This window comes from Paenibacillus phyllosphaerae (assembly GCF_014192105.1).
GTDB classification, from domain to species: Bacteria; Bacillota; Bacilli; order Paenibacillales; family Paenibacillaceae; genus Paenibacillus_Z; species Paenibacillus_Z phyllosphaerae.
The window spans coordinates 1-57,671 of the sequence record NZ_JACHXK010000027.1 but is presented as its reverse complement, the minus strand read 5'-3'; the positions used below and the strand labels follow the sequence as shown (position 1 = coordinate 57,671).

Below are 57,671 nucleotides of genomic sequence, written 5' to 3'. Positions count from 1 at the left end.
GCGATGGCGATATAGTCGCATTCGCAGAAAAATACGGTCGGCGTCGACTCGCCGCTGTCAATGAACCGGTGAAGCTGCTCGCGCAGCGGAGCTTGGGCAGCGAGGATTGCCGGCGGTACGGCGAATATGCAGCTTTCGGACAGATGGACGTCTTTGCTTGCCAACGAAGCAAGAAAGCCGCGGCGCCGCTCATCGAAATTGTGAATCCGCTCATCCGATCCGATATAGCCGATCCTCCGGTGTCCTTGATCGAGCAAATAGCTGCCGGCTTGAAATCCGCCCATGAAATTGTTGATCTCTACAAAGTGAACGGGCAGCTCGTTGAAGCACGTATCCAGTACGACCAAATGCGGCAGCTTGGCGGCAATGTCGGCGATCTGCGCGCTATCCAGATTCGTGCCGAGCAGAATAACGCCGCTGCACCGATCATCGTCCATCACCAGTTGAATCCCTTGCTCGTAGTCACCTGCGCTGATTGTTCGAAACTGCAGCGTGTACCCGTAATTTCGGCAGCCTTCTTCGATATAATGAATGAGCTCCTTGAAGAAGGGCTGTTGGTAATAATCCTCATGAACAAGCTGGGAGCTAGTGAAAACGAGAAATTGTATGGAACGGCCGTTCTTTTCGGGAGCGGCCGGTTTTATTTTGCCCGAATAACCATGTTCTGCCGCAATTGCTAAAATACGCATTCGCGTGTCCTCACCGACGCCGGCCTTTCCGTTCAGCGCCAACGATACAGCGGATTTGGAGACACCAGCGAGCTTCGCAATATCTTCCATGTTCATAGGATGTCCTCCACAGTTCGTAAACAAGTTTAGTACGTTTAGTTTAAGCGAAACCTTGCGAAATCGCAATTTATCGTGAAAAAGTAACCGGCTACATGGTCGTGTAAACGATAGGATTTCATATAAACGCCATATTTTGTCGGCTATAGAGTGTAAGTATCCGATTTAAAATGACCTTAACTAAACAATATTCATACCGTTTAGTTAAAACAACTGAAATTTAAACTAAACAAAAGATATTGACGGATGAAAGCGAGCGATGATAGCATTTACATATCAAATGAACTAAACGCGTTTAGTTAACTAGTAGCGATGTGTGAGGAATCATGTTTGCAGTTCATTACCGGTTCCGATCAGTAGGCCTCTGCTGCTGATCCGCCGAACTCTGGGAGGGAAACCAAATGGTATTCAACGAGAACTCCAAAATCGGTAAAATATGGCGCAACGAAGAAGCGCGCGCCGTGTTAAGCAAGCACATGCCAGCGCTCGCGGACAATCCGTACACACTATCCTTGCCTAAAATGCTTACGGTGCCTCAATTCGCGTCTTTCTCTAAGCGTTCGCTCGGCTGGCCGGAAGGCAAACTGCAGGAAGTCATGAACGAGTTGGCTCAAATTGTTGACCCGCCCGAACAAGAACCGGTGATTTTTGCCGACGATCGTTACGGCGAATGGCAGGGCGAGACGGATAGCGTTACCATGAATGCTCCTGCCAAAGCGGAGAAATGGGGCGTGTACGAAATTCATCTCACCGGGCCTCGCCACGGCAATCCGTTCGCGGATGTTCAGCTTGCCGCGTCGTTCTACAAGGACGGCCGCTCCGTGCAAGCAACCGGCTTCTATGACGGTGAAGGCATTTATAAAATCCGGTTTATGGCGGATGAAGAGGGGGCCTGGACATTCAAGACGAGGAGCTCCTACGCCGGGCTAGACGGATTGGAAGGACAGTTTGCCTGCAAGTCTGCAGAAGCGGGAAATCATGGTCCGGTCCAGGTGCGCCATACCTATCACTTCGGCTATGCCGACGGCACGCCTTACATTCCTGTCGGAACGACAAGCTATGCCTGGACGCATCAAGGCGACGAACTAGAGGAACAGACCCTCGCTTCGCTTGCCGGTTCTCCCTTTAATAAATTGCGGATGTGCGTATTCCCCAAATCCTATCTATACAATATGAACGAGCCTGTTCATTATCCGTATGAGGGTTCCCTGGAGCAAGGCTGGGACTACAGCCGCTTCAATCCTGCGTTCTTCCAGCACTTGGAGCGCCGGATCGAAGACCTGGGCCGGCTTGGCATCGAGGTGGACTTGATATTGTTCCATCCCTATGACCGATGGGGATTCGCGGAGATGAGCCCGTCTCAGGACGACTTTTACTTGCGCTACATCGTGGCGCGGCTGTCGGCTTACCGACATATATGGTGGTCGCTCGCCAATGAATATGATTTCATGTGGGCGAAGGGAGCGGAGGATTGGGAACGGTTCGGCGGGATCGTAACGAGCATGGATCCTTACGGCCATCTGATCTCGAATCATAACGGCATGGTCTTCTATGATTTCAATAAACCTTGGGTGACGCACTGCAGCATCCAGCGTGTCGATGTATACAAAACGGCGGAAGCGACGAACGAGTGGCGCGAGCGGTGGAAGAAGCCGATCGTCATCGACGAATGCGCGTATGAGGGCAATATCGATCAAGGCTGGGGCAATATTAGCGGAGAAGAGATGGTGCGCCGATTCTGGGAAGGCGCCGTGCGTGGCGGCTACGTCGCCCATGGCGAGACATACATGGACCCGGACGATATTATCTGGTGGGCAAAGGGCGGCAAGCTTCATGGCTCAAGTCCGGAGCGAATCGCATTCTTAAGGGGCATCATGGAAGCCGGACCGAAGGGAGGACTCGATCCGCTGCGATTCGAATGGGACTTGCCTTGCGCCGGCGTGGAGGACGAATATTACCTCTTCTATTTCGGATTTAACCAGCCGAAATTCCGCGAGTTCCAGATGAAGCCGGGTATCGAATATCAAGTGGAAGTCATCGATACCTGGAATATGACAGTCGAACGTCTTGAAGGAACGTATGAAGGCAAGTTCCGGATTGAACTGCCGGGCCGTCAATACATGGCAGTCCGTATGACTGCGGTTGAATAGCCAGCACTTCTGTTTCTCGCGTTCTATACGCTGGATAAGAAGCATACCGAAATGATAAAGGATTTGCACACCGTACAGACATGGAAGAACAACTAAGCACGGAACATGACAGCTAGCATATAACCAGCATACGAGAGAAGGTAGATAGGTAATGTGGAAAATTGGTGTCATCGGATTGGGCTACTGGTCGGATAAGCATTTGAAGGCATGGGCGAGGATCGAAGGCGTCCAAATCGCAGCGCTTTGCGACCTGGACGAGGCGAAGCTGCGGCAAAAAGCCGAGCTGTACGGAATTCCGCAAGGGAATCTGTATACGGACTTGGACGACATGCTCAGCAAGGCCGACTTGGACGTGGTCGATATGATTACGGCGCCGGATACGCATCTGCCGTTCGTCCGCAAGATCGCCGCAGCCGGCAAGCATATCATGTGCCAAAAGCCGTTCGCGGCATCGATGGAGGAAGCGCGCGAAATCGTCGATACGGCGGCACAAGCGAATGTCCGCCTCATGGTTACGGAGAACTGGCGTTGGCTGAAGCCATTCCAGACGATCAAACAGCTGATCGACGAAGATACGGTAGGGAGCTTCAACATGATTCGCTACATTCATACCGACTTCTACTCGCCGCGCTTCTCGCCGGAGAACGAGCTGCCGCAGCCGTTCTTCCGCGATATGCCTAAGCTGCTGTTCTACGAGATGGGCGTCCATTGGTACGACACCTGGCGCTTCCTGTTCGGCGATCCCAAGCGGCTGTACGCGGAGACGAAGCAGGTCAGCCGTTACATTCAAGGCGAAGATACGGGACTGGTCACGCTCGGTTACGACGGTTATATGGGATTGATGGATATGAGCTGGGCGACGAGGCAGAATCTGCCGGCGCCGCTCGAGCAGAAGGTGATGCCGAACCATCTGGAACAGCTGATCGTGGAAGGAGATAAGGCGACCATCAAGCTGTACAGCAATGGCATGATTGCCGTTGTGGACAATGATGGTATAGAGAGTGTTATTTCGGAGAATAACGGACTCGACTTCGAGGAAAGTCACTACCGGCTGCAATCCCATTTCGTCGTATGCCTGGATTCCGGCGAGGAGTTCCAGACGAGCGGGGAAGATAATCTCAAGACGCTCGAGCTTGTATTCGGCACGTACAAGAGCGCGCAAGAACATGAAGTCATTCATTTTGACCGCTAATGGCCGTCATATGATGAAGCAGAGCGAACAGCCATGATGAACATGAACGATATCGTCATTTGGATCATTGTCTGCTTTTTTTGCTTAGGCGCGTTGGATAAATTGATCGGCAACCGAATGGGACTCGGCGAACGCTTCACCGAAGGGTTCAAAGCGATGGGCTCGCTAGCGCTGGTAATGATCGGGATCGTTTCGCTCGCTCCCGTGATCGCCCAACTACTCATTCCGGTCGTCTCACCGGTGTACGGATGGGTCGGAGCTGACCCGGCGACCTTCGCGAATACGCTGCTTGCCGCGGATATGGGCGGTTATGCGTTAGCCGGCCAGATGGCTGCGGATCCGGAAGCGGCATTGTTCGCTTGGGTGCTGCTCGGGACGATGATGGGATCTACGATTGTATTCACGATTCCCGTTGCGCTCGGCATTATCGCCCAGGAGGATCGTCCATACTTGGCTAAGGGGATTCTCGTAGGCATTGCGACGATCCCAATAGGCTGCTTTGTCGGCGGGCTCATCGCCCATATGGATGCCGTTATGATGCTCGTCAATCTTGTGCCGTCGCTTGTGTTCTCGATCATCATTGGCCTTGGGCTGTGGAGATATCCCGGTCCGGTCATTCAAGGGTTCTTCGCATTCGGCAAGTTAATCGAGATTGTCGCGATAATCGGGCTGGTTGCGATCGCGGTCGAGACGTTAACGGGTGTGGTGCTTATTCCGAATCTGGCTCCCATCTCGGAGGGCGTGCTGACGGTTGGCAAAATCGCGATCATATTGGCGGGAGCCTTCCCGATGATTACGTTCTTGACGGCTTTCTTCCATAAACATCTGGAGAAGCTGGGCCGACTGCTCGGCATCGACCAGAAGGCTACTGCAGGTCTAATCGCATCGCTGGCGCACAACATTCCGATGTTCGCCATGCTGAAGGAGATGCAGCCCCGGGGGAAAGTGGTGAATGTCGCTTTTGCGGTAAGCGGAGCATTCGTCTTCGGTGGGCATTTGGCCTTCGTGGCCGGTGTCGATAAAAGCATGGTGCTGGCGATGATGGCCGGCAAATTGACGGGCGGCGTGACGGCTGTGCTGCTTGCTTTACTGGTAACCAGAAGCAAGAAAGTTGGAGAAAGGCCACAAGACTCTTAGAGAGGAGCTTGTGGCCTTCTTTGCCGTTCATTCGCATTACTAATGGCTATCTATGATAGGCGTCATTTCCCTCCTTTAGATGAGAATGGGCAAACGGAAGTTGAAGTTCATACCAAGGATGTTCGGCAAATTGCATCCCTTTATACTTCCCGGGCGTCGTACCGATGAATTTTTTGAATTGGCGCATGAAATGGGTATCGTTCTCGTAGCCGCACAGTTTGGAAATCTCGCATACCGTCAAGCTCGTGGTCGCAAGCAAATATTTGGCGTATTCGAGACGGGCATGGATGATATCCGATACGACCGAGCAGCCGAATAACTGCTTGTAAAGATGCTGGAAATAGGACTTGCTTAAATTCAGGCTTGCCGCGAGGGAATCGACGGAGAAGGAGTGGCCCGGCGAGTTGTACAACTGGCTGCGCAGCTTCGAGAACTGGGAGAAGTAACGGTTCGTCTTCTCGAGAATGGCCGACTTCTCGCGCAAACTGACAAGCTTCAAGAAGAACGATTTGAGATCATGGTCGAGAATTCGTTGTTGAAACGGACTATTGTGCCGACCCAAATTTTGCAGATCCATAATGCTTCTGGAGATCAAGTGCGGATCCTCCGCCTTGATCGGCGTGTCGAGCGGGAACTGGATCTCCGCAAGAAAATCGCCGATGTTCCGATCCTCGCAATGAAACCAGTCGTTCACGAACGGCTTATCCACTTCTCTGTACAGGTGGCAAGTATCCGGATGGAACAAAATGTACGTATTCTTGTCCAGCACGAAGGACCTGCCCTTAACGATCACTTCTGATTGGCACTTGAAGAAAACAAAAGCATAATTCCCCGATCCACTCGGCCGATTAATAACGATCCCATCGTCATGAACGAAGTTATACCCGCAATTAATCAATTGAATCATGGCTCACCTCTTCCAATCGGTAACGCTTACATTAATATTGTAATTTAATGGTTATTAATATACAAGCAAAATAAAGCGGCCTAAAACGATGGGAAAGGAAAAAGCACGATAGGTCAGTTTTTCGGCTTGTAGTTCATTGTGGGCGAGCCGGCGGGTCTCTATACTGTGCTTATAAAACCGTTAATTGACGGCGTAATAAACCGCTTCCAATCATCTTGAACAACTCCGTGATCCATGCTTCCTCCAGTTTGAATTTTGTCTGCCATTGCTTCGTCCATGTACGTTACAACCCGAATTACGACAGGCAAGTCTTTAATTAACAGGGAGGTGAGCCATATAAGAATTGTATTAACGGGGGCGGCAGGCTTCATTGGTTCCAATCTTGCTGGAAGGCTGCTGCAAGAGGGACATGCCGTTATTGGCGTAGATAACTTTATGACCGGGAATCCGGCCAATCTGGACAGTCTGCAAGCTTGGCCCAGCTTCACTTTCATTGAGCATGACGTAATTCAACCGATCGGCGTTGACGGGCCCGTCGATTGGGTGATGCATTTTGCCAGTCCGGCGAGTCCGCCTAAATATCTGAACTATCCGATCGAAACGATGCGGGTCAACGGCGAAGGTACGAGGCACCTGCTCGAGCTCTGCCAGCACAAAAACGCCGGTTTCCTGCTCGCTTCCACGAGCGAAATTTATGGCGACCCTAGCGTTCATCCGCAGCCGGAGAGTTACTACGGCAACGTGAATGCGATCGGGCCGAGAAGCTGCTACAACGAAGCGAAGCGGTATGCGGAAGCGCTGACCTACTGGATGAGCCGTACGTACGGCATACCGGTAAGGGTTATACGGATTTTCAACACATTCGGCCCCAAGATGGACTTGAACGACGGAAGGGTTATCACGAACTTCATCAACCAGATATTGGCGGATAAAAATCTTACGATCTACGGCGATGGCAGCCAGACGAGAAGTTTCCAGTACATTGACGATCTGGTGGATGGCATCTTGCGACTCCTGGATACGCCTTACGATCAGCCCGTGAATCTCGGGAATCCGGTGGAGCACACCATTCTGGAGATTGCCGAAATCGTGAAGGAGTTGATGAATTCGACCGCAAGCATCGAGTTTCTTCCGCTGCCCGAGGATGATCCGAGGCGCAGAAAACCCGACATTACGGTTTCTAAGTCGATTTTGGGCTGGGAGCCCAAGATCAGTCTGCACGAGGCGCTGCTGCGAACGATCCGCTATTATCAAAGCCAATTTATCCATTGAGCGAAGGGGAGAGATTATGGAACAACAAATCATCGCGCTGATCAGCCAAATCAAAGACGACGCCGAGCTTACGGCGACCTTGAACGGAGACTCCAATATTATGACAGACGGAGGGCTTGATTCCCTCCAATTGATCAATTTCATTTTGAAAGTGGAGGAACAGTTTGGCGTGGAGATCGATTTTGAAGCGTTCGACTTTTCGTATATGGAATCGGTTCATGCCTTCTGTCGTTATATCTCCGACATGCAGGAGACCGCGTCGGTATGATCGCAGAGCGCAGGCGGCAGCTCGTCATGGGCACGTTCGATGCCGAGCGGTTCTGGCGTGATCCGAAGCTTGCCAAGCTGCCATCGATACCCGATCCCGGGATGGAGCATGTCGTGCTAGCCATGGATGAGCTGTTGTTTCCGTTCTGTTCGGCAGGGGATCAGCTGATAACCCGCTATCGCATGAATGATTGCCACATAGCGTATTTACGCGATATCGGGTTTGCATTTGACTCCAACCAAGCCGATCTCGAAGTGCTGGAAGGGGGAAGCGCATCCAGAATCGCCAACCTTTTTGACCTGGTGACGGTAACGAAGCGAATAGAGGGAATCGATAGACAGCTGCTGGAAGGTGCTCAGTTATCTCCCTTTGCCGTCATTCCAGGGGTTGACCGCGTCGCGGCCGAGTACGGGCTGCACGCGAATTTTCCCGCGGCCGATACGGTGCGGCACGTGAATTCCAAGCTGTTCTCGGCTGAGCTTAACAGGCGTCTTGGTTATATGTCGGACAGCCGGACGGTCTACTCATCGGAAGAGCTGCTCGCCGAGGGCCTTGCGCTGCTGCAACATGGAACGTTCTTGATTAAGGACGAATTCGGCGTCTCGGGCAAAGGGAACTTGCTGATCGAATCGGAGACCATATTGCGGCGGATTGCCTCCTATCTCGAGGAGCAGGGCAAGAGAGGGAAGGAAGTCCGGTTCATTATCGAGCCGTTCCTGCACAAAGAGCTGGATTTCTCCTGTCAATTCTACATCGAGGAAGACGGGACATATCGCTTGATCGCGGTGCAGCAATTACGCAATGCCCACTTCGCCTATCTTGGTTCGTTCACTGCGGATGCGGCGCTGCTCGATATGCTGCGAGATGCGGGATATTTTGATCAAATGAAGCAGGTGGCGCGGGAGCTGTATAACGCAGGATATTACGGCGACGTATGCGTCGACTCGATGCTCCTGCAAGGCGGGCGGATCGTCCCGGTTGTCGAAGTGAATGCCAGGAGATCGATGAGCCTGATCAAGCATCACATCGATCTGTATCTGGAGCGGCATTCCGCCACGGGCAGCATGACGCATGCAACGGTGCACTTCGCGCACGATTGTTCGTTCGAGCAGTTGCTGGCAGCGTTCGAGCGGGAAGGGATCTTGTATACGCCTGACCGGGCGATGGGGGTCTTGCCGCTGAGCGCGAATACGCTATTCATCAACAAAATGATTAGCAAGAGCAGAGGGGAGCGGAACAAGGCGGTGAAAGGAAGGCTGTATTTCTCGATCGTCTCGCGGCAGGGGGACGATGAGCCCTTGCTTGCTCAAACCAGGGCGGTGCTGGAGGGCCTTTCTTTTAGAGTCGTCGGATGATTCGTTAAAGCGCGCTTCTACTATCTAAAATGGGAGGATTCCTCATGGCTAACCGAATCGTCACGATGCTATGCTCCGGCTTCGGACTAGGGTTCTATATTCCCGGTCTTCTGGCCGCGAATGCCTTCAACCGATTGGGGATCCCAACGGAAGTGCTCGTGTTCGAAAGCTTCATGGTACAAGATAAAATGGATCATATCGTGGATAGCAAGAATGCGTATCATCACAATTTTGCACTCGCTAATCTCTCCGCGAGAATGCCGATCGACATCCGCCAGAGCATCGATGAGGCCAAAGTCAATCAATTACTGGAAAGGTGGGAAGCAGAGGACCGGCGAGAATTCATTTCGTTGTCCGGCCACTGGGTGTACATTCTCGACCTGTACCGGCAGATGATGCATCCGAAGCGCATTCATCTCGATTTGCTCTATGTGGATTCCGATCTGGCGCCTTCATGGAAAAGCCTCAAGAAATTCCATCCGGCGTATAATGCGCCTTATTACGATGCTCGTCTGTACGACACCGCCAAGATGGAAATCCGCTACGAGATTCCGGTCTCGTCGAACGTTCCGTCATCCTTCAACGAACGAAAGCGTCGGCTCGTCGTTCATGGCGGAGGTTGGGGAATGGGCACTTATCAGAGCAAAATACCGGAACTGGCCGAAGCAGGATACGGACTCGATATCGTCGCTTACGATCTGAAAGAGGGAAAGCCTGATCATACGCATCGTTACTGGATGAACGATCCGGCGTGGTGCGCATGGGTGAAGGGCGTGAACGGCTTGCATGAGTTCCCGCCTTATTGCGAAATTACGCAGGAAGCGACGATCCGGCATGACATGAAGCCGGACAATCATTGGCTCTTCGATATTGCTTCAGAGGCAATGGCCATTGTCGCAAAGCCAGGAGCGGGAACGCTGATCGACTCGCTCGCGGCAGGTATTCCCCTGATTCTGCTCGAGCCGTTCGGCAGCCATGAGCAGAGCAATTACGAGTTGTGGGAGACGCTCGGGTACGGCATCAGCTACGAGAGGTGGAAGGAGAGCGGTTTTGCCGCGGAAGTCCTGGAATCGATGCATGAGCGGATCATAAGCCGGCCCGTGACCGGCAAGAATTATGTCGACCATTATTGTTCGAGAATAGCGCTTGCGAACGGATAAAATTCTTCCGAAAAAAGAGGTCATGTGATGAGCGTAACCCAATTAAGCCTAGCGCAGGATACGATGAGCCATCCGCGATGGATCGTGCTGCAGCTGCTCGAGGAATGCAATCTAAGATGCAAAATGTGCTATGAATGGGGACTTGAAGGCCCCTACAAAAGCAAAAAAACGTTAGCGCAGCTGGACCCGGAGATCATCAAAAAAATTATCGTCGAGTGCAGCCCCGGCAAGCCGTATTACGATTTCTTCGGCGGGGAGCCGCTTCTTTATCCGTGGATGGGCGAAATTCTGGAGATGATTAACTACTATGGGAGCTATGCCGACTTCCCGACGAACGGTACCTTGCTCGAGCAGCATGCGGAGATGCTCGTCGAGACATCCCCGAACAAAATCTGGATGTCGCTCGACGGTCCGGAGGAGATCAACGATCGGCAACGGGGCAAAGGCGTGTTCAAGAAAGTCATGCGAGGCATCGATAAGCTCTATGAGCTGCGGGAGAGCAAAGGGAAGCAGTTCCCGAAGATGGGCGTCTCCTTCATCATCACCCCGCTTAACTACATGTACATCGAGGAGTTTTTCTTCCAGCATCTCGATCTGTCGAAGCTGGACCATATCAGCATGGAAGTGCAGCTCTATGCGACGGAGGAACAGTATTCGGCTTACAAGGAGGTCCTGAGGGATCAGTTCGACGTACACGACGCGCCGTATGCCAGAGGGATGGTGTGGGGGAATACAAGCTCGTTCAGCCAGATCGATATTCCCGAATTAACGAGGCAGATGCATGCCGTCAAAGATTACTGCCTGAAGAAGCAGATCCATGTCATCACCTATCCGAAGACGATCGACGAGGACAATCTGCGCAACTATTTCGCGGGACAGTTCGGGCATATGGCCGATAAACGGAACCGCTGCTCGCTTCCATGGGTCTATGCGGAGATTACGGCAAGAGGCGAAGTATCCCCCTGCCATGCGTTCTACGACCTGACCTTCGGCAACGTCAACGAGCAGAATCTGATGGATATCTGGAACAGCAGCAAGTACAAGGATTACCGCAATTATATGAAGAAAAACATGCTTCCGATTTGTACGGCTTGTTCGCGGTATTACATTTATTGATCGACTTAGAGTGCCCCAATATCGGCATGAGGGACGTGAGTTCATGAGACCGAAATCAGAGATTAAGCATTCAGCCAAGGATCTGCAAATCCTGAAGCGCACGATCAAAAACACCGTCGAGACGAAACGCCAGAAGGACAAAATACCCGGCTATGCGACGCCATTGCCGGAATCGATCGGCATTAAGCTGACGAACCAGTGCAATCTGCGCTGCAAGCATTGCTATCAATGGAATGAGGACGGCTATCATCATTTCATGACGGTGCAGCAGCAGCGCGAACAGCTCGACTATCATCTGCTCGAGCGGTTGATTCTTGAGACGGAAGAGGCGAGATCAAGGCTCTACATCTGGGGCGGCGAGCCTCTCGTCTACAGCGAGTTCAACCGTCTGGCTGATCTGCTGGAGCGCCACCCACGCGAAACGACGATTTGCACGAATGCGATGCTGATTGAACGCAACCTCGATTCCTTACTGCGTATCTCCGACAATCTCGAGCTTCTGATCGCGCTTGACGGCTTCGAGGAAGAGAACGACGCGCTGCGCGGCAAAGGCGTCTTTGCCCGGGCAATCCAAGCAATCCGAAAGCTGGTAGAACTGCGCAAGGAAAATCGTTTTCGCGGCAAAATCTCGATCCATACCGTCATCAACGACTCGATGACCGGCAAACTGTACGATTTGCTGGATTTTCTGGAGAGTATCGGCGTGGATCTGGTCATCGTCTGCTTCCCGTGGTACATCTCGGACGAATGCTCGCAAGGGATGGATGATTACTTTGACCGGACGTTCGATTATTTGGCGCCGGGCGGGACGAAGAGCGAGCGCAGCTGGCATGCGTTCAAGTATAAGCTGGACCCTGCCTATATCCCGGCGCTCATGAACGAGCTCGAACGGATTAATAACCGGACTTGGAAACTGCGTCTGCGCTACCAGCCCAATCTGGAGCATGACCAGATCGAAGATTTTGTCCTGGGCAAAGAAGTGACGGGCGAAGGCACGATGAACAAAAAATGCCTGGCGCTGTCGAATCGGATGGATATTACGCCGGACGGCACCATCATTGCGTGCAAGTTCTTCAAGGAGTTCGAGATCGGCAACTTGAAGGAAGCCTCGGTGAATGAACTGTGGCACAGCCTGACGTATCGAAAAATAAGGGAGTCGATGGATGTGCGGTTGACTCCGGCCTGCTCCAAGTGCAGCGTCTTGCATCTTCACGGTGTATAACGCAGCCATTCACGACACATCCGTACGAATGAGGTGCATCAGTGGGCATTATCAGAGTCGAGCAATTATGCAAGAGCTTCGAATACTACGAGAAAGAATTGGGATTCAAACATTCGCTCAAAAATTTGCTGCGAAGAAAAATGATGGTCAAGGAAGCCGTCCGCGGCATCTCCTTCGAAATCGAACAGGGGGAAATGGTCGGATTCCTAGGCCCGAACGGCTCCGGCAAGACGACGACGCTCAAGATGCTGTCCGGTATTCTGTACCCGACGAGCGGAGCGGCGCAAGTATTCGATTATGTTCCATGGGAGCGCAAGAAGGACTTCAAGATGCAATTCTCGATCGTCATGGGGCAAAAATCGCAGCTGTGGTGGGATTTGCCCGCCAATGAATCGCTGTACCTCAACAAGTGTATCTACGAGTTGGAGGACAAAGCCTATACTACCGCGCTGGCGGAGCTGACCGAGCTGCTGGATGTGAAAGACCTGCTCAATATTCAAGTCAGACGGCTCTCGCTTGGCGAGCGGATGAAGATGGAGCTCATTGCGTCCTTGATCCACCGGCCGAAGGTGATTTTCCTGGATGAGCCGACGATCGGGCTTGATCTGATTTCGCAGAAGCGGATCCGGGAGTTTCTGAAATACTACAACCAGCAGACGAAATCGACGATCATCCTAACGAGCCACTACATGGCGGACATCGAGGACCTGTGCAAGCGGACCATTATCATCAATCAAGGCAACATCGTGTATGACGGCGATCTTAGGCGTGTGAACGAGCTGTTCAATGCCAAGAAAATCATCAAGCTGCAGTTCACGGACGAGGTGCCGCGGCAAGCGCTGGCTGGCTTCGGCGAGGTGTTGGAGCATGATGGCATGAATGCCGTTCTCGAGATTGATAAGCAGGATCTGCAGCGGTATTCCAAGCTGATGCTGGACCGGTTCCCGATCCTTGATTTTAACATCGAAGACATTCCGGTCGAACAGGGGATCGAAAGCTTGTATCAGAGGGATGGGGTCAGACATGAAAGCCTGGCATAAGTATAGACGGACCTACATGCTTGCGTTCCAGAACGCGATGGAGTATCGAGCCGATTTCCTGCTCAGCATCATCAGCGGCAGCTTCATCGTTATCGTGCAGTGCTTCCTGTGGACGGCGGTATTCTCCAGTTCTCCGAATGATGTCATTAACGGCTATACCTATTCGCAGATGATCATCTACTCCGTGCTGTCCGGAGTCGTATCGAAGCTGGTCTCGGCGGGGTTCGAGGGGGAAATCGCGAATGATATCAAGACTGGCGGCCTGAGCAAATTCATTGCCCAGCCGATCAATTACTTCTGGTATCGGATCTGCAGCTTCTTTGGCGGGAAGACCGTCCAGATGGGCATCGTCCTGCTGATGCTCGTCGTTATGATGATCATTTTTGCGCAAATGTGGGAGATTCAGTTCGGTGTTATGCGCACGGTCTTTTTCCTGGCCAGCATCGTATTCGGCTTGCTGATCAATTTCCTGCTGTTCTACTCGATCAGCGCGCTTGCGTTTGTCGTCACAGAGGTGTGGGGCGTATTCATCGCTTTCAGCCAGGGCGTCTACATGTTAAGCGGCGCGGTTTTTCCGCTTAATATTTTTGGCGATGCGGCTACCGGCGTGTTCAGTTTGTTGCCGTTTCAATACATCGTATTCTTCCCGGTCAATATCATCAACGGCAATCTAGCCAGCGATGCGATTGTAAGCGGACTCATGATTCAGGCGGGCTGGGTGATTGCGCTTATCTTCATTGCCAAACTGTGTTGGGCTTCGGGAATGCGCAAATATGTAGCCGTTGGAGGTTAGGGCGTGGAATACAGCTTGAAGGAAGTACAGAAGCATTGGCGCATGTTCGGCATCTTCGCCAAGAACAGCCTGATCGGCTACATGGAGTACAGAGCGAATTTCTACTCCAGCTTGTGCATGGAGATCGTCTTCTTGTTCTCCAAGCTCATCTATATTCTGTTCGTGTTCCAGCTCGGGATCGAGATTAACGGGATATCGCCGGACGAAATGCTGATCTTCACCGGGACGTATACGATTATGATCGCTATCTATACCGGGTTGTTCATGGATAATTTCTACGGGCTGTCCGGCCATATCCGCAATGGCACGCTTGATATGTACATGACCAAGCCGCTTTCCCTGCAATTTATGATCTCGCTGAGGCACGTGAATTTTGCCCTCCCGATTCCGAATCTAATCGCCGGGATCACGATGGTCGTGATGGCATGGCAGCGCCTGGTCATCGAACCGAGCTTCATCCATATTGCCGGATATATCGGGGTCATCCTTAGCAGCACGATCGTCATGTACTCGGTACTGCTGCTTCCGCAAATTCTGTCATTCTGGACGGTGAAGTCCGGCTCGATAACCGAGATGCTCGACAAATGCTGGGATCTGAACAATATGCCGATGTACATTTATCCGCAATGGCTGCGAAGAATGGGGCTGTACGTCGTGCCCATTCTGTTCATTACCAATATGCCGTCCGTCTATATGATCGAACGGTTGGATACGCTCCTGACGGTATGGATCATGGCGGCTCCGGTACTATCTTTCGTTGCGGTAAGGCTGTTCTGGAAGATGGCGCTTAAGCGCTATGCGAGCGCGAGCAGCTAACAGGCTTATGGAGGCTAATGGGCTCATCGAGCGAACCTATCCTATTGAAGAGGTGATCCGATTGCGAACAACCGGGCAAGAACAAACTTCGTCTCCGGCCGTCGTAAAAAAACAGCTGCCCAATGGTCTGGAGATCTACCAGAACAACGAAGGCGAGACCGAGTTTCTCTATAACGAGATTTTCCGCAAAGAAATGTATTTCAAGCACGGCATCACGCTTCCGGAACATGCCACGGTCATGGACGTCGGCGCGAATATCGGCATATTCACGTTGTTCGTGAACAGCAAGAGCGACACTTGCACGGTGTATGCGTTCGAGCCGTTGCCGCCCACATACGACATCTTGACGATGAACACGGGACAATTGCCGAACGTAACGGTCGTCAACTGCGGGCTTTCCAATGCGAACAAGGAAGCGGATTTTGCTTATTTTCCGACGATGTCCACCGATTCCGTGCAGCTCAAATACCGGGAGAACCATGATCAGGATCTCCGGTACGGCTTGCTGAACCATTACCGGGATGAGTTCGCCGATCCGAAGACGCTGAACCGGTTCGTCGATCATCTGATGGCGCCTAAGCTATTGAATGAGCAAATCTTCCGTTGTAAGCTGACGACGATCTCGGAGCTTATGCGCAACTATGCGCTGAACCAGGTGGATCTGCTCAAGATCGACGTGGAGAAGAGCGAGTTCGAAGTGCTCGAAGGCATTGCCGCGGAGGATTGGGGCAAGATCAGCCAGATTGTGATGGAGGTTCATGGCTTGAACGAGGAGCAAATCGCTCGATTGGAGCAGATTTTTCACACGAATGGATTCGATTGTCTAATCGACTATTACGACGATCTCAATATTCCGGATTACTACAACGTATACGCGAAGAGCCGATCGAATCCGGTGAAGATCGTAGATCCGCAACAATAAGAACCGGCCTGATTAGGGGGCTTGGCGAGAAGCCGTGGCCATGTCGCGGCTTCGATCGTTCAAGCGGGAACCAGGGTCGCAACCTGTTACTTGGGGGTTCAGCCGTATGTTGAAGGAGCTGCAAGGAAGGTTGGTATGCTCCAGCTGCAAAGGTGCACTAACGCAAGTTGAATCGTTCCTGCTCTGTCATCGCTGCGACGCGATGTATCGGATTGATCGCGGATATGCGATGATGCTTGACGATCAGCTGAGGCATAAGAGCGCCGAAGAATGGGACGTGAAGGCAGGCGAAATCTCGGATTATACGGAAATTGCCAAATCGCTCGAACTTACCGGTGTAGGCCGGTTCGCGACCTTCCTCAACTTCGGCTACGTGGCGAACGGTAATCCGCAATACGCAGCGATTACACTTGATGACTATTGCTTGAATCGCAACTCCGTCAAGCTGCTGCTCGAGGTCGTAGGCGATAACGTTCTTCGCGGCCTGGATATCATCGATATTGGCTGCGGCCGAGGCGGCAACGTGTCGGCGATGATGAACTATTACGAGCCGGAATCTGTTATTGGCCTCGATCTATGCGAGGCCAACATTGCGTATTGCGGCGCAAGGAACCGCAAGAGCGGCGTCTTCTTCGTCGTGGGCGACGCGGAGCATGTACCTTATGCGGATGAAAGCTTCGATGTCGTGGTGAATATGGAATCGGCGCATGCTTATCCCAATCGCGGGAAGTTCTATGAAGAGGTATACCGGATTCTAAGACCTGGCGGCATTATGCTCTATTCCGAACTGATGGTGATGGAGGATGTCGAACGGAATGTGCGGATGTTGCGGGAGGCGGGCTTCGCCATTACCCGGAATCAAGACGTAACCTCGAACGTGCTGCTCTCCTGCGACGAGAATGCCAAGCAGCGGACGGGTTCGCAAGGGATTGCAGGTACGGCAGGCGCGGACCTCAACATTCCGGATATCCGCGATTTCATCGCTGTGCCGGGGTCTCCCAAGTACGAGGATATGAAGCAGGGCAAACGGCAGTATCGGATATTGAATCTGATGAAAGAGAGATGAGGTGTTCGATTCATGGAGCTGACCATCGAGAAGGTGCCGAGAGTCGACGGCGACGCAGGCTTCATGTGCATGGAAGATTGCATCGCCACGATCGCCGGCCATCTTGGACGCAGGTATGAGCTGTACCTTCTGTGGAATTGGACTTTTCATTACCATGAAGAGAAAGTGAGCGACCGGATCGGCGATCTGTTCGAGCTGCGATATCGCGAGAATGTCGACGACCTGAAGAACTTCCATGGCATTGCGATTACGAAAGTAGGCAGACGCTCCAGCCGCGAAGTAGCGTATTTTCTCGATAGCGAAGACAGCGGCCGGATGCCTGTGCTCGTCGCCTTTGACGCCTATTGGTGCCCATGGGATTGGGGGTTCCAGAAGTACCACAACGAGCATCATCATTTCATCATCGTTGGCGTCGATCAAGAGGCCGAACAATTCATTTGCGCGGACCCGTATTTTAGCAAATCGGATCAGAGGCTGCCGTTCGAGCTATTCGATTCCGGCCTGACGGAAGTGAAGTTGGTGACGTTGTCAGAGCCTGATCCGCTGTCGTATGCGGAGGTGCTGGGCGCGCTTGTGGAGCGGGCGAACCGATTCAACAACGACGAGACCAACCGCGGGATGTTCTTGCTCATTGAAGAGATTGACCGCAGACTGGATATCCATAAGGAGCAGCGAGACTGTCCCGACTTTATCGCGACGCCGTTTCACATGGGCTTCGTCGTCCTGATGGAGATCCGGGTCGGATACTCGCACGCGCTGAGATTCATCGGGGAGCAATATGAATCTGCGGATATGCTGGCACTGGCCGACCAGTTCTGGACGGTCGCCAATCAATGGATGAGCGTACGGCGCATGCTGTACAAAATGGATCTCATGGGCGAAACGGCGGAACCGATCAAGCAGAGTGTCGTTCGCATGATGAAAGAGATTGCCCGGATCGAGAAGGAATTGGTCGAGCGGGTGAATCGGTTAGCGAGAGAGGCTGCGTAGTCCACAAGCGTAATGCACAAGCGTAATGAGCAATTGTAATGCACAAGCGTAATGCACAAGCGTAATGCACAAGCGTAATGCATAGATTGAATACCCAAAAGCCGCAAACCAGCGGCTTTTTTTATTTTTCGCAAGCTAGCGGTAAATCCGTTGACAGGACACCAAAAGGTGTCTTATAATAAAAGCGTCACCAAATGGTGTCCGATTATCGATTCACCATTCGTAACTTGGTCAGTATGTAACTAGAGGTAGCCGAAACCATATTGAGGAGGAAGTTGAATGAGCATGAGAGGGAGAACGATCGCGTACTGGTCCGTCACTTTGCTGCTGGCAGCGGCAATTACGTTAAGCGGAATCGGCCAGTTGATGCAGGTTGGGGGCAATCTCGAGCTAGTGACGAATCTTGGATATCCCGTGTACATCATGACCATACTTGGAATTTGGAAACTGCTCGGCGTGATCGCGATTGTCGTGCCAGGCCTTCCGCGGCTGAAAGAATGGGCATACGCAGGTATTTTCTTCCTTATGTCGAGTGCATCCTTGTCCCACATCTTCGCTCACGATTATGGCGATCACGGCTTTAATGTTATCCTTCCGCTTGCTTATGCGCTGCTGTCTATCCTATCTTGGGCTTTGCGCCCGAAAAATCGTATACTATCAGGAGGTGGAGAGATAAACGCTTCTCTGACATACCAACATTAGCACTATTACAGATACTTGATTAGGAGGGACTGTTGTGAGCGAGAACAACCAGGGGCGGGATGTTTTTGACGCGATCGCAGATCCGACTAGGCGTCGACTGATTCGTCTTTTAGCTGAAGCTGAGGAGATTCCGCTGCATGAACTAACGGTGCAGTTTCCCATGGGGCGTACTGCGGTATCCAAGCATTTGACCATTCTTAAAGAGGCCGGACTGGTCCTGGACCGGAAAGTCGGCAGAGAAACGCGATTCCGACTGAATGCCGCCCCGCTCCAAGAAATTCACGATTGGACAGCTTACTACACCAAATTCTGGCGTGCCAATATGCTGCGCTTGCAGCACCTATTAGAGGAGGAAGAAGAATGAGTTTAACGTTGAACCTGGATCATCAATACACGACAACGATCGAGAAGCTGTGGACGGCCCTGACCGATTCCGGCAAGCTGGCCAAGTGGATCGCGAACATTCAGACCGGCATACCGATGGAGAATAATTTCAAGGCTGAAGTGGGACATCGGTTTCAGTTCCGGACGCAGCCGACCGAATGGTGGGACGGCGTGATCGACGGCGAAGTGCTGATCGTGGATGAACCCCACAAGCTGTCTTACACATGGGCTAGCGGGGAAGAAAAGCACACGATCGTCTGGACGCTGCAGGATCTTGGCGAGGGTAAAGTTAATCTTCACCTCGAACAATCTGGCATCTCGACGGCTCCGGCGCTCAATGGCGCTAAGTATGGCTGGAGCAAATGGTGCGGCGAACTGGAGAACGTTTTGTCGGTATAATCGCAGCCATTAATGAGGAACGACCCAATAACGGAAGAGGAGTGCCCTTAATGACGACTCGCGTAACGAATCCGAAGGTTGACGGTTTTCTGCGTAAAGCGAAAACATGGAAGGAAGAATTCGAGAAGCTCCGGAAGATCGTCCTTGATTGCGGGTTAACGGAGGACTTCAAATGGATGCATCCCTGTTATACGCTGGAGGATAAGAACATCGTGTTGATCCACGGGTTCAAGGAGTATTGTGCGCTTCTGTTCCACAAGGGCGCCCTGTTGAAAGATGTCCATGGCATCCTCATCCAGCAGACGGAGAACGTACAGGCGGCGCGCCAGCTTCGATTCACCAACGTGCAACAAATCATAGATATGGAAGCAACGATTAAAGCCTACATCTATGAAGCCATAGAGGTGGAGAAATCCGGTCAGACCGTGGAGTATAAAAAGACGACCGAATACAGCATGCCTGAAGAGTTCCAGCAGAAACTCGACGAGCTTCCCGCCTTGAAAGAAGCGTTCGAAGCGCTGACGCCGGGCCGACAACGCGCCTACCTGTATTATTTCGCGCAAGCCAAACAATCCAAGACGCGCGTGGCTAGGATCGAAAAGTACATCCAGCCGATTCTCGAAGGCAAGGGAATAGACGATTAGAGATTTATAAGAATGCTTACCGTTGACAAGTTGTCGATGGTAGGCATTTTTGTCGTGGTCAGCGGAGCAAGAGAGGGGAATGGGAAAAACGATACGAAAAAATAACTAGATATTGGAACTTAATATGGGTATAATTCCCTGAGTTGCGTTAGCAGGGCGATAAGGGGGATAACGTGAAAACAGAGAAATCACCACGTATAAAGAACCGTGTACGCATTGCAATTGCTATTGCGGGTATGTCATTGGTCGCCACATGTCTCTTCATCATGAGCTTTTTTAACATCGACTCTTATTTGAAGTATCAATTTGCGAGCATTCAATTCAATGACGGTGATTATGAAGAAGCCAGCCAGATTTATTCATCTCTAGACGTATACAATGATTCGGAATCTCGCTTAATCAAAAGCCGGTATCTCCAAGGAAAGAAATTATTTTTTGAAGGTGAATACTCGGAAGCGGCAAAATATTTTCTTCTTGTCGGTGACTATCTGGATGGACAGGATTTGTATCGCGAATCTAGATATTTGTTAGGGGAACAGTATAGGAGAGAAGGTCAGTTTGCTCGTGCCGCTAACCAGTTTGCCAGTCTTGCAGGATATAAAGATGCAGATTTACAACTTATAGCAAGCACATACGATCACGCAAAACAGAATTATCAAGCAAGCGAAATTACGAAAGCAAAGCTAGGATTTCAAAACATTAAGCACTATAAAGATGCTTCAGCATACTTAAAAATGATAAGCATGATTGAAGGAAGTCGCAGCGAGTATCTGAAGATGAAGAACGAATATCTAGCACAAAAGACAGGAAGTCCATATTCAGGTTTACCTATGGCTGAATATCTGCCTGCCATTAGCATGACAAGGGATGAGGTGCGAAAGACATCGTGGGGTGAACCGCAAGACATAGCCAAAGCCAATGGGAAATACAGTGTGAATGAGTTATGGTCCTACCCCTATGGAAAATACTTGTTCTTCGAATATGGTCTTGTTGCAGTAATTCAAGAGTAACATTCGTCACGCACCTTTATGCTCCGTTGCTCCCTGTTTTTTGGAAGCAAAGGAATGACACCGCCCTTCAATAGGCGGTTATTTTTTAGCCTATAATTGACTTCACATCCGGGGAACGGTATACTCCACTTATTAAAATAGTTATAAAAAGTATCTAAATAAGGGGTTGAGCATGTATGCCACCTGTCACCCATAATACGATTCAAGTCAAGAAAATGAATGTGGAACTCATCAAGAACGCGTTGAAAGTGCAGGGCGTCAGCACCAAAGCCTCCATCGCCAATCTAACGAAGCTGAGCGTCGCCACATGCGGGAGCATCTTGAACGATTTGGTCGCGGCAGGCGAGGCGATCGAGCTGGAACCGGATGAACCGAACGGGGGCCGACCGGCCAAGAAATATAAGTACAACGTCGATTTTGGCTGCGCCATCTGTCTGCTTGTCAAGACGGAGGGAGGGAACCACTCGATCTGCTACCGCGTCGTGAACCTGGTCGGCGAAACGCTTCAAGAGGCTGAACTGCAGCTGCAGCATATCGATGTCGAAGCGGTCGACAGCTTAATCGGCCGACTGTTGAGCGAGCATGCGCATGCTATCGCGATCGGCATTGGCATACCGGGGGTCGTCCGTCGCGGGATCATCGGGGTGTGTGACGTTCCGGATCTGGCAGGCCAGCCGTTAGGTCCCTATATAGAAGACAAGTATGAAGTAACGACTGTCCTTGAGAACGATATGAACATGACGGTGTACGGTTTCTACCATTTACAGAACTTCGAAGAAGAGAAAACGTTCGCCGTCGTCACGTTTCCGAAGAACCATTTTCCCGGGGCAGGCTTAATCGTTGACGGGCGAATCTTAACCGGCAATACGAAATTCGGCGGCGAGGTGTCCTTTTTACCTTTGGGCATGACACGCGAAGAGCAGTTGGATCAGCTGCTGACCGAGGAAGGTTTTGTACGGATTGCGGTTCGGATCTTGACCTCGATCATTGCGATATTGAATCCGATTGCGATCGTCCTTACAGGCGAGCTGCCGCGTGGCGTTCAACTTGAAGATCTGGTTGCGGGCTGTCTCAAGGACATTCCAACCGAACATATGCCGGAACTGCATATTCAGAAGGATACGCATCAGGAATATATGCAGGGCATGGCTGCGTCCACATTAGAAAGTTTAACCTATCGCTTGCAAATTACGGAGCGACGATAACCGATATCAATACAGGGGGAAATGAAGCGTGGAGAAGGCCAAAGCCAAATTCAACAAGATTTATGCCATGCAATTGGCGACCATTTTCATCGGTTTTATCATCTTCGGATTCTCGGAGAACATCAAAGGTCCGGCCATTCCGCGCATTCAGTATGATTTTGCGCTCAGTGAAGGTCAGCTCGGCACGTTATTATCATTGAATGCCCTTGGTTACTTGATTGCCTGCTCCTTCACGGCCGTGTTAACGCGAATCTGGGGCATCAAGCGGGTCACGATTATCGCTTTCGGCCTGATGGCCGCTTCCGGCATACTCATCTTCGTATCCAACTATTATGCTATGTTCTCCGCTTCCTATTTTCTCATGTACATCGGGAACGGCATGCTGGAGATTGCCCTTGCCGTGCTAGGCGCCCGCATCTTCGTACGCAACACCGGCACGATGATGAACTTGTCCCATGGCTTCTATGGCTTAAGTTCGACGGTCGCGCCGCTTATTGCGACAGGGCTGATGAAAGTCACGATCAACGATTATACGCTAGACTGGCGCGGCATGTATTTGGCGATGCTTCTGTTGTCCGTGATCCCGATTGTTTTTGCCGCGTTAAGCAAGTTTCCGGGGGATGACATCAAGCAGGAGGAACGGGTTCCGATGAGGCAATTGCTGAGAGACCCGGTGATTTGGTTCATGGTGCTCATCTTATCGTTCGGCGTCACTTCGGAGCTCGCTGTAGGCGGGTGGCTGGTTAACTTCCTGGAGAAAGCCTATGACTGGGATACCGTCACCGCCTCGGGGATGTTGTCTGCCTTCTTCTTATGCTTCGCGCTTGCGCGGATTCTATTGGGGCCGATAACCGATCGCATCGGGTTCACGCTGTCGCTCATTATCTTCTCAGGCTTGTCGGCGCTCTGTACCTTTGCCGCCATTGCGGGCGGCGAACCGCTCGCCTTCCTGTTTGCCGCATCCGGCATAGGCATCGCCATTATCTACCCGACGGTCATGGCGTTCATTGCCAAGCGGTATCCGACCGGCAGCGACGCGGCGATTACGTTCACCGTGACGATGATGGGACTCGGCAGCGTCATCGGCAATTACCTGATCGGCGGCATTATCGACTGGACCAAGAATAGGGCCGGCGAAGAATCGTCTGAAGGGCTCGTCCGCGGACTTCAAGCCGGGTATGGATTTATCGGGTTGTGCGCAACGTTATGCGCGATAAGCGGCATTATTCTGTATTTCTATTTACGTAAGCGCAGAGAGGTCATTTAGCCCGCCTCCGATTACGTTTCGAGTTCGTTAATGAGAAGTTCCTATGAGTTCGAGTGCCGCCCTCAATCATCCATGAATGGTTGAGGGCGGTCTTTTTTTGCGCTGCGAATGGGATCTTCTAGATTTAATCCACGATTATAAAGATTTTAGAATGTTCAAGTGAAAACGCAATCATTAGTATTAGAAGTGGGAAAAGGATACGCCGCTTAAGCGCTTTTTGATAAAGGGGAGGTACGTTATGATGAGAAGTCGCAAAGCCATTCAAGCAGTCGCTGCAGTCATGCTTTTGTCCACGTTTCTGGCCGGCTGCGCAGGTTCGAACAACAACGGCGCAGCAACCACGGATAACAAGGAAGGCAACGCATCCTCCACGAACGGTCAATCGCAGACGGAAGGCAATGGCAACGCAGCCCAAGATCAAGAGCCGGTCACGCTGAAATTCACGTTCTGGGGCAGCCCGCAAGAGAAGACGGCGATCGAACAGGCGACGAAGAAGTTCACCGAGAAATATCCGTGGATTACCGTCGACGCGATCCACATCCCGGAAGCCGATTACGACGCGAAGATTACGGCGATGGTCGCGGGCAACGAGTCGCCTGACCTTGGATACATGCACGGCGAGCTGGCCGACCCATGGCAGAAGGAAGACAAGTTCGTCAACATGTTCGAGCTGCTCGACAACGATGACGAGCTGAAGCGGGAAGATTTTCTCGACTACATCTGGTTCAAATCGTCGGAAGATTTCGCTTATGGCATCAGCACGGCGGGAGAGACGTTCGGCTTGTTCTACAATAAGGATCTGTTCGACGAGGCGCAGCTGTCCTATCCGCCGGCGAAACCGGGCGAAGCCTGGACGTGGGACGAATTCGTCGAAGTCGCCAAGAAGCTGACGATCGACCAGAACGGCAACAACGCCACGGAGCCGGACTTCAATCCGGACAAAATCCGCCAATTCGGCGTATCGTTTGAAACGTGGCACGGCCCGATCCATGCGACGGTCATCAACAACGAAGGCGAATGGATTACGAAGGACGGCAAATTCGGCTTCAGTCAGCCGGAAGCGACGGAAGCGATCCAGCGCCTGGCCGACCTGATCAACGTGCACCATGTGGCACCGTCGCCTGTTCAGATGAAGTCGATCCCATCCCAAGCGGTCGCGCTGCAATCGAAGCTGGTCGCGATGTCGATGCACGGCCAATGGATTAACCTCGATCTCGGCGCAGCCAAAGTGAACTACGATATCGGCGTCCTGCCGAAGATGAAGCGCAGCGTGCCGATGGGTATCAGCGGTGCCTCCGTCATCTACAAGTCGACGAAGCATTTGGAAGAAGCATGGCTCTTGACGAAGTTCCTCGAGAATCCGGAAGGGTCGATCGATCTGTACCGCGACGGGCTGTGGATGCCGACGATGACGAAGTGGTACACCGATCCTGAGCTCGTGGCCAAGTGGGCAGAGAACAATCCGGCTCACCCGTCGGGCTTCAAGGACGCCATGATGAACAACTTGCTGAACAACGGCGTGCCGAACGGTTCCTACTATATCAAGAACTTCTCCAAGATCAACGCGATCACGTTCTCCGGCATGGATGAAGTATGGCTGGGCAAGAAAACGGCTGAGCAGGCGATGAAGGATATCGAAGCGAAGGTACAGCCGGAGATTCAAGGACGCTATGACGTAACGCCGTAAGCGAAGCTTGCAACCGCTGTTCGCAATGAGGGAACCGCAAGCGCCAGCGGCGCAGGAAGACTGCAGCCCAGGCGGTTCCCTCCAATCCAATAAGAGTTGGAGTCATGCCTTATGAAAACGATGGCTACTTACCAGGAGCGCACGGTGGCGCGCGGTCGGGCAGGCAAGCGTAAGCGGCCACCGAAGGATCTCGGCTGGGGGATATTGTTCGCCTCGCCGGTACTGCTCGGCTACCTCATCTTCGTCGTCATTCCGATTGCCGCCACGCTGTACCTAAGCTTCACGTCGTACAATGTCGGCTCCTCCGCGGAATGGATCGGCTTCGATAACTACACCCGCTTGTTCAACGGCGGCGATCCCTTCTTCTTCCCGGCGGTCAAAGCGACGATCTACTATGTCGGCTTGAGCGTGCCGCTCGGCATTATACTTTCGTTCTTCGCCGCAATCCTGCTGAATCAGAAGATTGCCGGACGGGCGATCTTCCGCGGTATCTTCTATTTGCCGGTCATCATCCCGCTGGCTGCCTCGTCGATGGTATGGCTGTGGCTGCTGCAGCCGGATTTCGGCATCGTCAACTATGCGCTGGATTCGGTCGGACTGCCGGAATCCAGATGGCTCGGCGATACGTCCTCGGTCATTCCGACCCTCATCTTGTTCAGCTTCTGGACGCTCGGCAATACGATCGTCATTTTCCTCGCGGGACTGCAAGGCATCCCGGCCCATCTCTATGAGGCGATCGAGATCGACGGCGGCAACGCATGGCACAAGCTGATCTACGTTACGATCCCCATGAGCTCGCCGATCATTTTCTTCAACACCGTCATCGCTTTCATTAACGGTTTCCAGACGTTCGTACAGCCGGCGGTTATGACGCAGGGCGGACCGAACAATGCCAGCCTCATGTACGTGCTGTTCCTCTTCAATGAAGGGTTCAAGTTCTCCCGCATGGGCAGCGCGAGCGCGATCTCCATGCTGCTGTTCGTCATCATCGCCTTGTTCACAGCCGTCATCTTCATCTTCTCCCGGTCGTTCGTCTATTACGAAGGGGGGAATTCGAAGAAATGAGAACGTTATCGTTAGGGAAAAAAATCGCCGTGTACGCCTTGCTCGTGGCAGGCAGCATCTTCTGCCTGTTCCCGATCTATTGGATGCTGCGCACGTCGATGATCAATATGGGCGATCTGTACCAGATGCCGCCGAAGCTGCTGCCGAGCAACCTGCAGCTGGATAATTACAAGACCGCGCTCGAGGCGTATCCGTTCGGCCGGTTCTTCTTGAACAGCACGATCATCACCGTATCGGCGATCGTCGGCGTCCTGCTCTCCAGCTCCTTATGCGCCTACAGCTTCTCCCGCATCGACTGGCCGGGCCGGGATAAAATATTCGGCTTCATCCTCACCGGCCTCATGATTCCGTTCTTCGTCGTGATGATTCCGCAGTTCGTCTTCTGGAAAACGCTGCATCTGACCGATACGTTCGTACCGTTGATCGCGCCGGCATGGTTCGGCGGCGGCGTGTTCAATATATTCCTGCTGCGCCAGTTCTTCTTTGGCATCCCGCGCGACTTGGACGAAGCGGCCAAGGTGGATGGCGCCGGCCACTTCCGGATTTATTGGCAGATTATTATCCCGATCGCCAAGCAGGCGATGATCGTCGTCGGACTGCTTACTTTCTTGGCCAACTGGAACGACTATCTCGGACCGCTGGCCTTCATTACCTCGGAGGAGAATTACACGCTCATGCAAGGACTGACGTTATTCCAAGGCTCCTACTCCGCGCAGTGGCATCTCATGATGGCCGCAACGGCGGTCATCGTCATCCCGTCGCTCGTCATCTTCCTGATCGCGCAGCGGCATTTCATTGAAGGCATCGCCATGACGGGCGTGAAGGGGTAGCCGAGTTCGGCCGCACCTAGCGCAGTCTTACTAACGTTGCGCACACTTGGCGCGGGCTGCAGATCGCTTCGCGCCAATGCGATAAATCCGCCACGCGGAGGTGATGATCGCTTTATCGGCTAACCGATTGTCCAATGAACGGATAAAAACTGGGGAGGTTGCCTGCATGTCATCCGCATCACAACGCAAGAAGGGAAAAAGCGCCAAACGAACGGTCTCAACGGTTATCGCATCGGTCATCGCGCTTGGAAGTTTGCCGATCTACGCTTCGGCGGCCAATAATCCGGGCATGCCGGTGTTTATAAGCTCAGGAAACGTCATTCCTGCCGAACCGGCCGCATACGATCCGGGCCGCAGCATGATGCAAGCGATGTACGAGGCCGAGAAGGACGGCACCGATTTCTGGATGGACCGCCTGCTGGCTCGTCCCGGCAACGACCCGGCCCGCGAAGCGCGCGGCGTCGACTTGATGACCAGGGGCAGAGCGCTGTACATGAAGGAGCACACGCCGGGTACGCTCGGTTTCGCAGGCCGCACAGCCTATCAGGATGTACTGGGCGGCAGCGCGTATACGGTCAGTTTCTCCTCAGGCAACCTGACCGAGGATGTCGCGAAGCGCGTCCAGATGCCGAGCCATTGGCGGAGCGAACATAACGGCGGCGGACTTCGCGTTGCCCAGCAGAAGTTTATTACCGACAACAATGCGGCCGTCACGCTGCTGTCGATTACGAACACAAGCGATCAGCCGAAAACGGTGACGATGACCGTGACGCCGTCCTATGTAACAGGAGCCGAAGGCAACGAGCTCACCGGCGTCATCAATTCGCCCCGCAATCTGACGAAGCTCTATACGCGCATCGGCGGCATTGGGCTTGCGCCGGACGGTCTGAAGCTGACCCGGACGCTGACGATCGGAGCGGGCGAAGCTGTGGACGCGAATGTCGTCATGGGCTTCACGGCGAAGGAAATCCCGCAGTCGGCCGAAGACTATGAACGGTTTACGGCATACACCAATTCGGAAGCGTTTGCAAAACAAACGCAGGAATACAACAAGTGGTGGGCGGACAATGTGCCGTACATCGACGTCCCTGACGAGAACATCAAGAAGATCGCTTATTACCGCTGGTGGCTGAACCGGTTCAACTACCTCGACGCCAACATTCCGGGCAACGACTTCCAGTTCCCGACCTCGATCGAAGGCGTGCTTGGCTACAACAATGCGATCGTGCTGACGCAGCCGATGCATATTCAGGATTTGCAGTATTTCCGCAATCCGATGTATGCCTACGGCGACTGGGTATCCGTCGGCGAGACGTCGAACGAGGGCGCGTTCACCGACAATCCGGGCATGCCGGACAACTGGAACAACTACTACACGCAATATTTGTCCGAAGCGGCCTGGGGCAGCTACAAGGTGCATGGCGGTCAGCCGGCGATTATCGGCAACCTCGCGCATTATGCAGAGAAGGACGTGGACGGACAACTGTTCCGTTTTGACCAAAACAACAACGGCGTCATCGCCTACGACTGGGGCGCGTTGACCGGCAATGATGCAGACGCCGTATCATTCCACTGGCGATCAGGCAACCAGGAGCGGGCGGAAGGCGCTTATGTCTACGCCGGCGCCAAGGCGGCAGCCGAAATGTACGATTTTATCGGTAACACCGGGAAGAGCGCCGAATTGAATGCCACGGCTTCTGATATCCAAGAAGGCATTCTGACGCAGCTGTGGGACGACGCGGACCAGGTGTTCAAGCACCGCCATATCGGAACGGACGCGCTGAACCCTTGGAAGGAAATCAACAACTATTATCCGTTCACCGCGGGCGTCGTGCCGAACGAGGACAAATACAAGGAAGCGTTGCGCCTGTGGCAGGACGACCAGGAATATCCGATCTTCCCGTTCTTCACGGCGAACCAGAAGGATAAGGCTGCGGCGGCCGCAGCCGGCGAGCCGGGCTCGAACAACTTCTCGACGATCAACTCGACCGTCACGTTCCGCTTGTTCGCCAAAGCGCTGCGCGACTATCCGTCGGAGTATATTACGCCTGAGATGTATAAGCAGCTTCTGTACTGGGTCGCATGGGCGCAATATTACGACGGTGACACGCGTTATCCGGATGCGAACGAATTCTGGGCGAACTGGAATCCGGCAACGAAGAAGATCGAGTACCGCTCGTGGATCCATCACAATATCCTCGGCAACTACAACTATACGCTCATCGAGGATGTAGCGGGTCTTCGTCCGCGTCTGGACGACAAGATCGAGCTGTCGCCGATCGACATCGGCTGGGATCATTTTACGGTCAACAACGTGAACTATCATGATCAGGACCTGACGATCGTGTGGGATAAACCGGGCGATGGCACGGCCCATTATGGCGACGCGCCAGAGGGTTACTCGGTCTTTATCGACGGGGAGCGCGCGTTCACGGCCGATAAGCTGGTACCGCTCGAGTGGGACCCGGCAACGGGCAAAGTCACGTTCCCAAGCGGCGAAGGTACGGCGTTGTACGAACAAACGATGTCGGATCTTAAAGAAGCGAAGGATGTGCAACTGACGGAGACGCGCATCGTCGATATGTTCCAGAAGGCAGGCGTAGATCTGAAGACGGAGACAGCCGGCCTTGCGAACCTTGCCCGCGAGAACGGCGTCCAGACGAGCGCTTCGTTCACGGCATCCGGTACGGATAAGTCCGATGCAGTGGACGGCTTCACGATCTCGGGCACATCGAAACCGCGCGAGGCTGCTTTTACCCCTCCAATCTGGGGCACGAAGGGATCGCCGAACGCGAGCGACTCCTATGAGATCGACTTCGGCAAGCCGACGACGTTCGATGACGTGAAACTGTACTTCTTCAATGACCGTTCGGCGTCCGGCGGTTACAGCGAACCTTCGATGTACCGAATCGAGGTGTACGACGGCAGCGGCTGGGTGAATGTGGAGAAGCAGTTCAAGACGCCGACGATACCGCAGGCGAACTTGAACGAGGTCCAATTCCCGGAAGTTACGGCAAGCAAAATGCGGGTCACCGTTACGCATAAAGGCGCGAACAAAACCGGCCTCAAAGAAGTTCAAGTGTACAGCACCGGCATCGTGCCGCCGGTACCGGTCAACGAGAAGCCGGAGGTCACGGCGCAGATCGACGGCGGACCGAAACTTCCGCTGCAAGCGAAGCTGCTCGGCAGCGCAACGGATGACGGCTTGCCGAATGGCACCGTAGACGTGACATGGAGCCTTGTCGATGGTCCCGGCAACGTGGCATTCACGGATGCGCATGCGTCGAATACGACCGCAACGTTCACCGCTGCGGGCCAATATAAGCTGAAGTTCGAAGCGACGGACGGCGAGCTGACGGGAAGCGCGCAGCTGGACGTTACCGTCGATCCGCTGCCATCGGAAGTGAACGTGGCGACATCCGGCGTGCCGACGACTTCGTTCGTCTCCAGCTGGGAAGTGCTCGGCGCGGTCAATGACGGACTCGACTGGCCGAATTCCAACCCGGCGAACGGCACGGCGGCAGGCGGGATTCCTAGGTATGGCAACTGGAGCCAGCAAGGCACGCAGTGGGTCGAATATACGTGGAGCGAGCCGGTGAAGATCGGCAAATCTTCCGTGCAATGGTTCGACGACAACGGCGGCGTGAAAGTGCCGAAATCATGGAGCTTGCAATATTGGAACGGCACCGAGCTTGTGAACGTGGAGAATCCATCCGAATATGGTCTGACGAAGAATGGATACAACACGGTCGAATTCAAGCCTGTGACCACGACGAAGCTGCGCATTCAGATGGTGAGCAACGGCGCTTCGACCGGCATGCTGGAATGGAAGGTATTCGCCATTGCGCCGGTGAGCGTCCAGCAGTCGAAAGTGCCAACGCTGGTCGGCGTGCAGCCGAAGCTGCCGGCGAAGGTCGAGCTGACGTATGCCGACGGCAGCGTACTGAATAGCGCGGTGAACTGGTTCCCGATTCCTGACGAGCAGCTACAGAATCCGGGCTCCTCGTTCCAAGTGACCGGCCTTGTGAACGGTTCGCCGATTGCGGCCGAAGCGACCGTGTATGTACGCGTCACCGATGCGGTGCAAGTGACGAATATTACCGACGTGAACGTCACGACCCAAGTGGGCGCGATGCCTGTCCTGCCGGGCTTCGCGGATGTGCTCTACAACGACGGTTCATGGGATAACGTGAGCAATGCCATCACGTGGGATGCTATCGATCCTGCGCTGATCAATAAAGCAGGCAATTTCATCGTGGAAGGAACGATCGCGGCGACGACTACGAAGGTCAAAGCCTATGTGACCGTAGCGGCAGGCGCCATCTCGAGCATCAAACCGGTCGATGTCGCGACATCGGCGGGAATCGCCCCTGTCCTGCCGGAACAAGTTACCGTCGTCTATCCGGACGCATCGGAAGGAACGGCTTCGGTAGTCTGGGAAGCGATAGCGTCATCGCAATATGCTCAGCCTGGCACGTTTACGGTGAATGGAACGGTAGTCGGAACGTCGCTCAAGGCTGTGGCTACGGTAACGGTTGCGGAAGCATCCGAACTGCCGCGCGGTACGCTCACCGGTCCGGATGAAGTGTCCTCAGGGGAGACGTTCGATGTTACTTTCGGACTGAGCGACGTGGATCACAGCGTATTGGCCCAAGATATCACGTTCTCATACGACAGCGACAAGCTGTCTTATGTGGGCGTAGATGAGGAGCTGCTCAATGAAAACTTCAAGCTCGTAGGCGAAGAAGACGGCGAAGGCGAAGTCCGGCTCATTCTGGCGAACATCGCCGGCGCAGATGCGAATGTGAACGGCGGCCTCTTGAAGCTGACGTTCCAAGCGAAGGATAGCGAGTCGCTCGGCGTTGCCAATATCTCGGCTTCGCAGATCGTGACGGCGAATGCGGAAGGCGCGGAGACGCAACTTGCGGCAGCCGTGTACGATGTACGCGTCAACGGCGTGAACAAAGCTTCGCTCCTGGCGCTGATCGCGGAAGCGCAGCAGGTGCATGACGCTGCGGTCGAAGGCACGAAAGCCGGCCAGTATCCGGCAGGGGCCAAAGCGGCCTTGCAGGCGGCGATCGATCAATCGAAGGCGATTGCGGCGACTACCGGCGCATCGCAAGCTGTCGTCGAGCAAGCCGTTGCCGATCTGAACGAAGCGTTGCAGACGTTCAAGGCGCTCGTCATCAAGCCGCGTCCTGGCGACGTGAGCGGAGACGAGAAAGTAACGGTTGGCGATCTGGGCATCGTGGCGGCTGCCTACGGCAAGACGAACGCGGATCCGCATTGGGAACAGATCAAGAAGTCGGACATCAACGGCGACGGCGTCATCGATATTCTCGACCTTGCGGCGCTCGCGCGACTGATTCTCGGCTAAGACGTTACGCTCTTATACGATTTCATAGACTCATCTGACCGGGGAAGGCATGATTGCCTTCCCTATCTTTTAAGCGAAAATACCTGCATCTCATATCGAATTGAAAGCAGGGTGAACATGATGAAACGACGCAGTAAACGAACCTTGTCGATCGTCACGGCGGCAGCGCTCTCGCTGTCCTTGCTGCAGCCGGCTAATATCGGCTGGGCTTCCGATTCCGATTCCAGCAATGTCCTTGCCGCGGCTGAGGAGCCATTCGACTACAAGCTCGCGATCGATGCGACAGCGCCAGGAGCGGCGATCAGCCCGAATCTGAATGGGATTTTCCTCGAGGATATCAACTATGCGGGCGACGGAGGCTTGTACGCCGAGCTGGTGCAGAACCGGTCGTTCGAATTCGACGAGCGGCTGCGTGCCTGGTCGAAGGTGACTACTGGCGGTGGAGTCGGGACACTTACGGTGGAGTCAGATAATCCGCTGAACAAGAACAATCTGCGTTATGCAAGGCTGATCGTGCAGACGCCGGGTCAAGGCGTAGGCATCGCGAATACCGGTTTCGGCGGCATCGCCGTCGAGAAGGGCGAAGGCTACGACTTCTCCGTCTACGTCCGGAGCCAAGGCGCCTTTGACGCGCCGCTCTCGATCGCGCTGCAGAACGCCGACGGCGAGACAATCGGCCAGACGACAATAGAGGGGATCACGGAGTCATGGCAGAAGCTGACCGCCGAGTTGACCGCGGAAGAGACGGCGGCTTCCACGAAACTGGTCGTGACGACGAAAGGCACCGGCACGATTGAGCTGGATATGGTGTCCCTGTTTCCCAAGAAGACATGGAAGAGCCGTCCCGGCGGATTACGCCCCGATCTCGTGCAGATGATGGCGGACATGAAGCCGAAGTTCATCCGCTTCCCGGGCGGTTCGATCGTCGGCGGGCGCAGCGTCGACAACTTCTACCGGTGGAAGAATACGATCGGGGACGTCGCCGAACGCCCGATCAACAAGAACTTCTGGTCGGATCCCGCGCGCGGCAACGATCCGTATTATTATCAAACCGGCGGACTCGGCTTCTTCGAATATTTTCAGCTGTCCGAGGATCTCGGGGCGGAGCCGCTGCCGGTTCTGAACGTCGGCATGGCCGAGCAATTCCTTGCTCCCGGCGTCGTCGTACCGCTCGATGAGCTGCAGCCTTATATTCAGGATGCGCTTGATCTAATCGAATACGCGAACGGACCGGCGACGAGTGAATGGGGGGCGAAGCGAGCTGCTGCGGGGCATCCGGAACCGTTCAACCTCAAGTATGTGAGTCTGGGGAACGAGCATTGGACGCAGGCGTATTTTGACCGCTACCAGTTGTTCTACGATGCGATTAAGGCGAAGTACCCGGAAATCAACCTGATGTTGTCTTCCGGCGCCTACGCGTCGGGCAACGAATTCAACACGGCATGGGATTGGGTACGCGAGACCGGCAAGGCAGAGGTGGTCGACGAGCATATGTACCAGCCGCCGACATGGTTCCTGAACAATACGAACCGCTACGACGGCTATGATCGCAGCGGTCCGCCGGTCTTCGTCGGCGAATATGCGGCCCATATCGGGTCGGGCGACAAGGGGCGGATCAGCAGCATGCAAGGCGCGATCTCGGAGGCGGCCTTCATGACGGGCCTTGAGCGCAACGGCGATATCGTCCGCTTCGCTTCCTACGCGCCGACGTTCGCCAAGGAGAACAACGTGCAATGGACGCCGGATCTCATCTGGTTCAACAACAAGACCACTTATGGCGCGCCGAGCTACTACGTGCAACAGCTGTTCAGCGAGAATGTCGGCGATACGGTCGTGCCTAGCGAGCTTACGCGGCAATCCGAGCAGCAAGCACGTCCGGTGACGGGCAAAATCATGCTGGCGACTTGGGCCACATCCGTCGATTATGACGACGTGCTGGTGAAGTCGAACAACGGCGAGACGCTCTTCAGCGACGATTTCAGTGCCGCGGGCAGCAGTTGGACGACGGCTGGGGGAAGCTGGCAGGTGACCGATGGCGTCATGCGCCAGGCAGGCAATGCGACGCCAGCCCGCACGGTCGCCGGAGATGCGAGCTGGTCGAATTATACGTTGACGATGAAAGCGACGAAGAAGTCCGGCGGCGAAGGGATGCTGGTCGGCTTCGGCGTCAAGGACACGGACAATTACTATTGGTGGAATATCGGCGGCTGGGGCAATACGCGTACCGTCGTGGAGAAGGCGGTCGGCGGCGGCAAATCCGAGATCGGCGCGGTCAATACGACGTTCCGGGTCGAGACCGGCAAGACGTACGACATCAAGATCGAGCTTAATGGCGCAACGGTTAAGTGCTATATTGACGGCCAGCTGATGCATTCCTTCAGCGATACGGGCGCTTCGGCGCAGCAGTTATACTCCGTCGTCAGCAAGGATGCGCAGAGCGGCGATCTGATCGCCAAGCTCGTGAACAGCGGTCCGGATGCGCAGACGGTCCGACTGGATCTGAGCGGCGCAGGCGAGATCGAGCCATTCGGAACGGCGATCGAACTGACGGCGGATGAACCCGGCGATCAGAACTCGTTCGCGGATCCGCTCCATGTCGCGCCAGCCATTAAGCTGCTGGAAGGCGTGTCGAGCAGCTTCAATTACGAGCTGGCAGGCAATTCAGTCGTCGTACTGAGGCTGAAGACGAAGGCGGGCATCGCATCGGCCGGTACGGCAGAGGTGGTAACGGCGGAACATTCGGCGCCGGCTCTGCCTGAGAAACTCCCGGTTGTCTACAGTGACGGAACCGAAGGAGAAGCTGAGGTAGATTGGAACGACGTGAGGCAGTTCCAATATGATCAGCCGGGAACGTTCCGGGTGAACGGGACAATCGCAGGCGTGCCTTATGTCGTTCACGCGAACGTGACGGTGACGGAAGGAACGGAGCCCGAGCCGGAGCAGCAACCGGAATTGGTCCTCCGCTATAACTTCGATGAAGCGGACGGCACGACCGTGACCGATGCCTCCGGTCATGGCCATGACGGTATCATTAACGGCACGCTGAATCGGGAGACGAGCGGCAAGCAAGGCGGGGCACTGTCCTTTGCGGGTGCCAACGGGAATTACGTGAACGCCGGAACGAGCGGCGATCTGCAGCCGGGCAGCGTCACCGTCTCGTATTGGATCAAACGGACGACGGATATGGCAAGCGCGGAGAACGTCCTGCTCTGGTTCAAGCCAACCAGCGGCTACAACCAGAACGGGATGTACATCACCTACAACGGGGCGGACGCTTCGAACCCGTATTCGAGCTTCGTCGTCATCGATGGCTTCAACGGATTTTACGTGAAAGCGTCCCCGAACGATTTTCTCCCGCTGAATGAATGGACGCATATCGCGGTGACCTTCGACTCGGCATCGAATGCGGCGGCAATCTACAGGAACGGCGAAGCGCAGCAGCTGTCGAACGTCGGTGCGCCGGATTCGATTACGGCGACGGAAGACGCGAAGAAGATCGGCGTGTCCGGCTACAATAACGGCGGCCAGCTGAACGCGCAGCTTGATGACCTCCGGCTGTATCGCGGGGCGATGACGGCAAGCCAGATTCAAGCGGTATACGAGGGGCGGGATATCCGCAGCGTCCAAGAGATCAACGTATCGACCATTGCCGGGATCGCGCCGAAGCTGCCGCGAACGGTCATCGTCCAGTATGAGAACGGGTCTGAAGGTACGGCGGTCGTCGATTGGGAGACGCTCGATCCGGCAGACTATCAGACAGCGGGTCAATTCACGGTAACAGGTACCCTCAAAGGGACTACGCTCCAGGCACAGGCAACCATCACGGTAGAGGAAGCCCCTGCTTCGATTCCGCATCTGGTCGCCAGATACGCGTTCGATGAGACGGAAGGAAGCGACGTGCACGACTTGTCAGGCAGCGGACTTCACGGCGTCGTCAAAGGTGATGAACCCACGTGGCTGTCAGATGGCCATGAAGATGGAGCGCTTCAGTTCAACGGCACGAATAACGGCATCGAGCTCGGCACAAGTCCGGATCTGCAGCCGGGCAGCGTCACGGTCTCTTACTGGATCAAGCGGACGGAGGCGATGGATGGGCGCAACAGCAACATCGTCTGGTTCAAGGAAGGGTGGAACGGCAACGGTTTCTATATTACCTACGACGGCTCCAATCCCGCCGACCTTAGCTCCAGCTATATGATCGTCGACGGTTTCAACGGCTTCTACGTGAAGGAAAGCCCGGATCAGTTCCTCCCGCTGAACGAATGGACGCATATTGCGGTGACGTTCGATTCGGAGACGAACGAAGGGGCGATCTATAAGAACGGCGAGAAACAGACGATTACGATCAATGGCACGCCGAACTCGATCACGCCGACTTCGGCGAAGAACAAGCTAATCGGCATGTCGGAGTATTCGAATTCGCACTTGAACGCGGGGCTCGACGATCTGCGGATCTACAATGCCGCGCTCTCGGAAGCGGAGATCAAGACGCTCTATGAAGGCGAAGCCGCACAGCCGTCGGGCGGAACGATAACCGGTCCGGAAGAGGTTGCGGGCAGCGCGTCGTTCGATGTGTCCTTCGGATTAAACGGCGTAACTCCAGACATGAAGGCTTTCGACGCCTTGATCACGTATGACAGCGACAAATTGACCTACGAAGGCATCGGGGAAGAACTGAGCGATCGCGTGAAGCTCGTCGGCGACGCCAGCCAACCGGGCGAAGTGCGGCTATTGCTCGCGAACGTTGATCCTCAAGATGAGGCGGATTTCAGCGGTCCTATCGTGAAGCTGAAATTCAAGGCCAAAGATACGGATGAGGCTGGCCTAGCGAATATATCGGCAACTTCAATCGTGGCAGCCGACGGCACCGGCAAGGAGACGGAGCTGGCATCCGCCGTATGGAGCGTCCGGATCAACGGCGTCGACAAAGCGGCGCTGAACGCCTTGATCGCCGAAACGCAACAGGCGCATGATGCGGCAGTGGAAGGCACGAAGCCAGGCCAGTATCCGGCTGGCGCGAAGGCGGCTCTACAGCAAGCCATCGACAAGGCGAAGAGCATCGCTGCCAATGCGAACGCCACGAAAGCACAGGTCGAGCAGGCCGCATCCGAGCTTAACGAAGCGCTGCAAAGGTTTAAGGCGCAAGTCATTAAACCGCGTACTGGCGATATCAGCGGCGATGATAAGATCACGATCGGCGATCTGGGTATCGTAGCCGGTTACTACGGCACGGCGTCAACGAATCCGAAGTGGGAACAGATCCGCAAGTCCGATCTGAACGACGACGGCGTCATCGACATTCTCGATCTGGCCGCGCTCGCAAGGCTCATACTCGAGTAAAACGTAATATCAAGGGATGTCCAACCGGGCATCCCTTTTCGGGATACGGATTGGTTTGAGCAGCCGCCAGGCTGATCAGCATTCCGTAGAGACAGGATTGGTTTGAGCAGCCGCCAGGCTGATCAGCATTCCGTAGTGAAACGACTCGGTTTGCGCCGACAAAAACCTACAAAACCTCTCATTGTCATATGAAAACGCAATCATTAGTATAGACAAAAGAAGGGGGCGGAAGCGATGTACGCCATTTTATTAGTGGATGACGAGCCGGGACATCTCATGGGCCTATCCAAGCTCCTCCGTCGGTTGCGGCCGGATTGTTCGCTGCATACGGCGAAGAACGGCCTAGAAGCGCTTGCCTTGTGCGAGCGGGAACATTTCCACCTCATCATAACGGATATCCAAATGCCGATCATGGACGGACTGCATTTCATCGAGCAGCTGCCGGAGCGTTCCGAGCCGCGCAGAATCATCTATCTGACTGGCTATAACTATTTCGAATACGCACAAAAGGCGATCGGGCTCGGCACGTTCGAATATGTGCTCAAGCCGATCGATGTCGATAAATTCATGACCGTGCTTGAGCGGGCGGAGAAAAGTCTCGGCGAGGAGCGGGAGCGTCTGGCGGAGCAGATGAAGATGGCAGCCAAGCTGGAAGCCGTCGTTCCTGTCTACCGGAATCGGATTTTGACGGATTGGATACGAGGTAATCCGCAATCGCAAGAGGCGAACGCCGAGCTGGAAGGACTAACCGCCGCGATAGAAGAAGGCCATCTGCTCGTGCTCAAGTGGTATGAGTCGGCTGATCGGAAAGAGTGGGAAGCTGAGCTGCTGCGATCCCGCGTGAAGCAATGGCTGATCGAAGACGCCGGTTGCTTAGACGAAGGCAGCTTCGTTTTTGCCCCGGATCATGACCGCCGGATCATAGTGGTAATCTGGAAGCAGGAACCAATCGATATGCATCTGGAAGCCATCGCTCGCTTTGTCAGCAACCTGCACCCAGACTCCGAGGTGAGACTGGGGCTAAGCAGCCGCAGCATCCAGATTCTAGCAGATGCTCCCGTCTTGTACGGCGAAGCGCTCACGGCATGCGAGGAAGGGTTCTATGCGGAAGAGCGGTCGGTCTATCGATATGAAGCGGGGACAATGAGAGAGAGCCATCCGATATCCGTCGATTCGAGAGACGAGTCGATCCTGACCGACGCTCTTAATAAAGAGGTTGGCGAAATCGGGCTGGCTTCAGCCGTCGAGGCGGTGGTCGGCCGTCATATCGCGAAGAAGCCTTACCCTAGGCCGTCGGATCTGGCGGAATGGATGATCCGTCTGCTATGCCGGATCGCGGAGTCGGCGGAGCTGCTCGGCCCGGAGACGCGGGCGCAGATGATCGCCGAGATCGGAAGTATGCTCGTTCCCTCGAACCTAGAGGGTCTGCGCAAGTTCGCGGCCGAACGGCTTGGCGATATCACGGCTGCGCTCGCCGAAGCGAGAAAAGGCCATAAAGACAATGTGATACAGGACTGTCTCGCTTATATCGACGAGCACTACATGCAGGATTTGTCGCTGGAGTCGGTCGCGGCCGTGTTTCACTTCAATCCGAGCTACTTCAGCCAATATTTCAAGAACAAACTGAACATCAATTTTAGCCAATATTTGACCCAGATCCGCCTGATGAAGGCGAAGAACGAACTGGAGCAGAGCGACGATCGGGTCTATCAGGTGGCGGAGCGGCTCGGCTACCACGACGTCAAATATTTCAACCGCGTCTTCAAAAAGGAATTCGGCCTGACGCCGGAGGAGTACCGGTCGATCGCCAGAAGAATGAAACAGGCGCACTCGTAGACGAATGCTCAAACGTTGTGATCGTACGCAGTTTGTCCGTTACAGGAGGCCCATATGGCATTCTTCCGCAGGTTGAACGACCGGCTCATACAGATGAAAATGCGATCGAAGCTGATTCTGTTCTTCGTGCTGCTTATCTCGCTGCCTTCGGCCATCAACGGCTTCATCAGCTATAAGGCGAGCACGGATATCATCGTGAATAACGCCCGGGATAGCATTGAAGAGATCGTCCGCAAGAATAATGCGGTGACCGACATTATTTTCCGCCACATCGAAGAACGGACCATCTCGCTCATCTCGGATCCGGATCTGTTCGCGTTATTCGACCGGCCGCGGCCGCAAAGCGACCAGGAGCTGGTCCAGATGGACCGGAAGGCGACCGCGATTCTGAACAAATATTTTGGCCATGAGCAGGATCTGTACACCGCACAGCTGGTGACGAGCTACTTCAGCTTCGGATCGGGCAACGCGCCGTATACGACCAATTCTCCGTTCGTCTCCGTGTCGCATGAAGGATTCGTCCAATCGAGCATCTATAGGGAAGTGACCGAGCGAAGGGGCAGTCTCATCTGGATCCCGACGTATGATCTGACCCGTGCCTACAATCAAAGTCAGCTGTACTCGATGGACCCCAAATTCAGGCTCGTCTTCTCGAGCGCGCGCGTCATCAACTGTTCGCCGATCATTGACGGCGTCAGCTATACGTGGCCGCAGACAGTTGAGCGCCCCGTGCTGCTGATCAACTTCAACGAGGATTTCTACAGCAAGGTGGTCGAGCAGAGCCTGCTCGTCGACGATGCCTACTTCTATGTCGTGTCCAAAAGCGGGCTGATCGTCACGCATCCGGATATCGCGAAGCTGGGCACGCGCGACTCGAACGGCTGGTTCAAGACCGAATTCACGGCGGCTTCGGGCACCTCGCTCGTCGAAGAGAACGGGGAGGATGTGCTGATTGGCTACGATATCTCGCAAGTGACCGACTGGGTGACGGTTGCGGTCGTCCCTTACAAGCAGCTGATTCGCAATCTGCCTACGGTCCGGTACATGGATCTGATGACCGCGGCCGCGATGACGATCGTGGCGATCTTCATCGCCTTCATGATTTCCGACTGGCTGACCAAGCCGATCAAGAAGCTGCTGGTGGCCATCCAGCTGACCGGCGCGGGCGACTTCAACACGAAGATCAAGGAGCATTCGCAATTCGAATTCCGCATTCTGATCAAGAAATTCAATCAGATGAATGAACGGATTCAAGGTCTGATCAAAGAAAATTACGAGAGCACGCTGCGGGAGAAGGAGGCCGAGATCATGGCGCTCAATCTGCAGCTGAATCCGCACTTTCTATACAACACGCTGAACATTATTAATTGGATGGCGATCGACCGGGACGAGAAGGAGATCAGCAAAATGATCGTCAGTTTGTCGACGATGCTGCAATTCACGGTCAACAACAAGCAGGAAATCGTGCCTTTAAGAGACGACCTCGAGTGGCTGCGCAGTTACACGCACATCATGGAGAACCGTTATGACGGGGTATTCAAAGTGGTCTATGAGCTGGACGACATCCCCGGCGATTGCAAAGTACCGAAGCTGTTCCTGCAGCCGATCGTCGAGAACGCGATTATCCATGGCTTCGAATCGCTGGAGCAGGGCGGGTTCATTCGCATCAGCGGGGAACATGACGGCGAGCGGCTGCGGTTCGTCGTACACGACAACGGCAAAGGCATGTCGGCGCTGCAGGTGCAGTCGCTGCTCGCCTCGGAGCGTGCGGGAATCGGCGTACAGAATGTTGCCAAGCGGATACGGCTGCTATACGGCGATGCGGCCAAGCTCGATATCAAGTCGGAAGAAGGAACGGGTACAGCCGTTACGATCATCATACCGTTGGTCAGATGATGGTTAGCTGCTGATGGAGCGGATGTTGAAGGCGGGGATTGGGAGCGGAGGTCAGTGTGCCTCCGCTTTTTTTGCATTCTACGGGAAGCGATATTAACCGTTCATGCAATCCCATGTTTCTGGGATGGTGTCTCTTATTGACGCCGCTATAATGAATTGGGAACATGAACGCGTTAACCGCTATGATCGCACGATTCCGCGCAAAATTCCCGGCCATGCGCTGCTATACGATCTAACGGAGCGGCTGCTGGGTGCCGCCATAGGCCGCCATCAAGCGCGTCTGCTCATCGTCGGCGCAGGCCGCGAGTCCGGTCCGATAGCCGCCGAAGAGATCGAGGCGTTGCTCGCCGATGCGGGATTCACGGGAATCTCCCGCTATTACGGAGCTTTCCTTGTTCAGTGGTGGATGTCGACGAAGGAATGAATGAAGCGAATAGATAGAAAGAGGGAGATGTATTGGATAAGAAGGATATTTTGGTGGTCGGCGGTTATGGGCAAGTCGGCTCCACCATATGCAGCCGGTTGGCGGCGCTTTACCCAGGGCATGTCATCGCGGCAGGCCGAAGTCTGGCGCGTGCGGAAGCCTTCTTCCGAAAGATGGGGAACGCGGTCCGGCCGATGGAGTTGAATCTGCTGGAGCCAATCGAACCTGAGCGGCTCCAATCCGTCAAATTGGTCATGATGTGCCTGGACCAGACCGATACCCGGTTCGTCGAATCGTGCATACAGGCGGGAGCGGACTATATCGACATTACTGCCAATTTCGAATTCCTCTCCCGTCTGGAGTCGCTCGGCGGATTAATGGAAGGTCATCGGACCGCGGCTGTCATCAGCGTCGGTCTAGCGCCGGGGTTAACCAATCTGATGGCGATGGCGGCGAAAAAGCACTTCACCGATTATCGATCAGCCGAGATTACGATCATGCTCGGACTTGGGGAGGCGCACGGCAGAGCGGCGATGGAATGGACGCTGGATCAGCTGAATACGCGATATGCAGTTATGCAGGAAGGCAGCATGCTCGAAGTAGTTGGTTTCACAGGCGGCCAGAAGACAGATTTCGGACCGCATCTGGGCAAGCGGACCGGTTATCTGTTCAACTTCTCCGACCAGCATGTCCTGCCGCGAACAGTCGGCGTGCGTACGGCAACCACCAGGCTCTGTTTCGACTCGAGGATAGTTACCAAGCTGGTTGCTGGGGCCAAATCGACTGGGATTCTGCGTCTGCTGCGATACCGGTTCATCAGGGAGGCGGCGTTGAAATTATTCGGCTTGCTGCGCGCAGGCCAAGAGCTGTTCGCGGTCAAGGTCGATGCCAAGGGAGTATGGGGTGACGAAGAACGTGTTGTCGAGCTTACGCTGACCGGCAAGCGAGAAGCGGAAGTAACCGGGATCGTCGCGGCTGCCGCTGCCGCGCGGTTGTATCGGTCCGATTCCGCTCGCGGGTTATACCATCTCGAACAATTCCTCGCGTTAGATGATCTCGTCTCCGGGGAATTGAGCGGATGCATTGAAGTGAAGACCGAGATGACGGTTGTGAAGCGGGTCGAGCTCAGCTGAGATGAGCTCAGCTGCCGAGATCATATCGTCAGCCTAAGGTACATCGTCAAGCTGCTCCGGAGTAGGCAAAGGCTACAGTTTATGGATTAGCCGGAACTCGAGCGGCGTCATGCCCTCGAGCGACCGAAAGCATTTGCCGAAGTAACTGCTCTGGGAAAATCCGGTTTCCAATGCGATCGCCTTGATCGATAAATTCGTGGAGGACAAGAGCTGTTTGGCTTGCAGAATCCTGGACTCCAGCAGAAAATCGGAAAACGACATCCCGAACTTCTGATTGAATTTGCGGCTAAAGTAATGAGCGCTGAAGCCTGCTACGGCAGCCGCTTGTTCCAACGTAATAGGCGCCTTGCAGTGGGAGTGCACATAATTGGCCGCCACGTGCAGCTTGTCGTCTGCCTGATTGGCAGGAACGTTGAGCTGGGTTGCCGCTGCCTGCAGCCGGGTCAAGAGCTTGTACAGGGTCGAAGCCACTTCAAATTCATCTTCGACCTCATAGGCTCTGCCGAGCTTCAGCAGCGTCTCGATATCCGTCTCGAAGGGGGTTAAATCCGACAGCCGGAACAGCCATGGCTCGTCGAGGCTTTTGCCATCGAGGAATTCCTCCAGCCTTATGCCGTAGAAATGCACCCATCGGATGCTCCACGGATCGTCGGAATCGGAATAATAGGTTTGTCTCAATCCGGGACCATACAGAAAACCTTGTCCGCGCGCGAGCTCGAAGGTCCTGCCCTCATGCTCGAGATAACCTTTGCCCCCGACGACAAGATGCAAGTTATAGTATCGGTCCAAGTGGTTCTCCTTCGTCGCGTATTCCCGATTCACGCGATGCTCGGGAAATTCGCTATAGCCGCCGATAAAGTCGGGGAAGCAGCTGTGCCGCTGGAAGAGCGGCTTGGGAAAGAAGATATGCTCTCTCATCAAGCACCTCAGTTACACAATATAGTTATAGTGATGGCTAGTTGTTCTGCTATTATTAGCGACTATCCGATAATGGGATGACAATATATTAATACATATCGCATGATTTTGTCATTTCATCCTACGTGATCATCGGGCTACAATGGAGATATAGTAGCGATGGGAGGCAAGTCATCATGGCAAAATCGATTCAGATGAACGAGTTAACGTTAGGCGTTTGTTATTATCCGGAGCATTGGCCGGAGGAGTTGTGGGAAGACGATTTCCGGCGCATGCGGGAGATGAATATCTCGGTAATTCGAATGGCGGAATTCGCTTGGGCGATGCTGGAGCCGGAGGAAGGGAAGTTCGATTTCGGCTTTTTCCACCGGGTGATGGACTTGGCGCACCGATATGGATTGAAGGTTATCTTGGGAACGCCGACTGCCACGCCGCCGGCTTGGTTAACGCATAAGTATCCCGAGGTATTGAACGCGAACGTGGAGGGCGTATTGTACCGGCATGGCATGCGTCGCCATTACAACTACAGCAGCCCCAAATACCGGGAATTGTGCGCGATCATCGTGCGAAAAATGGTGGACGCTTATAAGGACCACCCTGCGGTGATCGGATGGCAGATCGACAACGAGCTGAATTGCGAGATGAACGTATTCTACTCGGAAGCGGATCATGTGGCATTCAGAGCTTGGTTGCAGGAGCGCTACGCGACGCTCGATAAATTGAACAAAGCGTGGGGTACCGTATTCTGGAGCCAGACCTATACCGATTGGGAGCAAGTGTATCTCACCCGGCCAATGGTCAATCAATCGCCGAATCCGCATTTGGCACTCGACGAGAAACGGTTTATCTCCGCGAATGCGATTTCGTTCGCCCGAATTCAAGCCGATCTGATTCGAGAGCTTGCTCCTCACCATTGGATCACCACCAATGGCACATTCGGCCATCTGGATAGTCATGAGCTGACTGACGAGCTGCTGGATTTCTACTCCTACGATTCGTACCCGCAGTTCTCGACGATCTTCCCTAGCGATGACGAGAATCCGCTGGCAGACCGGGCATGGAGCTTGAACTTGTCCAATACCCGATCTATATCGCCGAATTTCTGCGTCATGGAGCAGCAGTCCGGACCGGGAGGCTGGGTAGACCGCATTGAGATGGGCACGCCGAGACCTGGGCAGATCCGCTTGTGGTCCTATCAGTCCGTCCTGCATGGAACGGATCTGCTGGTGTATTTCCGCTGGCGCACGGCAACGATGGGCACGGAGATTTATTGGCATGGGATCAACGACTACCACAACCGGCCGAATCGCAGAGTGCGTGAAGTCGCTCAGGTCGGGGAAGAGTTCGGGAAGATCGGCGCGCTCATCGCAGGGGCGACCTATCAAGCCGAAGTGGCGATCTTGCAGGATTATGACAACGTCTGGGACGGGGAATTGGATCGTTGGCACGGACCGCTGCAGTGGAAGAGCGTACGAGCTTGGTACAAGCAGCTTCAGTATCGCCATATTCCGGCGGACCTGATTACGCTGCGCGCGAAGACCGATCTGGACGATTTGGCCAAATATAAAGTCATTGTCTATCCGCATGCGGCGATCATGACGGATGAAACCGCCGAGCTGCTGACGAAATACGTGGAGCAGGGCGGTAAGCTGATCTTCGGCGCTCGCACGGGGTATAAGGACATGACCGGACAGTGCTATATGCGGCCGTTCCCGGGGCCGGTCGCCGAGCTGTGCGGAATAACGATCGAAGATTTCACCTTGATTAAGGGCACCGTGGGCGTAGCAGAGCTGCAATGGGAAGGCAGCAGCTTGCCGGCCGGCACGAAAGCCGTGGGATTCAATGAAGTGCTGAGCATAGAAGGTACGGATGTGGACATCGTTGCCGCATACGCTACTGAGTATTACAAGGGTATGCCTGCTTTGACAAGGCGTGCTGTAGGTGAGGGCAAGGTCTGGTATTATGGCGCTGCATTCAGTGAGCCGGTCGTGGATGCGCTTCTGGAGGAGATAGGGCTCGTTGCCCTCGCAGCTGACTGGGTTGAAGCGCCTGCCGAGGTTGAGGTAGGCATTCGCTCGAATAAGGGATCGGACTATCTCTTCCTCTTGAATTATGCGAGTGAGCCGGTCTTGCTCACCGTGAAGCAATCGACGACGGATCTGCTAAGCGGCGCGCAGCTCGAAGGTTCAACCGAATTGCCGGCTTACGGAGTCATGGTACTGGATATTACGAAGCGTTAAGAGCAGGAGTGGAGCGGTAGGTTAGCGCGTGCCCTTGCCGCTGCGAAAACGTTAACCAAAAGAGAACCATCTTCGTCTCGAAGATGGTTCTTGGTTATGTTCGAGCGTTCGTTATGTTCACTCGTTCCAGAGAGGATTATGAGACGGACTGTGCTGTTTGCTGGGTCTTCGCTCCGGCACGACGGGTGTAGAAGAACGAACAGACCAGGACGAGCAAGACGATGATCGCCATTCCCCAGAAAATGCTGCTGTATGCGGAAGCCAGCGTGCGGGCTTCCTGCCATTCGAGGGCCGTCGCCGTCGCCGCGATTCCGAACGCGCCGCTGAAGAATTGCAACAGTTGGAACAGTCCGAGACCAGAGCCGACCTGAGACCCTGGCAGCAGCCGCGACAGCTCGTTCGAGACGCTGCTGGAGATGAAGGTAAACCCGATGCTCATCATCATATAGATGAATAGAACGGCCCACTGGGAGTGCGATGCGAAGATCGCGAACAAGACGACTGCAGCCAGCATAAGCAAAGGGATGTACAGAATAATATGGCGATTGCCGTACCGGTCGATCACTCTTCCGACCAGGCGGGACAGAATCATGGCAAGCAACGACCCCGGGAAGATAATGAAGCCGGATTCGCTGGCCGAGAGACCGAATTGATGCACCAGAATCTGCGGCAGGATGAACAAGGTGGCGAAGCTGCACAGATAAGCGCCGATCCCGACGGCACTGACCATCAAATATCGCCCATTGCGGAACAGCGCCGGCTGGACGAACGGGTCGCGAGCCATGCGAATGCGGAAGACGAACAAGATGATGGCAGCGAGGCCGGCCGCGAGCCAATACCAGACTTGGCTGGTTAGGAAAAGGAGCAGTCCCGTCGTGCCGATTCCCGCGAATAAGGCGCCGAACAGGTCGAAACTTCCTTTGGCCGGCGTTTCCTTCGGAAGCAGTCGGATGTAGAACGGAATCAGCGCCAAAGTAAGGGAAGTTATGACGAATAGATAATGCCAGCCCAAATATTCGACGATGACGCCGCCGATTACGGGACCTAAGCCCAAACCGAGCGAAGCTGCCGACATGATCGCGGCCATGGCCTTGCCCCGGTTCTCAACGGGAACGTATCTTGTGATGAGGACCATGGAGAGCGCCGGAATCGCGCCTGCGCCGGAAGCTTGAATGAGGCGCGCGATTAAGAGCGGAATGAAGCTATTGCTGAATAAGCCGATGATGGCGGCTCCGCCGAAGGACAGAATGCCGATGACATACAATCTCCGGATGGGAACGAAATCCGACAGCCGGCTGTACGTGATGGACGAAATGGCGAATAGGATGGAGTAGCCGGTGACGATCCACGATACCGATGTGGAGGAGAGCGCGAAATCTTGCGCCACGTCGGGCAACGCGAGGTTGAACATCATCGTATTCATGATGACGAGCACGATTGTAAGCCCAAGCAACAGGGTAAAGACGCTTTCGCGAATATGAACGTTATCGGCGCCGGTGCGATTGGCTAGGTCCGTATCGGACATGATATCCCTCTTCTCACTATTTCTAATGTTCGATTATCATCGAACATTAGAAATATAGCATGCGATATGATAAGATGCAATTGTTACTTGCCGATCTTTTCACTGACAACGATTACATGTTATCGACGTAAAGGGGCTGCTCTACATGAAAGCGTTACATCATCCCGATCGATCGGACCTTCAACTTACTTCCGTCCTTTATGCGCTAAGCGACCCCATCCGTATTCGCTTGGTGGCTACTTTGGTTAAGATGGGGGAAGGTTCATGCGGGTGTCTCGATTTGCCTATCGTGAAGTCAACCTTGTCTCATCATATGCGTACGCTACGCGAATCAGGCATCATTCGCACCCGCATTCAAGGCACGCTGCGACTGCAGAGCATTCGGGAGGAAGACTTGGAAGCGCGTTTTCCGGGTTTGCTCCATACGGTTCTTCAAGCTTACGAAAACTCGACAGGCGAGGCGGCGGCTTATCCGCTGCCGCAAGAATAGGCAGTGCCACACTGACACTAGACGTTATGGGCCCTTGATTTGCGTTCATGGTCGCAAGAACGGGAAATGCAACATTGATCGTTCCTCATTATATAGCCGGATGACAAAAAATCCTCGGATGATCGTTCCATGAACGACAATCCGAGGATTTTTTGTCGTGAACAAATTACGGCAGGCGCAATAATTGCGCGAAGAGCTGGTTTTATGGTACGATAAGTTAAATATTTTACAACGTGTAAATCATTGACTGATCGTGGAATATGCGTTGTAGGCTTGGGGGATCGGGAGATGACAACGCAATGGCATTTGGAGATGCGCAACAAGAACAGGGATGAGATCATCCATTCGGCGCAGGAGCTATTCCTGGAACTCGATGTGTCCGGTGTGGGAATCAAGGATATATGCGCGAAGGCCGGCGTCAGCCGCGTAACGTTCTACAAGTATTTTAATTCCATCGACGAGCTCGCTTTCGAAGTGCAGATTAAAGTGATGGACGAGATGAACAGCTATATGAATGAGCACGTGACCTTGAACGGGTCCGGCCGGGAGAAGCTGGAAGCGCTGCTATCCGCATGGGCGGAATTCGCCAAGCAGCACCCGAATCATTTCAAGTACATCGGCTACTTCGATCATCATTACCGCGACCGTTACCCGAACGAAGAGCTGGCCGAGCGCTATCGGCAGTCGATCGACAAGAGCCGAGGAGAGTTCCCGCTCTCGGTTCTGCTGCGGGAGGGCATCTCGGACGGGAGCATCCGCCGCGATCTGAACGTTAATGAGGTTGGCGCCACGATCTACGAGACGATGCTCAGCTTGCTCCAACGGATGACCTCGCGCGGGGAGATCATCAAGAAGGAGCATCAGATCGAGACGAGTGCGATCGTCAAGACCGCGTTGTCGATGGTATTGAGGTATGTCCAGTAGCATAGATAGGCCAATCGGCATAAGGCGTACGTTCTCCTGCAGAGCAGCATGGGGAGCGTACGTCTTTTTTTGTTCGGGCAAGAATGACGAACGGCCATTGCAATAGTTGGGGAACGGCACAAAGAATATGAATCAAGCCAGCATGAGCTCGCCGTTGCAATCGCCTCGACAAAGGAAGAACTTCTGCGCTGGAACACACCAATGCCTGTTCCTGCCGCGCTAGTGGTATACTTAGGCAATACGATGGCAAGACGAAGGAGAATAGCGATGAGCGTTATACGGTTAGAGAACGTCACGATGAAATACGAAGAGTCCATGATCTTCCGCAATATTTATTTTCGCCTGAGCCATGGGGAGCGAATCGGCCTGATCGGGCGGAACGGCGCAGGTAAGTCGACGGTATTCCGGCTTATCTTGGGCAAGGAAGAACCAACGTCGGGGAATGTGGAAGTCGATCCCCAGGTGAAGATCGGCTACTTCTCACAATTCTCGGAGCTGCAAGGCACTCTCTCCGTTCAACAAGAGCTGGAACTGTGTTTCGAGCAGGTTACGCGCATTGAGCAGGAACTTCAGGAGATCGGCGAGAAACTCGGCATCGTCACCGATGACGGGGAGATGGATACGCTGCTATCCAGGCAAGCGGAGCTGTTCGAACAGATGGAGCATTTGGACGGATGGAACGTGTCGGTCGAGATCAACACGGTGCTCACGAAGCTGGGATTCAACGATCATTCCCGTCATCAGCCTGTGGGCGAATTGTCCGGCGGCTGGCGCAACCGCGCCGCGCTCGCCAAGATGCTGATCGAGCAGCCCGATGTCGTCTTGCTCGACGAGCCGACGAATTATTTGGATATCGAAGGCATCGCTTGGCTCGAGCAGTGGCTGTACCGGTTCAAAGGCGCGATGATTCTGGTCTCGCATGATCGCCAATTTATCGATAAGGTCGTGACGCGTACGATCGAGATCGAGAACTATCATTTTCAGGAATACGAAGGGAATTACACCGATTACGTCCGCAAGAAGAAGATGCGCAAGAAGGAGCTGGACCGCCAGTTTGAGTGGGAGGAAGAGCTGCTTTTAATGGAAGCGGAGGCCATCGACAGCCGCGCCAGCCGCAAATCCGCCAAGGATCGGCTTTCGCGTCAATTGGCGGAGAACAAGAAACGGATCGAGCCGCATCCGGTCAACGTGCTCATTACCGATATTTACGAGAAGCTTCGATTCCCGGACAAGCTATGCGAAGTGAAGCATATCGGACAAACCTTCGGGGATCGCGTGATCTTCCAGAACGTCAGCTTCGATATCCAGAAGGAAGACCGCCTTGTGATCGTCGGCCCTAACGGAAGCGGCAAGTCGACGCTGATCAAGGTGCTTACCGGCGAAGCCGAACCGGAATCCGGCGAAGTGGCTTGGGAGAAGGGCGTCGGCTACGCGTACTTCAACCGGATGTGGGAGGAGCTGGACTCGAAGGATACCGTGTCTCATGCAGTGAACACCTACGGACTCGGACTGGACGCGCCGCGCAAAAAGGTCAACAAATTCCTCTCCATGCTCCAATTTTCGGAGGCCGACTTGAGTAAGAAGATCGGCAATCTCTCCGGCGGGCAGAAGGCTCGCGTCGCGCTGGCGAAATGCTTGCTCTCGGGGGCGGCCGTCATTGTATTGGACGAGCCGACGAACCATCTCGACCTGACGAGCATTCAGGTGATGGAGCAGGCGCTGATCCATTTTCCCGGGGCCGTGATTACGGTCAGCCATGACCGGTTCTTCATCGATAAAATCGGAACGAAAATGCTGCAGTTCGATCCTGTGCAGGGTGTGAGCGAGCAGAGTTTGTGATCGAGCGAAAAAGCAGAGAGTTTAGTTGAGATCAAGTGAGGGATGCATTTGTTTACTCAAACTGCGCAATTTTTATATTCGAATTGTGATGAAGAAATAGACGTTATTCTTGTTGGTTTTGCTGATCAAGAATTTGAAACAAAAGAATATATACTTTTACAGAGATCCTTGGAGAGCGATGATCGGGACAAAGCTCTAGGGCTTGATAAAGTGCATCTCACTATAAATGGAGAAGAATGTTCAGGCTACTGCGATATTAAAGAACTCCTATTACGCAGTAACTCATTAGAGATCATTCTTGATGAATCAACGGCCGAAGGGCTTGAATTGCCAAAGCATATTAAGATTGAGTTCAATGTTGATGTAGAGCAATTACAAGCAATGAGAAATCATCTTGAACTCATGTTTCAAAATGAGCCCGGAGTACTTAACTATTTTGATAGTTAGCAAAAGCACCTTAAGCGAAGAACATTAGTTCAGAGCGATGCCGTCTGCTTTGTCTTCGCAACCGGCGAAAGCTAGACTTAATCCATCATTATAGAAAAACCTCTTGTGATCAGCAGGCACTAGAACTGTGCCGATCACAAGAGGTTTTCGTCATTTCTTCAAACCGATTTACACGGCAAGTTCCAGCGTCTTCTGCGAATGCGAGACCGCCATAATCGGAATGTAGGAGGCGCGGATGTGCTCCTCGGCATAGACTTCATGCGAACCCGCAGTCAGGCCGCCGGGCTTCAGACAAGTAATCGTCGCGATCTGGGTCAGTTCCCAACGCTGATCAATCGCTTCTTCCATTTCGTCGAGCGTGTAGGTCAGATCGCCGATCGTGAATCGAATGTCCGCTCTGTTGATTTGCTCGCCATCGACGGCGATTTGGATATCCTCGATCTGGGACAGGATGTAGCCTCTGTAATTGGCGATGCGAAGACGGACTTGGAACCCGATCGTCTCGCCGTCCTTGATGATATTCTGAAAGCCATCCTCGCAAATCATATACCGATCGTACCCGAAAATATTCCCCTTAGACATGCTTTGTCCTCCTTATATGAAAACAGTAGTGGTGATGGAATGTGCCGTTCGCGTTTACTGCCCGAGGTAGCGGCGCAGCATAGCTTGATGACGCGTCACTTGCTCGATCTCATCGAAGTTCGGATCTTCGATATCCTGCGTCAGACGCTGACCTTCGTATTCGCTCATGATGTAACCGTTGTATCCGCTCTTCGTCAAGACGTCCATGACGCCGTCATAATCGACGCTTGGTTCCCGCAGCTCATTCGTTACTTCATAGAACTTCCCGTGCACATGCGTCACATAAGGCATGAATTCCGCAAGCGCCTTCGGATTCTGGTACGTCCACGTCTCGATCATGACGCGCATCGCCAGCCACATGTCCAGATCATTGCCGCCCATCGACCCAACTTTGGCCATCAGATCCTTCGGAATCTCGCGGCTTACATAGACGTCGTTCAAGTACTCGGCGATCCGTTGCTGTCCCCCTTTGCGGAGCGACTCGGCGATGACCACAGGCGGAATCGTGCGGGAGAAAGTACCCAGATCCGGCATGAGGCCGAGATGTTTGGTGCCGGTCTTCTCGATCAGTTCGACGTTGCGGCGTACCCATTCGCCGGTCATCAAATGCGGTGCGTGAACCTCGGAAGCGAGCTTGATGCCTTGCTCCTCCGCATGAGGGATGCACGCCTCAATGACTTCGTAGGGGAGATGCATCGTCAAGCGGATGAAGGAGAAGTTGAGCGCTTTGGCCGTCTTCATCAGCGCGAGCAGCTGCTGGAGCAGTTCCTCGTTCGTCACCTTCTTGCGCTTATGCAACTTCGTCTCTCCATAGATATCGAGACAGACCGCCTCGAGCTTATATTGCTGCAGCATCTCGTTCCATCGGTCGACGAAAGCGTCCGACAGATTGTAGGTGATGCTCGGATAACCCGGAACCATCTGATCGACGAGCATCTCAATGCCTTGCACGCCAAGTTTGGACGCTTGCGCCAGGCAATCTTCCAACGTCATGGCACCGGTATAATATTTCTGCTGAAAGCTGAACAAACTAATGCCGCGTTTAATCGGTGAGATGGAATTCATAGCGTATACCTCCTGAATATGAGAGAAATAATGGTTTACAATTTATTAAAGGCTAACAATGTGTAAACTATTGAATGACGCTATCTTATCATGCCTGATTTCCGCTTTGCAAGCACTTTCTTTTCCGCTAGGAGATCAAAAATTCGCTTTTAGTAGAAGCGAAATTCAATAAAAATAAAACGCTTGCATAACAAGAAACGCGGTGCTATTCTGAAATCGCAACAAAGGTTTACACCGGATAAATGGTTATGCGTGAGTTAATCTTTGGAATTGCGATAAAAACGTTCTAAGGGGGCCGATCCTACGCATTCATAACATGGATTAAACCGAGCAAGTGGTTTGTATTTCCCATCTCAGGAGGTCATCGCATGGAAAGCATGCTGCACACAAACGAAATGATTAGCGGCGCTCAGCAACAAACCACCAAGCTAACATTCAAAGAGAAATTCAGTTTCGGCCTGGGCGACTTGGCATCGAACCTGATCTGGTCGATGATTTCCAGCTATCTTTTATTCTTCTACACGGACGTCTATCTGGTTCCGGTAGCTGCAATCGGCACGCTGTTCTTGATCTCCAGGGTAGGCGACGCGCTGATCGATCCGATCTTCGGCGTGATGGTGGACAAGACGAATACGAAGCGGGGCAAAGCAAGGCCTTATATTCTCTATTTGGCTGTTCCGTTCGGCGTGCTTAGCATTCTGACGTTCTCTTCGCCGCAGTTCTCCGATACGGGCAAAATCATTTATGCCTATGCCACCTACATTGTGCTCGGCATCATCTATTCGGCGATCAATATCCCTTACGGTACCTTGATGTCGCTCATGACGCGTGACAGCCAGGAGAAGATGCAGCTGAGCAGCTTCCGGATCTTCGGCATGGCGGTCGGTTCCATAGCGATTACGGCGTTAACGATGCCGCTGGTCAAAGCTTTCGGCGGTGGGGACCAGAAGTCGGGTTTCTTCTGGACGATTACGCTATTCTCTATTGTTAGCGTTATCATCTTCCTGATCGTATACCGAAATACGAAAGAACATGTAACGGATACGGAAAGCCAGCATCACGAGAAATTGTCGATCGGGGCGATGGTGAAGCTGCTGGTCCGCAATCAGCCGTGGGTCGTCTCTACGTTATTCGCGCTTGTGACGTTCTTGCGGATCGGGGCTGCCGTGCCGCTCACGATTTATTTTTCGATCTATGTGCTCCATAAGCCGAATCTGGTGTCCGTCTTGCTTCCGCTGCTTTATGTAACCGCTATTATCGGGTCGTTCTTCGCGGCTCCGTTCTTCAAGCGGTTCGGCAAGCGCAACGGCAACATCATCTCACTAGCCATCAGCGTTGTGTTCTTCGTCGCTCTTCCGTTCTGCGAAGGCAATACGGCACTGTACCTTGTCTTGTATACGCTCTCTTACGTATTCGGAGGCCTGTGCATGATCTCGGTGTTCACGATGATTGCGGACTCCGCGGATTACCATGAATGGAAGTTCAATACGAGAGCGGACGGACAGCTCTATTCGGGTTATAGCTTCGCGACGAAGGTAGGATCGGCGCTTGCTTCCTCGCTTGTCGCTTATGCGTTGGCTTGGTTTAACTACAATCCGGAGCAAATTACGGACACGGCCGTGACGGGGATTCGCTATCTGTTCTACGGCATGCCGCTTGTGCTCATGGCGGTCCAGATCCTCATTATGTGTTTCTACAAGCTGGATCGGACGCACTCGGGCATTATCGAGCAATTGAAAGCACGCAGACAATCGTAAGACGATCAGAATCAAGCGAAAAAAGAGGTTGCTTTCCCTGAAAAGGGTATGGTATCCTTGCGCCATAACCATTAACACGTTGTATATGGTTAATTCATAGATAACCATTATACCGATGGCTGATGTAAGGAGGTATAACGATGAAGTTAGGCGTATTTTCGGTGCTGCTGGCACAGAAGCCTCTGGAGGAGGCGCTTGATTTTATCGCGGCCCAAGGGCTCGAAGCGGTTGAACTCGGCACAGGGGGATATCCCGGCAATGCGCATTGCAACCCGGAAGAACTGCTCGCAGATCGCGGCAAGCTGAGTCGATTCAAGCAAGCGTTCGAATCGAGAGGGCTCATGATCAGCGCGCTCAGCTGCCACGGCAATCCGCTTCATCCGCAGAAGGCGATCGCGAACCAGTTCCATCATGACTTCATGCAGACGATCGAGCTGGCCGAGTTGCTTGAGGTTCCCGTTGTAAACGGTTTCTCTGGCTGTCCCGGAGATTCGGACAACGCGCTTTATCCGAACTGGCCCGTGGCGCCGTGGCCGAACGATTATCAAGAACTGCTTGCTTGGCAGTGGGAGCAGAAAGTCATTCCGTACTGGCGGGAAACAGGGAAGGCGGCGGACGACAAAGGCATTCGCATCGGGTTGGAGCTGCACGGCGGGTTCTCGGTACATACCCCGGCGACGCTGCTGCGGCTGCGAGAGGCGGTCGGCGAAGTAATCGGCGCGAACCTCGATCCGAGCCATATGTGGTGGCAGGGCATCGATCCCGTACAAGCCATTCATATCCTCGGACGTGCCGGCGCGATTCATCATTTCCATGCGAAGGATACCGTCGTTGATCCGATCAACGTGAACCGGCACGGGATTACGGACATGCAGCCGTACACGGCGATGCTGGGTCGGGCATGGCAGTTCCGCTCCGTCGGTTATGGCCACGATCTGAAGACATGGGCAGATATCATGAGTGCCCTGCGACTAGTCGGTTACGATTACGTCGTCAGCATCGAGCATGAGGATGGCCTGATGTCCATCGAAGAAGGGTTCTCTAAGGCGGTCGGCAATCTGCAGCAGGTGCTGATCAAGGAACCGCTAGGCCAGATGTGGTGGGTGTAGCCGGTCCTTTCGTACATTCATTTCTCTATTGTAAGAAGCAGTCTTACTATCATATCCAATCAGGAGGAATTCACTGTGAAAAAACTAAGAATCGGATTTATCGGCTGCGGCGGCATCGCCAATCAAAAGCACTTCCCTTCGCTTGCGAAACTGTCGGACAAAGTGGAAATGGTCGCGTTCTGTGACATCGAGGAAGAGCGCGCGGTTCAAGCCGCTAAGCAGTTCGGCATTGAGGGTTCGCTCGTTACGACGGATTATATGGAGGTCGTGAATGATCCATCGATCGACGTTATCCATGTCCTGACACCGAACGTGTCCCACTCCTTTATCACGGTGGCGGCGCTCGAGGCCGGCAAACATGTGATGTGCGAAAAGCCGATGGCGATCAATTCAGAGGAAGCGAAGAAGATGCTGGAGGCGGCGCAGCGCACGGGCAAGAAACTGACGATCGGCTACCAGAACCGTTTCCGCTCGGACTCGCTCGCGCTGTATGACGCTTGCCAGAAAAAAGAGCTCGGCGACGTTTACTTCGCCAAAGCGCATGCCGTTCGCCGCAGAGGTGTACCGACATGGGGCGTATTCCCGGACAAATCCAAGCAAGGCGGCGGTCCGCTGATCGACATCGGCACCCATGCGCTTGACCTCGCTCTGTGGACGATGGACAACTATAAGCCAACGCTGGTGGTAGGCTCTTCCTTCCAGATGCTCAAGGACAAACCGGCCGGCAATATGTTCGGACCTTGGGATCCGGAAACGTACGAAGTCGAAGATTCGGCATTCGGTTTCATTAAGATGGAGAACGGCGCGACGATATACCTGGAAGCAGCTTGGGCGCTGAACGTGCTGAACGCGAAGGAAGCGCAAGTGACGCTGTGCGGCACGGACGGCGGCGCCGAGATGATGGGCAAGGCGTTCCTGGACGAAGGTTATGTCGTCTACAACCACGCGAAGCAAGGACAACTCGTGGAGACGAAGCCGTCCGAAGCCGGCGCGATCGCATTCTTCTCCGGCGAAAGCCAGCGTGCAGCCGACGTGGAAGCACGCCAATGGATCGACGCAATCCTGAACGACACCGAGCCGATGGTCAAGCCGGAGCAAGCGTATGTCGTAACCCAAATCCTCGAAGCCATCTACAAGTCGGCGGAGACAGGAAAACCGGTTGAACTATAAGCTCGCAGGAACTGCGAGCAGTAAGATCGCGTGAAGCGCGGGAAGTAAGATCGCGACAAGCGCGAGCAGTAGGATAGCGGGAATTGCGAGAGAAATGACTGCCTGAGCATGGCTCGGCAGTCAGATTGTAGAGAAACCCCACGTTTTTTCAAACGTCGGGTTTCTCTTTTGCTTTCTCGAGTTGTTTTTGAGGTGGTTTAGGAAGGCTCACGCCT

The 57,671-nt window shown here is 53.8% G+C and carries 45 protein-coding genes (1 of these 45 running past the window's edge); 39 read left to right on the top strand and 6 right to left on the bottom strand.

The window, feature by feature from the left end:
- Window positions 1-785, bottom strand: partial view of a LacI family DNA-binding transcriptional regulator gene (locus tag FHS18_RS30820; protein ID WP_183604247.1) — the 5' portion only. Its footprint begins 250 nt before the window's first position; only the first 785 of its 1,035 coding nucleotides appear in the window; its start codon is at window positions 783-785; the stop codon falls past the left edge of the window.
- 401 nt (window positions 786-1,186) lie between these two features.
- On the opposite strand from FHS18_RS30820, the gene FHS18_RS30815 reads away from it, so the two are divergent.
- The 3 genes from FHS18_RS30815 (at window position 1,187) to eutH (ending at window position 5,264) form a co-directional block, all read left to right on the top strand.
- Window positions 1,187-2,935 carry a DUF5605 domain-containing protein gene (locus FHS18_RS30815; RefSeq protein WP_183604246.1) on the top strand — a complete coding sequence of 583 codons (1,749 nt, stop codon included), beginning with the start codon at window positions 1,187-1,189 and terminating at the stop codon, window positions 2,933-2,935.
- 151 nt (window positions 2,936-3,086) lie between these two features.
- Window positions 3,087-4,127, top strand: a complete 1,041-nt coding sequence (locus tag FHS18_RS30810; protein ID WP_183604245.1) for a Gfo/Idh/MocA family protein — start codon at window positions 3,087-3,089, stop codon at window positions 4,125-4,127.
- A gap of 36 nt (window positions 4,128-4,163) precedes the next feature.
- Complete coding sequence (gene eutH / locus FHS18_RS30805) at window positions 4,164-5,264, top strand: ethanolamine utilization protein EutH (RefSeq protein WP_183604257.1); 1,101 nt, start codon at window positions 4,164-4,166, stop codon at window positions 5,262-5,264.
- 46 nt (window positions 5,265-5,310) lie between these two features.
- Here the strand turns inward: eutH and FHS18_RS30800 are convergent, their stop codons facing one another.
- The gene (locus FHS18_RS30800; protein ID WP_183604244.1) at window positions 5,311-6,171 is read right to left on the bottom strand and encodes a helix-turn-helix domain-containing protein; all 861 of its coding nucleotides are present in this window, start codon (window positions 6,169-6,171) and stop codon (window positions 5,311-5,313) included.
- A gap of 327 nt (window positions 6,172-6,498) precedes the next feature.
- Here FHS18_RS30800 and FHS18_RS30795 point away from each other — a divergent pair, with 327 nt between their 5' ends.
- The 28 genes from FHS18_RS30795 to FHS18_RS30660 all read left to right on the top strand — a co-directional run bounded on the left by FHS18_RS30795 (window position 6,499) and on the right by FHS18_RS30660 (window position 43,390).
- Window positions 6,499-7,443, top strand: a complete 945-nt coding sequence (locus FHS18_RS30795; protein WP_343060753.1) for a UDP-glucuronic acid decarboxylase family protein — start codon at window positions 6,499-6,501, stop codon at window positions 7,441-7,443.
- Window positions 7,444-7,459: 16 nt separating this feature from the next.
- The gene (locus FHS18_RS30790; protein WP_183604242.1) at window positions 7,460-7,711 is read left to right on the top strand and encodes an acyl carrier protein; all 252 of its coding nucleotides are present in this window, start codon (window positions 7,460-7,462) and stop codon (window positions 7,709-7,711) included.
- The gene (locus FHS18_RS30785; protein WP_183604241.1) at window positions 7,708-9,066 is read left to right on the top strand and encodes a hypothetical protein; all 1,359 of its coding nucleotides are present in this window, start codon (window positions 7,708-7,710) and stop codon (window positions 9,064-9,066) included. Before FHS18_RS30790 ends, FHS18_RS30785 begins: the two co-directional genes overlap by 4 nt.
- A gap of 44 nt (window positions 9,067-9,110) precedes the next feature.
- On the top strand, window positions 9,111-10,226 hold the full coding sequence (locus tag FHS18_RS30780) for a UDP-glucuronosyltransferase (RefSeq protein WP_183604240.1): 1,116 nt from the start codon (window positions 9,111-9,113) through the stop codon (window positions 10,224-10,226).
- A gap of 27 nt (window positions 10,227-10,253) precedes the next feature.
- On the top strand, window positions 10,254-11,342 hold the full coding sequence (locus FHS18_RS30775) for a radical SAM protein (protein ID WP_183604239.1): 1,089 nt from the start codon (window positions 10,254-10,256) through the stop codon (window positions 11,340-11,342).
- A 43-nt stretch (window positions 11,343-11,385) separates the two neighbouring features.
- Window positions 11,386-12,564: a radical SAM/SPASM domain-containing protein gene (locus FHS18_RS30770; RefSeq protein WP_183604238.1), complete on the top strand. Its 1,179-nt coding sequence runs from the start codon at window positions 11,386-11,388 to the stop codon at window positions 12,562-12,564.
- Between the two features lie 41 nt (window positions 12,565-12,605).
- A complete protein-coding gene (locus FHS18_RS30765) occupies window positions 12,606-13,604 on the top strand; it encodes an ATP-binding cassette domain-containing protein (RefSeq protein WP_183604237.1) in 999 nt (332 codons plus the stop codon).
- Entirely contained in the window at window positions 13,588-14,397 is an 810-nt protein-coding gene (locus tag FHS18_RS30760; RefSeq protein WP_183604236.1) for an ABC transporter permease, read from the top strand. The genes FHS18_RS30765 and FHS18_RS30760 overlap by 17 nt, the downstream gene beginning before the upstream one ends.
- Window positions 14,398-14,400: 3 nt before the next feature.
- On the top strand, window positions 14,401-15,213 hold the full coding sequence (locus tag FHS18_RS30755) for an ABC-2 family transporter protein (protein WP_183604235.1): 813 nt from the start codon (window positions 14,401-14,403) through the stop codon (window positions 15,211-15,213).
- A 61-nt stretch (window positions 15,214-15,274) separates the two neighbouring features.
- Window positions 15,275-16,135: an FkbM family methyltransferase gene (locus FHS18_RS30750; protein WP_183604234.1), complete on the top strand. Its 861-nt coding sequence runs from the start codon at window positions 15,275-15,277 to the stop codon at window positions 16,133-16,135.
- Between the two features lie 106 nt (window positions 16,136-16,241).
- Window positions 16,242-17,201 carry a methyltransferase domain-containing protein gene (locus FHS18_RS30745; RefSeq protein WP_183604233.1) on the top strand — a complete coding sequence of 320 codons (960 nt, stop codon included), beginning with the start codon at window positions 16,242-16,244 and terminating at the stop codon, window positions 17,199-17,201.
- Between the two features lie 12 nt (window positions 17,202-17,213).
- Complete coding sequence (locus FHS18_RS30740; protein WP_183604232.1) at window positions 17,214-18,191, top strand: cysteine peptidase family C39 domain-containing protein; 978 nt, start codon at window positions 17,214-17,216, stop codon at window positions 18,189-18,191.
- Between the two features lie 279 nt (window positions 18,192-18,470).
- Window positions 18,471-18,893, top strand: coding sequence for a DoxX family protein (locus tag FHS18_RS30735; RefSeq protein WP_183604231.1), 423 nt, complete (start codon window positions 18,471-18,473; stop codon window positions 18,891-18,893).
- A gap of 34 nt (window positions 18,894-18,927) precedes the next feature.
- Window positions 18,928-19,257, top strand: a complete 330-nt coding sequence (locus tag FHS18_RS30730; protein ID WP_183604230.1) for a metalloregulator ArsR/SmtB family transcription factor — start codon at window positions 18,928-18,930, stop codon at window positions 19,255-19,257.
- Window positions 19,254-19,676 (top strand): SRPBCC family protein, encoded by a 423-nt coding sequence (locus tag FHS18_RS30725; protein WP_183604229.1) that lies wholly within the window; start codon window positions 19,254-19,256, stop codon window positions 19,674-19,676. Before FHS18_RS30730 ends, FHS18_RS30725 begins: the two co-directional genes overlap by 4 nt.
- A 50-nt stretch (window positions 19,677-19,726) precedes the next feature.
- Window positions 19,727-20,320, top strand: coding sequence for a YdeI/OmpD-associated family protein (locus FHS18_RS30720; RefSeq protein WP_183604228.1), 594 nt, complete (start codon window positions 19,727-19,729; stop codon window positions 20,318-20,320).
- A gap of 173 nt (window positions 20,321-20,493) precedes the next feature.
- Entirely contained in the window at window positions 20,494-21,330 is an 837-nt protein-coding gene (locus tag FHS18_RS30715; protein WP_183604227.1) for a tetratricopeptide repeat protein, read from the top strand.
- Window positions 21,331-21,506: 176 nt separating this feature from the next.
- Window positions 21,507-22,535 (top strand): ROK family protein, encoded by a 1,029-nt coding sequence (locus FHS18_RS30710; RefSeq protein ID WP_183604226.1) that lies wholly within the window; start codon window positions 21,507-21,509, stop codon window positions 22,533-22,535.
- A gap of 67 nt (window positions 22,536-22,602) precedes the next feature.
- The gene (locus FHS18_RS30705) at window positions 22,603-23,802 is read left to right on the top strand and encodes an MFS transporter (protein ID WP_183604256.1); all 1,200 of its coding nucleotides are present in this window, start codon (window positions 22,603-22,605) and stop codon (window positions 23,800-23,802) included.
- 238 nt (window positions 23,803-24,040) lie between these two features.
- On the top strand, window positions 24,041-25,489 hold the full coding sequence (locus FHS18_RS30700; protein ID WP_183604225.1) for an ABC transporter substrate-binding protein: 1,449 nt from the start codon (window positions 24,041-24,043) through the stop codon (window positions 25,487-25,489).
- A gap of 111 nt (window positions 25,490-25,600) precedes the next feature.
- Window positions 25,601-26,554: a carbohydrate ABC transporter permease gene (locus FHS18_RS30695; protein ID WP_183604224.1), complete on the top strand. Its 954-nt coding sequence runs from the start codon at window positions 25,601-25,603 to the stop codon at window positions 26,552-26,554.
- Window positions 26,551-27,384: a carbohydrate ABC transporter permease gene (locus FHS18_RS30690; protein WP_183604223.1), complete on the top strand. Its 834-nt coding sequence runs from the start codon at window positions 26,551-26,553 to the stop codon at window positions 27,382-27,384. Before FHS18_RS30695 ends, FHS18_RS30690 begins: the two co-directional genes overlap by 4 nt.
- A 166-nt stretch (window positions 27,385-27,550) precedes the next feature.
- On the top strand, window positions 27,551-32,761 hold the full coding sequence (locus FHS18_RS30685) for an Ig-like domain-containing protein (RefSeq protein ID WP_183604222.1): 5,211 nt from the start codon (window positions 27,551-27,553) through the stop codon (window positions 32,759-32,761).
- 117 nt (window positions 32,762-32,878) lie between these two features.
- Window positions 32,879-38,101, top strand: coding sequence for a LamG-like jellyroll fold domain-containing protein (locus tag FHS18_RS30680; RefSeq protein WP_183604221.1), 5,223 nt, complete (start codon window positions 32,879-32,881; stop codon window positions 38,099-38,101).
- 234 nt (window positions 38,102-38,335) lie between these two features.
- A complete protein-coding gene (locus FHS18_RS30675) occupies window positions 38,336-39,937 on the top strand; it encodes a response regulator transcription factor (RefSeq protein WP_183604220.1) in 1,602 nt (533 codons plus the stop codon).
- A 54-nt stretch (window positions 39,938-39,991) separates the two neighbouring features.
- Complete coding sequence (locus tag FHS18_RS30670; RefSeq protein WP_183604219.1) at window positions 39,992-41,833, top strand: sensor histidine kinase; 1,842 nt, start codon at window positions 39,992-39,994, stop codon at window positions 41,831-41,833.
- A 151-nt stretch (window positions 41,834-41,984) separates the two neighbouring features.
- Window positions 41,985-42,257: a hypothetical protein gene (locus tag FHS18_RS30665; protein WP_183604218.1), complete on the top strand. Its 273-nt coding sequence runs from the start codon at window positions 41,985-41,987 to the stop codon at window positions 42,255-42,257.
- A 32-nt stretch (window positions 42,258-42,289) separates the two neighbouring features.
- Entirely contained in the window at window positions 42,290-43,390 is a 1,101-nt protein-coding gene (locus tag FHS18_RS30660; RefSeq protein ID WP_183604217.1) for a saccharopine dehydrogenase family protein, read from the top strand.
- Window positions 43,391-43,462: 72 nt separating this feature from the next.
- On the opposite strand, the gene FHS18_RS30655 is transcribed toward FHS18_RS30660, so the two are convergent.
- Window positions 43,463-44,308, bottom strand: a complete 846-nt coding sequence (locus FHS18_RS30655; protein ID WP_183604216.1) for a helix-turn-helix transcriptional regulator — start codon at window positions 44,306-44,308, stop codon at window positions 43,463-43,465.
- Between the two features lie 176 nt (window positions 44,309-44,484).
- Between FHS18_RS30655 and FHS18_RS30650 the strand changes: the two genes are divergently transcribed.
- Window positions 44,485-46,548, top strand: a complete 2,064-nt coding sequence (locus FHS18_RS30650; RefSeq protein WP_183604215.1) for a beta-galactosidase — start codon at window positions 44,485-44,487, stop codon at window positions 46,546-46,548.
- A gap of 136 nt (window positions 46,549-46,684) precedes the next feature.
- On the opposite strand, the gene FHS18_RS30645 is transcribed toward FHS18_RS30650, so the two are convergent.
- Window positions 46,685-48,073 (bottom strand): MFS transporter, encoded by a 1,389-nt coding sequence (locus FHS18_RS30645; RefSeq protein WP_183604214.1) that lies wholly within the window; start codon window positions 48,071-48,073, stop codon window positions 46,685-46,687.
- A gap of 145 nt (window positions 48,074-48,218) precedes the next feature.
- Between FHS18_RS30645 and FHS18_RS30640 the strand changes: the two genes are divergently transcribed.
- From FHS18_RS30640 to FHS18_RS30625, 4 genes are all read left to right on the top strand, one after another.
- Complete coding sequence (locus FHS18_RS30640; RefSeq protein WP_183604213.1) at window positions 48,219-48,563, top strand: ArsR/SmtB family transcription factor; 345 nt, start codon at window positions 48,219-48,221, stop codon at window positions 48,561-48,563.
- A 288-nt stretch (window positions 48,564-48,851) separates the two neighbouring features.
- Window positions 48,852-49,487 (top strand): TetR/AcrR family transcriptional regulator, encoded by a 636-nt coding sequence (locus tag FHS18_RS30635; RefSeq protein WP_183604212.1) that lies wholly within the window; start codon window positions 48,852-48,854, stop codon window positions 49,485-49,487.
- 267 nt (window positions 49,488-49,754) lie between these two features.
- On the top strand, window positions 49,755-51,326 hold the full coding sequence (locus FHS18_RS30630) for an ABC-F family ATP-binding cassette domain-containing protein (RefSeq protein WP_183604211.1): 1,572 nt from the start codon (window positions 49,755-49,757) through the stop codon (window positions 51,324-51,326).
- A 48-nt stretch (window positions 51,327-51,374) separates the two neighbouring features.
- Complete coding sequence (locus tag FHS18_RS30625; protein ID WP_183604210.1) at window positions 51,375-51,773, top strand: Imm10 family immunity protein; 399 nt, start codon at window positions 51,375-51,377, stop codon at window positions 51,771-51,773.
- A 168-nt stretch (window positions 51,774-51,941) separates the two neighbouring features.
- Here FHS18_RS30625 and FHS18_RS30620 read toward each other — a convergent pair whose 3' ends face one another.
- Together FHS18_RS30620 and FHS18_RS30615 are read right to left on the bottom strand one after the other, a co-directional pair.
- The gene (locus FHS18_RS30620) at window positions 51,942-52,355 is read right to left on the bottom strand and encodes a C-glycoside deglycosidase beta subunit domain-containing protein (protein ID WP_183604209.1); all 414 of its coding nucleotides are present in this window, start codon (window positions 52,353-52,355) and stop codon (window positions 51,942-51,944) included.
- Window positions 52,356-52,409: 54 nt separating this feature from the next.
- Window positions 52,410-53,420, bottom strand: a complete 1,011-nt coding sequence (locus tag FHS18_RS30615; RefSeq protein WP_183604208.1) for a sugar phosphate isomerase/epimerase family protein — start codon at window positions 53,418-53,420, stop codon at window positions 52,410-52,412.
- Window positions 53,421-53,788: 368 nt separating this feature from the next.
- On the opposite strand from FHS18_RS30615, the gene FHS18_RS30610 reads away from it, so the two are divergent.
- The 3 genes from FHS18_RS30610 to FHS18_RS30600 all read left to right on the top strand — a co-directional run bounded on the left by FHS18_RS30610 (window position 53,789) and on the right by FHS18_RS30600 (window position 57,456).
- Window positions 53,789-55,177 (top strand): MFS transporter, encoded by a 1,389-nt coding sequence (locus FHS18_RS30610; RefSeq protein ID WP_183604207.1) that lies wholly within the window; start codon window positions 53,789-53,791, stop codon window positions 55,175-55,177.
- A gap of 140 nt (window positions 55,178-55,317) precedes the next feature.
- A complete protein-coding gene (locus FHS18_RS30605) occupies window positions 55,318-56,286 on the top strand; it encodes a sugar phosphate isomerase/epimerase family protein (protein WP_183604206.1) in 969 nt (322 codons plus the stop codon).
- Window positions 56,287-56,361: 75 nt separating this feature from the next.
- A complete protein-coding gene (locus FHS18_RS30600) occupies window positions 56,362-57,456 on the top strand; it encodes a Gfo/Idh/MocA family oxidoreductase (RefSeq protein WP_183604205.1) in 1,095 nt (364 codons plus the stop codon).
- The last annotated feature ends 215 nt before the right edge of the window (window positions 57,457-57,671 follow it).

What these genes read in the sequence shown, in the direction of transcription:
- FHS18_RS30735 (WP_183604231.1), top strand. Translation starts at nt 18,471, where the DNA reads ATGAGCATGAGAGGGAGAACGATCGCGTACTGGTCCGTCACTTTGCTG.
- FHS18_RS30675 (WP_183604220.1), top strand. Translation starts at nt 38,336, where the DNA reads ATGTACGCCATTTTATTAGTGGATGACGAGCCGGGACATCTCATGGGC.
- FHS18_RS30605 (WP_183604206.1), top strand. Translation starts at nt 55,318, where the DNA reads ATGAAGTTAGGCGTATTTTCGGTGCTGCTGGCACAGAAGCCTCTGGAG.
- FHS18_RS30705 (WP_183604256.1), top strand. Translation starts at nt 22,603, where the DNA reads ATGCAATTGGCGACCATTTTCATCGGTTTTATCATCTTCGGATTCTCG.
- FHS18_RS30815 (WP_183604246.1), top strand. Translation starts at nt 1,187, where the DNA reads ATGGTATTCAACGAGAACTCCAAAATCGGTAAAATATGGCGCAACGAA.
- FHS18_RS30695 (WP_183604224.1), top strand. Translation starts at nt 25,601, where the DNA reads ATGAAAACGATGGCTACTTACCAGGAGCGCACGGTGGCGCGCGGTCGG.
- FHS18_RS30615 (WP_183604208.1), bottom strand. Translation starts at nt 53,420, where the DNA reads ATGAATTCCATCTCACCGATTAAACGCGGCATTAGTTTGTTCAGCTTT.
- FHS18_RS30780 (WP_183604240.1), top strand. Translation starts at nt 9,111, where the DNA reads ATGGCTAACCGAATCGTCACGATGCTATGCTCCGGCTTCGGACTAGGG.
- FHS18_RS30725 (WP_183604229.1), top strand. Translation starts at nt 19,254, where the DNA reads ATGAGTTTAACGTTGAACCTGGATCATCAATACACGACAACGATCGAG.
- eutH (WP_183604257.1), top strand. Translation starts at nt 4,164, where the DNA reads ATGAACATGAACGATATCGTCATTTGGATCATTGTCTGCTTTTTTTGC.
- FHS18_RS30700 (WP_183604225.1), top strand. Translation starts at nt 24,041, where the DNA reads ATGATGAGAAGTCGCAAAGCCATTCAAGCAGTCGCTGCAGTCATGCTT.
- FHS18_RS30650 (WP_183604215.1), top strand. Translation starts at nt 44,485, where the DNA reads ATGGCAAAATCGATTCAGATGAACGAGTTAACGTTAGGCGTTTGTTAT.
- FHS18_RS30810 (WP_183604245.1), top strand. Translation starts at nt 3,087, where the DNA reads ATGTGGAAAATTGGTGTCATCGGATTGGGCTACTGGTCGGATAAGCAT.
- FHS18_RS30775 (WP_183604239.1), top strand. Translation starts at nt 10,254, where the DNA reads ATGAGCGTAACCCAATTAAGCCTAGCGCAGGATACGATGAGCCATCCG.
- FHS18_RS30640 (WP_183604213.1), top strand. Translation starts at nt 48,219, where the DNA reads ATGAAAGCGTTACATCATCCCGATCGATCGGACCTTCAACTTACTTCC.
- FHS18_RS30770 (WP_183604238.1), top strand. Translation starts at nt 11,386, where the DNA reads ATGAGACCGAAATCAGAGATTAAGCATTCAGCCAAGGATCTGCAAATC.
- FHS18_RS30620 (WP_183604209.1), bottom strand. Translation starts at nt 52,355, where the DNA reads ATGTCTAAGGGGAATATTTTCGGGTACGATCGGTATATGATTTGCGAG.
- FHS18_RS30740 (WP_183604232.1), top strand. Translation starts at nt 17,214, where the DNA reads ATGGAGCTGACCATCGAGAAGGTGCCGAGAGTCGACGGCGACGCAGGC.
- FHS18_RS30680 (WP_183604221.1), top strand. Translation starts at nt 32,879, where the DNA reads ATGATGAAACGACGCAGTAAACGAACCTTGTCGATCGTCACGGCGGCA.
- FHS18_RS30790 (WP_183604242.1), top strand. Translation starts at nt 7,460, where the DNA reads ATGGAACAACAAATCATCGCGCTGATCAGCCAAATCAAAGACGACGCC.
- FHS18_RS30720 (WP_183604228.1), top strand. Translation starts at nt 19,727, where the DNA reads ATGACGACTCGCGTAACGAATCCGAAGGTTGACGGTTTTCTGCGTAAA.
- FHS18_RS30745 (WP_183604233.1), top strand. Translation starts at nt 16,242, where the DNA reads ATGTTGAAGGAGCTGCAAGGAAGGTTGGTATGCTCCAGCTGCAAAGGT.
- FHS18_RS30690 (WP_183604223.1), top strand. Translation starts at nt 26,551, where the DNA reads ATGAGAACGTTATCGTTAGGGAAAAAAATCGCCGTGTACGCCTTGCTC.
- FHS18_RS30630 (WP_183604211.1), top strand. Translation starts at nt 49,755, where the DNA reads ATGAGCGTTATACGGTTAGAGAACGTCACGATGAAATACGAAGAGTCC.
- FHS18_RS30635 (WP_183604212.1), top strand. Translation starts at nt 48,852, where the DNA reads ATGACAACGCAATGGCATTTGGAGATGCGCAACAAGAACAGGGATGAG.
- FHS18_RS30785 (WP_183604241.1), top strand. Translation starts at nt 7,708, where the DNA reads ATGATCGCAGAGCGCAGGCGGCAGCTCGTCATGGGCACGTTCGATGCC.
- FHS18_RS30655 (WP_183604216.1), bottom strand. Translation starts at nt 44,308, where the DNA reads ATGAGAGAGCATATCTTCTTTCCCAAGCCGCTCTTCCAGCGGCACAGC.
- FHS18_RS30710 (WP_183604226.1), top strand. Translation starts at nt 21,507, where the DNA reads ATGCCACCTGTCACCCATAATACGATTCAAGTCAAGAAAATGAATGTG.
- FHS18_RS30800 (WP_183604244.1), bottom strand. Translation starts at nt 6,171, where the DNA reads ATGATTCAATTGATTAATTGCGGGTATAACTTCGTTCATGACGATGGG.
- FHS18_RS30670 (WP_183604219.1), top strand. Translation starts at nt 39,992, where the DNA reads ATGGCATTCTTCCGCAGGTTGAACGACCGGCTCATACAGATGAAAATG.
- FHS18_RS30610 (WP_183604207.1), top strand. Translation starts at nt 53,789, where the DNA reads ATGGAAAGCATGCTGCACACAAACGAAATGATTAGCGGCGCTCAGCAA.
- FHS18_RS30685 (WP_183604222.1), top strand. Translation starts at nt 27,551, where the DNA reads ATGTCATCCGCATCACAACGCAAGAAGGGAAAAAGCGCCAAACGAACG.
- FHS18_RS30760 (WP_183604236.1), top strand. Translation starts at nt 13,588, where the DNA reads ATGAAAGCCTGGCATAAGTATAGACGGACCTACATGCTTGCGTTCCAG.
- FHS18_RS30645 (WP_183604214.1), bottom strand. Translation starts at nt 48,073, where the DNA reads ATGTCCGATACGGACCTAGCCAATCGCACCGGCGCCGATAACGTTCAT.
- FHS18_RS30665 (WP_183604218.1), top strand. Translation starts at nt 41,985, where the DNA reads ATGAATTGGGAACATGAACGCGTTAACCGCTATGATCGCACGATTCCG.